Below are 57,162 nucleotides of genomic sequence, written 5' to 3'. Positions count from 1 at the left end.
TGTGTTGCGTGCCAATGAAGCCATTGTGCAGGCACGCCCGCTGGTCTTTGATATCGCTGCGGATTGATTAGAGAGCGAACTCTGATTATCTAAAATGAACAGGCATCCCGGAAAGCGTTTTGTGCTTTTCGGGATGTGCTTTATCAACTGACGGGAAATTGACGAAGCATTCCGTCATATGAATAAAGGCAATGATTATGTCTGAGAATAAAGCGTCGCTGACTGCTGACTGGCGGCTGATGCAGCCATCCGACTTGTCGGAAGTGCATGATATGAGCTGCATTGTGCATCCGGATTTTCCTGAGGATCCTGCTATTTTTGCTGACCGGCTGAGTGTCTTTGCTGCCGGTGCTTTTGTGTTGCAGGGTGACAAACAATTGCTCGGTTATAGTTTCAGCCATCCGTGGATGCGTTTTTCCGCACCGGCGCTGAACACGCTTTTACATCAGGTTCCGGAAGGCGCCGACAGTTTCTATATGCATGATGTGGCATTGCTGCCGCAGGCACGTGCATTCGGTGCCGCACGCAAGCTGGTGACACTGCTCGTGGAAACGGCTGAAGCGCATGGTTTCGACTCACTGTCGCTGGTGGCCGTGAACGGATCGCAGCCCTATTGGGAAAAACAGGGATTCTCCGTGCAGGATGTGCCGCATTTGCAGGAAAAACTGCTCAGTTACTCCGAAGATGCCCGTTTCATGATGCGCAATCTGGCAAAATAAGCCAGTTTTTGCAGGAAGAGGTACGATTTCCGGCAATCGGGAGTCGCACTTTTTGTTGTGACGCTGTATAGAAGCTCACGTTCTGTAAAAAATACGGGCTTGCATAAGCACGCGTTTTAGAAAGAGCGGGCCTAAAGCGGCATGTGTCACAGGCTCGATTCAAATTCCAAACAAGCTGTACATTCTGTACTGAGGAGTTTTCTTCATGGCTAATGTGATCGTCGTCGGCTCGCAATGGGGCGACGAAGGTAAAGGTAAGATCGTTGACTGGTTGTCGGAACGCGCTGATGTAATCGTGCGTTATCAGGGCGGCCACAATGCCGGTCATACTCTGGTGATTGACGGTGTAAGCTATAAGCTGGCACTGCTTCCTTCCGGCCTCGTACGCGGCAAACTTTCCGTTATTGGTAACGGCGTTGTCGTCGACCCGCATCATTTCGTGACAGAAGTTGAAAAGCTGCGTGCACAGGGCGTTGAAGTGACCCCTGAAGTTCTGCGCATTGCTGAAAATGCTCCTCTGATCCTGTCTCTGCACCGCGAACTGGATGCGATCCGTGAAGACGGTTCTGCCGGTCTGAAAATCGGCACCACCAAACGCGGTATTGGCCCTGCTTATGAAGACAAGGTTGGCCGCCGTGCCATCCGCGTGATTGATCTGGCTGAGCCTGAAAGCCTGCGTCCGAAAATTGAACGCCTGTTGACCCATCACAATGCGCTGCGTCGCGGTATGGGACTGGCCGAAATTTCGGTCGACAGCATCCATAATGAACTGACAGAAGTTGCTGACAAGATCCTGCCTTATGTGGATCAGGTCTGGAAGATTCTGGACGACAAGCGCAAAGCCGGTGCCCGTATTCTGTTTGAAGGTGCGCAGGGTGCGCTGCTCGATAACGACCACGGTACTTATCCGTTTGTAACTTCGTCCAATACTGTTGCCGGTCAGGCTGCAGCCGGTTCGGGTCTTGGCCCGACAGCAATCGGTTATGTGCTCGGTATTACCAAGGCTTACACCACCCGCGTTGGTGAAGGTCCGTTCCCTTGCGAACTGGATGATGCAATCGGTGAACATCTCTCGACCGTTGGTCGTGAAGTCGGTGTAAACACCGGCCGTTCCCGCCGTTGCGGCTGGTTCGATGCGGTGCTGGTCAAGCAGACTGTACGCACTTCCGGTATTACCGGTATTGCGCTGACCAAGCTGGACGTTCTTGACGGTCTGGACGAGATCAAAGTTTGCGTGGCTTACGAGCTGGACGGCAAGCGTATTGATTATCTGCCAGCCTCGATGGATGCACAGGCACGCGTCAAGCCGATCTATGAGACACTGGAAGGCTGGAAAGACACAACTGCCGGTGCCCGTTCATGGAATGAGCTGCCAGCACAGGCTGTGAAATATGTTCGCTATATTGAAGAGCTGATCGGTACGCCGGTTTCCATGCTCTCGACCAGCCCTGAGCGTGACGATACAATTCTGGTAACAGATCCGTTTCAGGACTAAAATTTCTGAAATCATGTGATTTGAAAAAGGCGGGATTTCGATCCCGCCTTTTTTGCCTTTTATGCCCCTTGATTGCGCAAGCGGAGTGCTCCATGTTGATCAGGGGACGATTTCAGGGTGATAGGGGACTTTTTAACGGTATTTTATCGTTTATGTTCGTCTGTAAGGTGTTGAATTACACAGTAAACTTTGCATTCGTTAAGACTTATGTTTAATAAAACATTCAGATTTCATCTGATTTTCTCATGAATAGGCTGATATGGCGCTGTGCAAAAGCGCTTGGAGAGGCAGATTCAGTCGCCAGTAACGGATTTGGAAGAGTATGGCAGATTTTGCAGCGGTACTGAAAAAGACAATTGATGCTCAGGAAAATCCTGATCAGGCGCTTCGTCAGCGTGTCTATGCGAAGGCCCGCTCCACGATCGAGCAGAAGCTGACGGCTGCAAATGCGCCGGACGCGGTTGCCCAGCGTCAGCGCCAGATGCTCGAAGCGGCGATTGAGGAAGTTGAAACCGATTACCGTGCTGCCGAGCGCGCTGCTGAAGAAGCTGCACAGCCGGAGCAGGCGACTGATCCACTGGAAGATTTTCTGAAGGCAGTTCAGGAAGCCGGCGTTGCTGATGAGCAAAATGCAGAACCTTCTGTCTTGCCGGATGATCCGCATGACAGCACATTGCATGGCAATACGCAGGATGACTGGCAGAACGACCGTGATGACACATCCGGTTTTGCCGAGCGCTCCTCTTATAATGACTATGATGAAGAACCACGCAGCCGCAGCTCCAAAGGGCTGATTGCCGGACTGATTGCAGTTCTGCTGCTTGGCGGTGCCGGTTATGCAGGCTGGACCTATCAGGATCAGATCAAGGATTATGTTTCTTCGCTCACAGCCGGTTCAACGGATAGCGGTGAGGGGACAGATGCAGGCGAAGATGCCGGTGATGAACCGGACACCGGAACAACAACGCCGCCGGAAACAACACCGCCTGCAACGAATAATGACAGTGGCAGTAATGCTGATAGCAACACAACACCGGCACAGACCAAGCCTGAAGGCGAACAGAAGCTGACCCAGCGTTTGCTGCCGGATGGCAGTGAAGTGGATGCAGGGACTTCCGGTGACAAGCCGACAGTCGGTGAGGGAACCTCCAATGCACCGGTGACAGGAACTGCTCCGGCGACCAATGGTCAGCCTGCGGCTAACACGAATACACAGGCGCAGACTATTCCGGTCGGACAACCGGCTTTCTTCTATGAAGAACAGCGCGGCGGTGAAACATCGGCTGCAATCAAGGGTAATGTTGTCTGGTCAGTGGTGCAGGATTCACCGGGCGAAGGTGTGCCGGATGAACCGGCAATCCGTGCCGATGTCAGCTATCCGGACAGAAAAATCAATCTGCGCATGACCCTGCGCCGCAATGCGGATCAGTCAATTCCTGCAAGCCATCTGATCGAGATGATCTATACAGTGCCGGATGATTTCGACGGCGGCGTGATTGAGAATGTGCAGCGCGTGACCTTCAAGGATTCCGAACAGGCCGCAGGTAATCCGCTGGCAGCTATTCCGATGAAGATCGCGGATAACTTCTTTCTTGTGGCATTGAATGATGCCCGTACGGCTGTTGATATGAACCTGTCGCTGATGCGCCGTCAGCAATGGATTGATATTCCGATCACCTATCGCAATGGTCGCCGTGCGCTGATCAGCATTGAAAAAGGTGTGCCGGGTGATAAAGTCTTTGATGAAGTGCTGAAAAGCTGGGGCAACACAGCACCGGCAGCCAACTGATAAGAATAAACAGGGCAAGAGCGTGTGACGCAGATTCAACACGCTAAGCTCTGTGGTAATAAAAAACCGCCTTGTACTTTGTTACAGGGCGGTTTTGTTTTATTCCGGATGCTAAACGGGATATCCGTTTTTATGCAGCTTCAGCAGAGGCCATGACAGCCTCTTGTACTTTTTCAAAAGCGCGGACTTCAATCTGACGGACACGTTCACGGCTGATGCCGAATTCGGTCGACAAATCTTCAAGCGTAACCGGTTCCTCTGCCAGACGACGGGCTTCAAAAATCCGGCGTTCACGGTCATTGAGCTTGGACATCGCTGATTCAAGCATGGTGCGGCGGCTGTTCAGCTCGTCTTCGTCAATCAGAACCTGTTCCTGAGAGGCGCTGTCATCCACCAGCCAGTCCTGCCATTCACCGCTTTCACCTTCCGAAGCGCGGATCGGCGCATTCAGAGATGCGTCGCCGCTCATACGGCGGTTCATGGATACGACTTCTTCCTCAGAAACGCTCAGACGGTGAGCGATTTCTTTCACCTGTTCAGGGTTCAGATCGCCGTCATCCAGCGCCTGAATCTTATTCTTAGCCTTACGCAGGTTAAAGAACAGACGCTTCTGGTTTGCGGTGGTGCCCATTTTGACAAGGCTCCACGACCGCAGCACATATTCCTGAATCGAGGCCTTGATCCACCACATAGCATAGGTGGCGAGGCGGAAGCCGCGTTCCGGTTCAAAGCGCTTGACCGCCTGCATCAGGCCGACATTGCCTTCTGAGATCACTTCACCGATCGGCAGGCCGTAGCCGCGATACCCCATGGCAATTTTGGCCACAAGACGCAGGTGACTGGTAACAAGTTTATGGGCGGCTTCCGGATCAGCATGCTCGCTATAGCGTTTTGCAAGCATATATTCTTCCTGAGGCTGAAGCATCGGGAAGCGGCGGATTTCATCGAGATATCGTGTCAGACCACCATCACCTGCGGTGATAGCCGGTAAAGTTGCACGGGCCATATAGCACCCTCCTTTTTGTGACAGGTTCCCATTGAGGCGAACCCGCGTCTGTATGATAACCATTTCAGACAGTTCGTCGCATAAAGTGAGTATATAGGAAGAATTTAGGCGAAAACACGGTCAAAGTGACAAAACACGAGAATTTTATCAAAATGACTACAGAATTAAATTTTAGAAGCGTGTTTTAATTAACATATTGAAAATCAATAATATTATTGTGACGGAATGTCTGTAGGGAAAAAACAACCGGGAGCAAACATGCCGCCGCTCCCGATTGTTACAATTATTTAATATGACGAACCGGTTTTAATCAGCTTTTAGACCGCCATGGCGGAAGGCTTCGAGCAGAATCTGCATATCTTCCGGCATGTCAGCCGTGAATTCCATAAATTCACCGGTCATCGGATGTTCAAAAGCCAGCAACCGTGCATGCAGTGCCTGACGATGGAAATTCTGTACAGTTGTTTTCAGTTCGTCAGTCAGACGGTTAGCCTTGGTTTTATAAGCGCCGCCATATTCACTATCGCCGATCAGCGGATGGCCGATATGCGCCATATGCACACGGATCTGATGGGTGCGTCCGGTTTCAAGGCGGCACTCTACGAGGGAAGCGAGTGCTGTGGCATCGCTGTTCTCACCGAAACGCTCTTCAATTGTATAATGGGTGATGGCGTAGCGGGCATCTTCACGATCTTCACGCACCACTGCCTGTTTGGTGCGGTCACGATGTGAGCGGCCGAGATGGGCGTCAATTGTACCGGCAGGGCGCTCGGGCATACCCCAGACCAATGCCATATAGGCACGTTCCAGCAGTCCGTTGCGGCCGTGATCGGCAAATTGTGCGCTTAAGTTCTGATGCGCCTTGTCATGTTTGGCGACAACCAGCACGCCGGATGTGTCTTTATCCAGCCGGTGAACAATGCCCGGACGTTTGACGCCGCCGATACCGGAGAGGCTGTCACCGCAATGATGTATCAAAGCGTTAACCAAAGTTCCGGTCCAGTTGCCATTTCCCGGGTGTACAACCAGTCCGGCAGGCTTGTTGACCACAATTATGTCATTATCTTCATAAAGGAGATCAAGCGGAATGTCTTCCGGCTGTGGTTCAGCGGGTTCGGCCTCCGGAATGTGCAGTACAATCGTTGAACCTTCGCGCAATTTGTGCTTAGGCTCACTCACAGTCCGGTTGTCTACCTGTACATGGCCGGCACTTATGAGTGATTGGATGCGATTTCGTGAAAGATCAGGCGTGAGTTGAGAAGCAAGCCACTGATCCAGCCGCTTCCCTGCGGCATCTGCGTCGGCAATTAGCTCTTTCAATCGTCTCTTCCCTTCGTTATCACGCCTCGCGATATCAGTAATCGGAGACCTTAATGCAGGACCACTATTATCAAGAGCACCCGGAACAGCAGCAATATGCTGCTCAGACGTATCAGGAGCCTCAACTCGATCCGGCTATGGAACGTGTGCGTCGTAAAATGGTTCGCCTGCTGATTATATCAATCGCCATTATGGTGATAGGTCTTATGGCGGTGCTGGCTGCGGTTGTCTATAAAATCAACAAGGCACCCGATACAGCAGAAACTGAAACAGCTCAATCGGATATTCCGGGACAGGCTCCGAAAACAGACGCGCAGGCGCAGAATGCAGAAGGCAAAGCTGCCGAGCCGCTGCCAATGGTTGAATCCCAGCTGGAACTGGCTCCGGGGACACGCCTCCTGTCACAGAGCCTCTCGGGTAATCTTGTATCGCTTGAGACCCTGCTGCCGGATGGCGGTACCGAGATCATGATTTATGACTATCGCCAGTCGCGCTTTGTCGGACGTATGCGCCTCGGCAATCTCGAATAGATTTCTGTTTTGACAGATCAGCTCCGCACCGGCAGTACCGGTGCGGAGCTTTTTGTTGTCTGCAAATTTCCGCTGGGCATGTATTGGACATATATAAGTGCGGGATAAACTATTGCACAACAACAGTCTGGCCGGATCAGGGCTTTGCCTGACCGGTATTCATTTATAAGTTGCACATCAGAGATTCTTCATTCCAGTTGGTTTGACGAGAGTTCCAAGTTTTGTAAAAGTGACATCTGAAATCGTCACGGTTCAGTTCCGCTGATGGTGCAGACATAGTATGCGTGTTTCACCCGCAATTGCGCTTGGCGCTGTGTTTAAGGCACAGTGTCGGGTTCTATGGGGATTTTAATAATGAAAAATGATTATGAAAAACAGCTTCGTGATGCGGGTGTACGGATCACGCGCCCCAGACGGGTTATTCTGGATATTCTGTCCCAGACGGACGGACATCCGGATGCGCTGGAAATTTTCAAGCGTGCTGTTGAAGTGGATAACAGTATTTCATTATCGACTGTCTACCGGACCATGAAATTGCTGGAAGAGCAGGGGGCTATTCACCGTCATGCTTTTGACGGCGGGCCGTCGCGTTTCGAGCAGGCAGGTAATCAGCATCACGACCATCTCATTGATATGGAAACCGGTGATGTGATCGAATTTCATTCAGAAATGATTGAGAAATTACAGGAAGAGATAGCCCGCTCGCTGGGTTATGAAATTATCCATCACCGTTTTGAACTCTATGGCCGCAAGCTGAAGAAATAAATTCCGGCGCGTTTCAGAATTTATTTTTAAATAATGCAGTTTCGTATGAAACTTATTGCCTGGATGGGCGTTATGAACCTTGTGAAAGGCTGACTTTCCGCCCCCTCACAAGTTCGGCCTTTCACCGACCGCGGGCACGCCCCCTAATCCCCGGTCCGCGCGCTCACGGAGCTGTTGTTCCGGAGCGCGCTATTTTTTTATGCCATCCAAGAGAATTTAAAGTAGAGCGACCTTTGTGCGCCCAACGGGGCGCTCTGATGCAGCAGATTTAATATTGCGCAATGGCTCAGCAGCGGGATATTTCCGGCGAGCTTAAAAATCGAAATTCCGGTGGGGAATGCGCAGATAATATTCTACGCTCTTATCCTCAATCCTGTAGCAGGCCGTACCACTGACGGCCTGAGGAACGATCCGCAGCAAAACTGCGCTGCCGAAACGGGATGTTTCATAGGATTTTACTTTAAGATCTGACACTTCATCATGCATGTGGTTTTCTGCAGCTAATATATCCGGCGGACGGCCTGACAGATCGTTTTCCGTTGCAGGACTTGTTTCCTTCCAATGAATAATCAAATCCATCTCGCCTTCACCGTCCGGCTCCAGCTCCGCTGAAATCGTCAGGCTGCCGTTTTCACAGGCCAGTGCGCCATAGGAGGCGGAATTGACAATCAGCTCATGGAAAGCAAGGCCGACATGCAGTGCTGCTCCGGGGAAAAGATAAACATCTTTTCCGGTAATCGTCAGGCGCGGATCTTTGGGATGGATGTATTTTTCCAGCTGCGAATGCAGCAATTCCCGAAAGGCTGCGCCATGCCAGTTGGAATCCGTTACCAGATCCTGCGAATTGGAAAGGGAATAGAGACGGCCGCGGAATTTTTGCAAGAACTGATCCACCGAGCCGGAGAATCGTGCTGTCTGCATGGCGATACTCTGAATAATGGCCAGCAGATTTTTTGAGCGGTGGCTGACTTCGCGCAACAATATTTTGAGAACCTGTTCGCGGTGTTTCAGCTCGCTTATTTCAACGGCAGTCGTGACGATGCCGATAGTTTCGCCGCTTTCATCCTTGTCGGAATCGATGAAGAATTCGTACCAGCGGGGATTTTTCTTGTCGGGGAACGAAATTTCCAGACGCTGGGCATCGCCGGTCGCAAGCAGCTGGCTTTTGGCAGTTGTCAGTCTGGCCGCAATATCTTTGGGCATCAGGTCGCTTTCGCTGATGCCCGTGCGCCATGGCAAAAGCCAGAACTCCGGCAGATTTTCCACCCAGGTGTAATTCATATCCGTGGTTTGATAAAAAACCGAAACATTACTGTTTCTTATGGCTCGCAACATAGAGCGCAACCGGATCTGAGCGGCACTGCTATATCCTGAAACGGGCGAAGTAGGAGCCATAGTCTGCGCTTTCTGTGCTTAAAACCGGCATAAGCTGCGGTACAGGATTGCTCCGCACAAGACAGGTTCGGGACGCGTCGCGGGCGTCCCGTTCAGATGTTTTCGGATCGGATTGCTTTGCAGCATTTATGCTTTCCTTATGATGCTGGCGATCAGTGACAGCAACAGTAAGCCGAGGAAAATAAAGAACAGAATTTGCGCTATGCCTGTTGATGCACCGGCAATACCACCAAAACCCAAAGCACCGGCGATAATGGCGATAATCAGAAAAACAACAGCATAATATAACATGTCAACCTCCTCTTGCAGGCAGGTAAAGAATTGCCCGCTTTATGGAATGACCGGATTTTTGAAGGTCATTGCATGTTAAAATAACGCCCGTTGCGGGTTTTGGTTCCGGCTAAAGCATTTTCAGCTCAAATCCCTGTTCAATTTGCCAATTATGATGCTCTTGCCAGCGAACCTTCTTCAAAAAACAGCGCCTGACTGATAAGCGCCTTCACCATATCCGGATTGAACGGCTTGGTGACGAGGAAGGTCGGTTCCGAGCGTTCCCCTGTCAGAAGACGTTCCGGAAAAGCGGTAATGAAGATAACCGGAATTGTATCACTTTTGAGAATATCATTGACTGCATCGATGCCTGAACTGCCGTCTGCAAGCTGAATATCCGCCAGAACCATTGATGGTTTTTCTGCCTTATAAAGTGTCAGCGCTTCCTGATGGGTGCGGGCGATGCCCACAACTTCATGTCCGAGCGTCTCCACCATCTGCTCAATATCCATGGCAATCAGCGGCTCATCTTCAATAATCAGAATGCGGGTGGCAACGTGGCGGGAAATTTGTTCCGAGGCTTCCGTCAACAAGGCGGAAAAACCGGCTTCGTCCTCCTGCATAATCTCTGCGGCTTCTTTTTCATTAAAGCCTTCAACGGAAACCAGAAGGAAGGCCTGACGCGAACGCGGGGTCAGCATTGCCAGATTATTTGCGGCCCGTTTTTCCCATGCATGCTGAGAGTCAGTTTCCGGAATTTCGACAGAAGTACGGTCGAAAATACTGGAATAAAGACGATAGAGCGCTATCTTATCGGATGAGGCCTCAGGAAATACAGAAATATCATCGATCAGAGTTTCGAGAATTGCTGCAACATATGCATCTCCGGCTGACTGAGAGCCGGTCACGGCGCGTGAGAAACGGCGCAGATATGGCAAATGTGGTGCAATACGCGTGGACAATGACATTGAATGCTCCATTTATATGGGCTGATAGGATTACAGCCTGTTTATGGTTCTAACGGCTGACTATAAAAATTGTTCCTGTGTTTGGGAACTAATTATTCACGCCCGCATTATGACTTGGATACAGCGTCTCAATCGGGCAGGGTTTTAGTGCTTGAAACAGGGCCGCACCAAGGCCGCATCAAGATCACATCAGAGCCGCAACAGAGCTCTGGTGGCATTAACCGGAATACGACTGAGATGACCAACACTAAGAAACCGCTTCAGGATCAAGACAACGCTATGACCTCATTTTCGCGCGATTTTTCCGCGCAAGGCGGCTCGCAGGCCGGCAGTTTGAATAAAGGCGATGAACTGGGACCCAATTCCGAGATCGGTTCCAAATTGCGTGCTCTTTATTCCAGTATTCAGGATGAAACGATTCCTGACCGTTTTCTTGATCTTTTGGAGAAACTGGATCAGGCTGAACGTAAATCTGCTTCTCATTCAAGGAATTGACAGGAATGGCGGAGGAGAGAGACGAATTCAAGCGGCTGATGCTTGCGGCCCTGCCGGGCTTGAGGGCTTTCGCAGTATCTTTATCAGGTCAGCAGGATAAAGCTGATGATCTGGTGCAGGATACGATTATGAAAGCGTGGGGCAAGCGCGACAGTTTTGAAATGGGCACCAATATCAAAGCCTGGCTGTTTACGATTTTGCGTAATGAATTTTACAGCCAGATGCGTAAGCGCGGCCGTGAGATACAGGATACGGACGGGTTGTATACGGAGCGGCTGGCCGTTCATCCGTCACAATACGGATCGCTGGATTTGCAGGATTTTCGCAAGGCTCTGAACGAATTGCCGGATGATCAGCGTGAAGCCATTATTCTGATCGGCGCTTCCGGCTTTTCCTATGAGGAAGCTGCAGAAATCTGCGAATGTGCTGTCGGCACAATCAAGAGCCGTGTCAGCCGTGCGCGTGTCAGGCTGCAGGAGTTGCTCGATGTTAAAGGTAATTCCGATTACGGCCCCGACGATACGTCGTCCCAAGTGACGATGCGCTCTTTCTAAACGGTTTTTGCGATCATCAGAGTGTGACCGATTGATTACCTGTCATGCGGAGCGGAGATTTATTTGAAGATTATTGCTGTTCTCAACAGTCAAAGCGGCACTTTGCGGACGATGGATATTGATGCGTTTATTGATGACGCATGCACTGCTTTTGCTGCTGAAGGGCATGAACTGTCCTGTGTATTGACGGATGGTGATGATATTCTTGCCGCTTTGGAAAAGGCCGCACAAAATCATGATTATGATGTGCTTCTGGCCGGTGGCGGTGACGGCACTATTTCTGCTGCAGCTGCACTGGCCTGGCAGAATGATAAAATTCTGGGCGTGTTGCCAGCCGGTACGATGAACCTCTTTGCCCGCTCACTGAATATTCCGCAAAATGTTACTGAGGCCATTCACGCACTGGCAAAGGCCGGTGCTGAAAATGTTGATATCGGCACCTGTAACGGTCAGTCCTTTGTGCATCAGGTGGCAATCGGCCTGCATCCGATGCTGGTCAGATATCGTGAAAAATATAGCTATGCTTCACGGGTGGGGAAAATTCTGGCGAATTTCCGCGCTATGGGGCAGCTGATTACCCATGTACCGCGTGTGAAAGCGGTTGCAGATATTGACGGGCGTTCCGTTAAAGGAGTGTATTCTGCCCTTGCCGTGTCGAACAATCCTTACGGAGACAGCGTGCTGCCCGTAGCACCGGATGTGCAGACAGGCCATCTCGGTTTTTATCTGGCAAAGCCTCTTCCCGTCAGCGGTATGCTTAAGCTGTTTTGGGATATTGCACGCGGACAGTGGCGCAGTAATCTGGCGATTGAGGAAGATCAGGCGCGTTCAGTTCAGCTGAAAATCCTCAATCATAAAGCGCATCAGTATATGTCTGTTGACGGAGAATTGCTGCCCTTACCGGCCGAGCTGGATATCCGGATTCATCCGGCGGCATTGCGCGTGCTGGTGCCGCAGAGTGAGAACTGACTGGTCAGAATTGGCGAGTGTATGAAAAAAACACCGCACAAATCGCTTTGTGCGGAGTTGGTTTATAGCCGGAGCTAGACGTATCCGTGACATGCTCTAGCACAAAGGCTCTCTAAAGCGTTGCTGCGCCGGTCTCATCCGAACTAACACCCAGAGCTTCGAGTGCAAGTTCAATTTCCCGCAAATCCTTGTTCAGCCCGTCATCAGGATCCATGCCGCCTTCTGTTGCGGCGCGCTGAAGATCGCGCGCATCTTCCTGAAGTTTCAGAATAGCAGCAGATTTGTCCAGATTGGTGAGGGACATATCTGCGAGGATCTCATTAAGCTGTGCTTTTGTCGAACTGGTCATCAATGGTCTCCTTAGGGTTTGGCTTTGCGGACTGAGCTCCTTGACCCGAACATTGCGGCCCTGACACTGCGAAGGGAGAGGGGGCGGAACCTATCCGCCCTGATCCTGCTTTTTATTGCCGGATTTTTTGTCCCGCGACAGCAATGTCACTGCAATCAGTCCTGCAAGCGGTACTGCTAAAGTTAAAAGCGGTTTTTTGAGCAAGGTCGGTACGGCGGCAACCGCTGCTGCTGTGAGCGCTGCATTGGTGTCAATCGCAGCGCGTCTTTCTTCTAGACGGCGTTTCTCGGCCTTATCCATCACGCGGTTGACGATATAGGCAAGGATCGCCAGCACCACACAGCCGGTTGTGATCATCAGAGCTGCGATAATCAGACCGTATTTCATCATGAGAATGAAAAAGACTGCGAGGAGCAGAAAGAACGCACCTGTGAGCAGCGCCACGGCCATAATCGCATAGAGAATGGCACTGCGCTTGGCACGCTGCGTTGCGGCCTGCACTTCGCTGCCGATAATGGCTGAAATGACCGGTGTGAACAATTTCAGCATATCAGCGCCGTGTCAGAGCTGCGAAAAGATAACCGAACGCGGCAGCCAGAGCGATTGATGTGACCGGACGTTCCTGAACATAATCGGTGACCTGTTGCTCAAGGGAACAGGCACTGTCCTTCAGGGAGCTCAGAGCATCTTCGCCCTGTTCATAAATATCCTGATAGGCATCGGATGCATCTTGTCTGGCCTGATTGATTTTTCGTGAGCCCATTTCTGTCAGTGTTGCGGCAATCGATGCAATATCTTCTTTAAGCTGGGCAATCTGTGCCTGCAATTCTGCTGTGCTGTCGTCCTGAATGTCATTTACGATTTTGGTATCACGAGCCATGGATGCCTCCGGAAGCTGAAATTTCAAATGACTGAGCAATTTCATTTTCTTTGAAACTGCTCAGTAATATTGTCTGGGTTCAGAAATATAACGTGGCTTTAACGTAATGGTTCCGTGCATTCATCGCCAGAGAGCAGTTGCCGGTATGGAGGACATTCGGCTGCCAAGGTTAATTGCCACAGTTTCCAAATTCAGCTCATGCGGAAACAGGCAGGCATATGCCGGGCATTAGCCTGTATTGGAAACCTGTGAGAAGGTGCAGGAGTGTCAGGCAATCATAAGAATGAGAGCTGCAATCAGAATACAACCGGCTGTCACATAAAAACCGGTACGTAAGACCGCGTTTTCCTGTTGTTCCGGTTCATATGATCCCGCCATTGCGGTACGGGCGGCAGTTTCAATGGTTTGCATGTCTTTGTGCAACATCTACTGTCTCCGGAGCATGATGATATTGGTGTCAGTCAATAACGGTATGCACTGCATTATGCGGCTTTAATGCGTCAGGTTTATGATTGTTCCTTGTCAGGATCTTAATATTTCCCTGATTATCGGGTTTGCGCTCAAACTTGTTTCAAATTGTCATATTATTGTTTTGCCGTTATAGTGCCCTCATAATCTGGAGCTGCGACTCACCGGAGCTGCATTGCGGATGTGAGAAATCCTTGCGACAGTGATGAAATTCGTAAAACATCCGTTTGTTTTGGTGAATAACTTCCGCTTTCCTGTCAAATAACAGCAGAATGACGGGTTTTTTTAAAACATGACTTGCGAAGTCATGTTTGATGGTTGTATTGCATAACCCGAAAAAGGCAGTTGCTGGTTGATGCAGCACATCCGCATAAATGCGGAGCAGGTTGATCCTGTACAGGCTGGAAATAATACAGGCCGGCTGTCCCTGATAATGAAATGCAGTGAGGTCGTCGCGGTGGTTAAGACAGTGTCCAAGGCAGCAATATCATTCAAGACAGGATTGTCAGCTTTCATTCTTTCCGCATTTCTTGCGGGCGGTAATGTGCTGACACTTTCAGCGCCGGTTATGGCGCAGGAAGCGCAGCCACAGCAGACTGCCCCGCAAACCTCTCCGGAAACACAATCGGAAACACAATCTGCGCCTCAGGCAGCGCCATCTGCTCCTGCTGCAGCGCCTGTAGCGCCAGCGGCACAGGCACCGACGTCCGCTCCGGCTACACCTTCTCCTGCCAATGAGCCTGCGGCCTCGCAGCCAGCCACAGGCACTGCTGCTCCGGCAGCAACAAATCCTGCTCCGGTCAATCCCGCAGCTCAATCCTCCCAGTCCGCGCCGTCTGCCGTAACGCCTGCGCAAACAGAACCTGCCGGTCAGCCGGTCACCATTGCACCGGAAGCCGGTCAGTCTCAGGCTGCCGCACCGGTTCGCACTGCTGATAACGGCTTGCAGATTCCGCATGACCTTTCTCCTTGGGGCATGTTCATGGCTGCTGACTGGGTTGTTAAAGCTGTTATGATCGGTCTGGCGATTGCATCATTGGCCACATGGACAGTCTGGCTTGCCAAGACACTGGAAATTACCGGTGCCCGCAGCCGTGCCCGTCGCGCCTTGAAAGAAGTATCCCATGCGGACAATCTGGCTTCTGCAGTGCAGGCGCTGGATAAAACCCGTGGTCCCGGTGCGCATCTTGTTCGTGCGGCACAGGAAGAAGTAACACAATCTGCATCTGCTGCTGCCTATGTCGGCGGGGAAGGCCTGAAAGAACGTGTTGCTTCCCGTCTCAGCCGTATTGAATCCGGCGCAGGACGCCGCCTTGCCAAAGGCACCGGTATTCTCGCAACAATTGGTTCTGTTGCACCATTCGTCGGTCTGTTCGGTACTGTATGGGGGATTATGAATTCCTTTATCGGTATTTCCGAAGCGCAGACCACCAATCTGGCCGTTGTGGCACCGGGTATTGCCGAGGCGCTTCTGGCAACGGCGATCGGTCTTGTCGCCGCTATTCCGGCAGTGATTATTTATAATATGTTTGCCCGTTCGGTGACCGCCTACCGCCATCTGCTGGCCGATGTGAGCGCCGGTGTTGAGCGTCTTGTCAGCCGTGATCTGGATATGCGTGCAGCCCGTGACATTGTGCAGAAACAGGCAGCCCGTCAGAATGCGGCTCAGACTGTTCCGGTTACGAAAGCAGCGGAGTAAAGAATATGGGCAGCCGTTTGCGTGAAGATGCCGGTGATGAACTGCAGGAAAGCCATGAAATCAACGTAACGCCGTTTATCGACGTGATGCTGGTGCTTCTGATTATCTTCATGGTGGCAGCGCCTCTGGCGACCGTTGATATTAATGTTGATCTGCCTGCGGCCAGTGCTACGCCGCAGCCACGCCCTGACAAGCCGGTTTATCTGACGCTGAAGGAAGATCTGAGCCTCAGCCTTGGCAATGATGCGGTTAATCGTGATTTGCTGGCGCCGACACTGGATCGTCTGGCGGCAGGCAATAAAGACACGCGTATTTTCCTCCGTGCCGATAAGACTGTTGGCTATGGCGAGCTGATGAATGTTATGAACCTGCTGCGTGAGGCCGGTTATCTCAAAATCGCGCTGGTCGGTCTGGAAACGCTTGGTGCGGGTGATGCAACCGGTGCGCCTGCAGCGGGATCACCGGCAGGTCAGACTGAAGCTCAAAGCTCGGGCCAGACTTCGGGCCAGAATGCAGGAGAGTGAGACGTGAAGGAATTACCGATCGATCATCCGCCGGTTCGGGGTATGAAAAACGGCTCCGCTGTTGAGCCGTCATCCGGTCTCTGGAAAGATATGGTGCGCTGGCTGGGTGCCGGTGCTGCCGTGTTGATGGCACATGCAGCCGGTGCTTATGCCCTGCATGCATCAGTACCGGAAATGGTGCCGGATGGTGAGCCGCCTGCAGCGATTATGATGGAGCTTGATCCGGTTCCTCAGGCACCGGAAGTGGAAGAAGATTCCATTGCCCCGTCTGCCGAGGCTTCTCAAAATCCCGATGAAGCTGAAATCGAACCGGAAAAACCGGTGGAACAGGTTGAAGAAGTAACGCCTGAAGAACCTGTTGAAGAGCCTCAGGAAGTGGCTGAAGCGGAGCCGGTAGAGGAAGAAGTTCCGGAAATCGTTGAAGCGCCGAAGCCTGAAGTGGTTCTGCCGAAGGTTGTTGAAAAACCGAAGGTCGAAAAGAAAGAACCAAAGCAGGAAAAGCCTAAAGAAAAGCCGAAACCTAAGGAAAAAGCCAAGAAAACTCAGAAAGCTGAGCAGACACAGGCCGCCTCCGCACCGCAGATCAATGCGAAGAATTCTTCCCGTGTTGCGGCTAATGCCAATCGCCAGAGCTCGGCATCTGCCGGTGTCAGTTCGGCAAAATGGCAGTCCAAAGTGCAGGCACATCTTGAGCGCAAGAAGCGCACAGCACAGCGCAAGCTTGGACGCGGCGATAAAGGTATTGTGCAGATTGCTTTTGTGATTGATGCAGGGGGCAATGTATTGTCTGCCCGTATTTCGGGGACATCAGGCAATCCGCAGGTGGATCAGGCTGCTTTGACAGCTGTGAAAGCGGCTTCACCGGTTCCGGCACCGCCGCCGGCAATGGCAGCTGCACGGATTCCGTTTCAGGTGCCTTTTAAATTCAATTGATATAACAGCATTAAAAAGCCCCGCATGAGTTTCATGCGGGGCTTTTTAATTTCAGCTTTACAGAACTCTTATTTGTGGCCGGTTGAGCCAAAACCACCGGCACCGCGTTCGGTTTCGCCGACTTCTGAGCGTTCTTCTATTTCAACCTGCACAACAGGTGAAATCACCGCCTGCGCAATGCGCATGCCGCGCTCGATGCGGAAATCATCATCACCGAGATTGATCAGCAGGACTTTGACCTCACCGCGGTAATCGCTGTCGATGGTGCCCGGAGTGTTCAGGCAGGTGATGCCATGTTTGAAAGCCAGACCGGAGCGCGGACGAATTTGCGCTTCATAACCTTCTTCCAGTTCAAAAATCAGGCCGGTCGGCACAAGTGTACGGCGACCCGGCAGCAGCACGATCTGGCGGTCTTCCGGTACGGCAGCACGCAGATCAACACCAGCAGAACCTGATGTTTCATAGGCTGGCAGATCAAGGCCTGCAGCATGTTCAAGACGGACAATTCCGAGCTTCGGGCGGCTGGATGATGAAGGGGAATTGGCAGACATGATAAACCCTTTTCAGCAATATATGATTTAAAATGAGCACTAAACATATTGAGGCTCTTTTTGAAAGAGCCGTATGCTGATTTCAAAAATAATTAGCGGCTCTTTTCTTATGGTGTGTAACCGAAAAGCGGGATTTCCGTGCTGTCCTTAATTTCTTCCATTACGAAGGAAGCAGAGACATCTGACAGCGGCACACGGGTGATGAGTTTCTGATAGAGCCGGTCATAGGCTTTCATATCTTCAATGCGGGCACGGATAATATAATCAAGATCCCCGCTCATGCGATAAACGCCGACAACCTCTGTCAGCGATGTGACTGCCGCGCGAAATTGCTCCAGCCATTTCGGATCATGATTGCTGGTTCTGATCAGCATGAAAACGGTGAGGCCAAGGCCGAGCTTGTCGGCATCCACGATTGCAACACGGCCTTTGAGAATACCGTCATCTTCCAGCCGTTTCAGCCGCCGCCAGCATGCATTGCGCGACAGGTGGATACGGGCGGAAAGCGCGTCTACCGATAGAGTGGCATCTTTCTGTAATTCCTGAAGGATGCGGCGGTCTGTTTCGTCTATATTATGTGTCATATAGAGATAATTGTCCCAAAAATTTATATTATCAAGGATTTTTTGAGACAAAATATGCGTTTGACGGTGTTAGTATTTCAAATCAGAAACCTATCTTGCTAATTTTAAAATTGATAACGGGGAAACTCATGCAAACCAAAATTTCACGTCTGTTTACGGAGCATCCGGCATCCGTCAACGAAACCTATTTTGAGCATATGGCTTTTGCGGGCAAATTTTCATTCAAGCTTTTTGCGGCCGCTTTTGCAGCTCTGATCCATGCAATTTTGCCATTTTTATTCGACAAAACAGCCAGCACTATTGTCGCGAAGCTTTACGCCAAAACGCATAAGCGCGCGGCTGAATAGTGAATTGTTAACTATAGTGACGGAAGATCACTGTTGTAACCGGCTATAAATAACGGCAGGTTCTGGTCTTTCGCTCACTTGTCAGAGTGTGTTTCATGTGCCGCTGGGCTGCGTATTTCGGATCTGATCTGTATCTTGAAGATATTATCACTTCGCCTTGTCATTCGCTGATTGCGCAAAGCCATCATGCGACTGAGGCGAAAACCGCGACCAATGGCGATGGCTTTGGCGTGGCGTGGTACGGCACGCGCGAGGAGCCGGGATTATACCGCGATCTTCTGCCTGCATGGTCTGACCAGAATTTGCGCAGTCTTGCGCGTCAGATTAATTCGCGCCTGTTTCTGGCGCATGTACGTGCCTCCACCGGCGGTGAAACCAGTCGTGCCAATTGCCATCCGTTCGTGTTTCAGCGCTGGAGCTTTATGCATAATGGTCAGATCGGTAGTTTTGACCGACTGCGCCGCCCGCTGGAAAGCCTGCTGCCGGATGCACTTTACAGCCATAAATCGGGTTCGACCGATTCAGAACTCTTCTTCCTGCTGATGCTGCATTTCGGGCTGGATGATGATCCGCTGCATGCTCTGACGCGCACTGTCGAGACAATTTATGAGGCTGCGGAAAGTGCAAAAGTGCCGCCTTTTATCCGGCTGACAGCAGCATTCTCAGATGGTCATTCACTGTTTGCGGTGCGCTATGCCAGCGATACTTATGCACCAACGCTTTACACCGCCAAAATGGCGTCTTCTACGGGAATATGTGTTGTTTCTGAGCCGCTGGACGGTGTTGCAGAAAACTGGATGGCGGTGCCGCGCAATAGTTTTGTGACCATTAACAAGCCCAATCATATCTGCATTGAGCCGTTTATGGACGAGCAGTCTGTAGTGAAGCCTGCCGCAACGCTTGCTGTTGTGGCAGGCTAATTTTTATCAGGCATTACCGATAAGAATACCGGCTGCGAGTACCAGTGCACCACCGAGTACGACCTGAAAAGCGGCGCGCATGAACGGTGTTTCCATGAAGCGGTTCTGGATATAGGCAATCGCCCAGAGCTCGACAAAGACGACGAATACCGCAATGCCGGTTGCAGTCCAGAAGTCGGTAATCAGATAGGGCAGGGCATGACCGAGGCCGCCGACAGTGGTCATAATACCGCTGGCAAGGCCACGCTTGACCGGCGAGCCACGGCCTGAAAGTTTGCCGTCATCATGGGCAGCTTCCGTGAAGCCCATGGAAATACCGGCACCTACAGAGGCGGAAAGACCAACAAGAAAAGTCTGCCATGTATCCTGCGTGGCAAAGGCCGCGGCAAAAATCGGTGCCAGCGTGGAAACCGAACCATCCATCAGACCTGCGAGGCCTGGCTGGATATAGGTCAGGATCAGTTGTTTGCGCTCACCGGCACGTTCTTCATCCTGCACATTATCCGGTGTCAGTTTTTCTTCCAGATGATGGGCGCGCTGTTCATGATGTTTTTCTTCCAGCGCCAGATCACCGAGCAATTTACGCGTGGCAGCATCGGAGACACGTTTGGCTGCCTGTTCGTAGAAACGTGCAGCCTGCTCCTCCATCTGTGCCGCCATATTGCGTACTTTGTCGATGCCGAGCGGGCGCACCAGCCAGTCGGGCTTGCGCTCATAATAGCCACGCACATGCTCACGTCGGATCAGCGGAATAGTTTCGCCGAAGCGTTGGCGATGCAGTTCAATCAGGCGTGCACGGTGATTGTGCTCTTCCTCTGCCATGGCTTCAAAGATTTTGGCGGATTGCGGATAGCTTTCCCGCAGACCATCCGCATAGCTGAGATAGATGCGGGCATCATCCTCTTCGGAGGAAATGGCAAGTGCCAGCATTTCCTGCTCTGATAGACTATCGAAAGACCGGCGCGAGGGCGAGAAAAGGGAGGAGAACATGAAAGTTCCTTTTTAGAATTGTTCTAAATTTAATAGTTTGGAATAATTCTAAAATCAAGCTCCTTTTGCAGAGCTTGAACAAGTTAGTGCATGTTCAGAGAATGCGTTGCATCAGTATCAGATCAAGCCAGCGGTCGAATTTACGGCCGACCTGTGGCAGAAGGCCGGTTTGTGTAAAACCATGTTTCTCATGCAGGCGAAGAGAAGCAGTATTCTGTGCTTCAATCGCGCCAAGCAGAACATGGATATTATTGCCCGCGGCATGTTCCAGCAAGGCGCGCATCAGCCTGTCACCGGCACCTTTGCCGCGCGCATGACCGGCAATATAAATCGAGAGTTCTGCCGTATGTTTATAACATTCAAAAGCACGAAAAGCGCCGTAGCTGGCATAGCCGAGCAGCTCGTCCCCCTCTGTCAGCACCAGTACCGGAAAACCCGCATTTTGGCGCGATGTCAGCCATTCCGCACGGTTTTGCAAATTGACCTTCTGGCTGATGAAAACGGCGGTCGTATTGGCAATCGCATCATTATAAATATCAAGGATTGCGGGCAGGTGGGTGGTGTCAGCGTGCTGTATGGTCAGCATGATCGGCCTCAAAGCATTTCCAGCAAAAGTGTGAAGCGGTTTTGCGTAGGATAATGCGCAAAAACAAGAATAAAAGTGGCGGACAAGAGGATCTTGTTCGCCACTTTTATGCTGCTTGTGAAAAGCGTCAAGAATTTATTTTTGGGCAGCTTTGAACTGCAAACGACGGGCATGGAGAACCGGCTCGGTATAGCCGTTTGGTTGCTCGCGGCCTTTAAAGACCAGCTCACAGGCTGCCTGAAAAGCGATAGAGCCATCAAAATTCGCAGCCATCGGCTGATAGGCTTCATCACCGGCATTCTGCGCGTCTACCACGGCGGCCATGCGCTTCATAGTTTCCAAGACCTGTGCTTCGCTGACAATGCCATGATGCAGCCAGTTGGCGATATGCTGTGCCGAGATACGCAAGGTTGCACGGTCTTCCATCAGGCCGACATTGTTGATGTCCGGCACTTTGGAACAGCCAACGCCCTGATCGATCCAGCGCACAACATAACCAAGAATGCCCTGTGCATTATTGTCGATTTCTGCCTGCACATCTGAAGGTGCCCAATTGGTGTCACGGGCGACAGGAATGGTCAGAATGTCTTCAAGCTTGGCTTTCGTGCGGGACTTGAGCTGGTTCTGCACCGCTGCCACGTCAATCTTGTGATAATGCGTGGCATGCAATGTTGCTGCTGTCGGGGACGGCACCCATGCGGTATTGGCACCGGCTTTCGGATGGGCGATCTTCTGCTCCAGCATTGCCGCCATCAGATCCGGCATCGCCCACATGCCTTTGCCGATCTGTGCATGGCCTGTCAGTCCGCAGGCAAGGCCGGTATCCACATTCCAGTTTTCATATGCCGCAATCCATGCCGCCTGTTTCATCTCGCCTTTGCGGATAACAGCGCCTGCTTCCATAGAGGTGTGGATTTCATCGCCGGTACGGTCGAGGAAGCCGGTATTGATGAAGAAGACCCGTTCTTTGGCAGCACGAATGGCTTCTTTGAGGTTCACTGTCATGCGGCGCTCTTCATCCATGATACCCATTTTCAGGGTATTGGGTTTGAGACCTGCCAATGCTTCAGCGCGAGCGAAGATTTCTGCGGCAAAGGCCACTTCTTCCGGCCCGTGCATTTTCGGCTTCACAATATAGACCGAACCGGTACGGGAATTGAGATGCGTGCCTTTGAGCTTGCCGTCCTGCGTACCGATATCGTGGAGCGCAATCACTGCGGTGAAAGCTGCATCAAGAATACCTTCCGGAATTTCATTGCCTTCGCTGTCGAGAATGGCAGGATTGGTCATCAGATGACCAACATTGCGGATCAGCAGCAGTGAGCGGCCAGGCAAAGTGAGGGTGGAGCCATCCGGTGCAGTATAACTACGGTCGGCATTGAGCTTGCGGGTGATGGTTTTGCCACCCTTGTCAAAGCTCTCCGACAAAGTGCCCTTAAACAGGCCGAGAATATTGCGATAGGCGAGAACCTTATCGGCAGCATCAACTGCTGCAACGGAATCTTCACAGTCCTGAATGGTGCTGAGAGCAGATTCCAGTGTGATATCGGCAATATGTGCCGGATCGGTCTTGCCGATGACATGAGCGGCATCACAGCGGATTTCGATATGCAGTCCGTTATTCTTCAGAAGCACGAGGGAAGGGGCAGATGCATCGCCCTGATAGCCTGCAAAGCCTTGAGTATTTTTCAGGGATGCAGTTTTGCCGTTACCGAGTGTGAGAACAAGCTGGCCATTGGTGACAGAGAAACCGGCAATTTCATCCCAGCGGCCATCGCTCAGCGGGGTGGCTTCATCAAGAAATGCTTTTGCCCACGCAATGACTTTTGCGCCGCGCACAGGATTATAGGCTTTGCCTTTTTCCGCGCCATTGTCTTCGCTGATAGCATCTGTGCCGTAAAGCGCGTCATAGAGCGAACCCCAGCGCGCATTGGCAGCATTGAGCGCATAGCGGGCATTCATGACAGGCACAACGAGCTGCGGGCCAGCAAGGCTGGTAATTTCACTGTCTACATTGGCGGTGGTGACCTGAAAATCTTCACCTTCCGGCAAGAGATAGCCGATTTCGCGCAAATAGGCCTGATAATCCGCCATCGCGTAATTGCGGTTGGCTTTGTACCATGCGTCGAGTTTAGCCTGAATATCATCACGCTTGGCAAGCAGGGCTTTATTGCGGGGCGCCAGTTCTTTGACCATGCCGGCAAGGCCGCTCCAGAAGGCATCTGCTGTAATGCCGGTTTCCGGCAAGACTTCTCTTGTCAGGAAATTGCTCAGTTCCTGATCAACCTGCAGACCTGCATGTTCAATACGACCACTCATCACTCGCTCCCTGTCTGATCTCAATGCTAACCAGCTTGTCTTGCGCAGCTTAATCTGAACGGGCGGCAATGGACAAGCACGGTTACGGCTTTGTTTTGTCAAAGCTGTCAATGTATGTTTACATAATTGTCTACAATATTCAAAGCCGATAATGCGTATAATCAAACACTGTTTACGCTGTCCGGTCTGAATTCCTTATCAAAGCACGGAATTTTGAAAGCGCAGGGCTGATTTTGTTACAGGATTATCCATCGGCAGCATGAATAGAAATTGACTGATAAACAGTCTGGCTTCACAATACTGACATGTCCTGCTTACATATTATGACCGGTAAAAGCATTCGTTTTTCACGTATCATTCTATCAGGTACATTGAAGAGTGAAGCGCCTCAAAAATATAGCTGGCAGAGACGGAATGGAATGCAAGCAGGGTAAACCGCGTGTTTTCTCTGCCTCTTTGAAGCCGCGTTTTGCAATCGCATGAACCGCAGTGTTGCAAGATGCACAAAGGAGGTGTTTCTTGAACATTGCCGCATTTGCCGGCAAATTGCCGGCACTGGTTCTGAACGCGGATTTTCGTCCGCTCAGCTATTATCCTTTATCACTCTGGTCGTGGCAGGACGCGATCAAAGCGGTTTTTCTAGAGCGCGTAAATATTGTTGCGGAATATGATGCGGAAGTCAGCTCTCCGACTTTTTCCATGCGGCTGCCAAGTGTTATCAGTCTTAAAACCTATGTTGCCCCGCCGACCTATCCGGCGTTTACACGATTCAATCTGTTTCTGCGGGATCGTTTTGAATGCCAGTATTGCGGCGCGCATCATGAACTGACATTTGACCATGTTATACCGCGTTGCAGCGGCGGCGAAACAACCTGGGAAAATGTGGTTGCTGCCTGTTCTCCGTGTAATTTGCGCAAGGGAGGCATGATGCCTGCCAAAGCGCAAATGTGGCCGCGACAAAAACCCTATATGCCGAGTGTTTTTGATCTGCATAAAAACGGCAGGCGGTTTCCGCCGAACCACTTGCATGAAAGCTGGATGGATTATTTATATTGGGATGTGGAATTGGAGCCGTAAAGATACAGCTCCGGTTTTTTAGATCACGCTTTACGGGTTTTGAGCGATGCGCCGTAAAAGGCAATGATTGCGAGGATCAGCGAGGCAACACCATTCCATCCGGCAAAGGAAATACCGAGGAAGCGTCCGGCGGCAACATCGCAGGCGGCCGGTTTAACCGCATTGAGATCACCAAGCAGATTGCCTGCGCTGGTGGTGATGGATACTGCACCGGTTGCGCAATCGGCAGGACCTGCCCAGAATTTCCATTCCACACCCGAATGATAAACCGAAAGAATCAGGCCATAGGTCATCAGCAATCCGGCGATCAGCAGGAAAAAACGGGTCAGTTTTTCTGACTTTCCAAGCGCTGCCAGCAATGCACTGAGAAGCATCAGCGGTACGCCGATATAATAGGGAATGCGCTCTTCAAGGCATAATTTGCACGGCAGATAACCGCCAATATATTGAAACGCCAGTGCGGAGCCCACGACACCGGCCATGCTTACCGCAAGAAATGCTGAAATAAGCGTATGTTGCGAACGGGGTGTCTGAGCAGTACCGGTTGAAGACACAGGAAAATCCTTGTTGCAAAAATCAGTTTAAACCCAGCTCAGCCATGACCTTATGGCATAAACATGGCTGCCTGATGCTTTTTAGGCGTGAAGATATTTCACGACCATAAATAACAGAATCAGGATGACGGCAACCGTGGCCGCGATCAATCCGAGACGCTTTTCAATGAAGTTGCGGATCGGTTCGCCAAAGCGCTGCAACAGCCATGCCAGCAATATGAACCGTGCACCACGGGTAATAATAGCTGACAGGATAAACAGCCAGATATTGACGCCTGCGGCACCGGAGAGAATGGTTACAACTTTCATCGGCGGCAGATGAGACAGGCCGGAAGTGATGAGCAACAGCAGAATCATATCGGCGCTGGTGCTGCCGCGCATGGCTTCGAATGTATCGAGCTTGCCGTAAAAATGCAGAACCGGCTTGGCGACGGTTTCATAGGCATAATGACCGATATACCAGCCAAGAATACCGCCGAGCACGGACATGACCGTGGCAATCAGTGCGTAATGCCAGACTTTTTTCGGGCGGGCGATACCCATCGGTACGAACAGGACATCTGCAGGAATCAGAAAGACCGAGCTTTCGAGAAAAGCGATGACGGCCAGCCATGCAGCTGCGGATTTACGCGCTGCAAGGGAAATGGTCCAGTCGTAGAGTTTGCGCAGCATGATGGCCTCTGTCGGTTCTCAGCAATTATGATGATACAGGCCAAAGCCATGCGGAATTTTGATGCTGTGTGTAAAACGAAAAACTTCGCAGGGCAATGTGTGCCGGAATTCGTTATGAATGGTTTTACAATCCGTGAGCAAAGGCTGAATTTTCTGCGCGGGTGAATTTTGTTGAAATAATTTGAAACAAACAGGTTTTGCAGTTGACGGGAAGGTGGTTCTCACTATATTTCGGCGCACCAGTGCAGCGCTTTGAGTATGAAGTGCCTGCGAATGTGCGGGTGTGGTGGAACTGGTAGACGCGCCGGACTCAAAATCCGGTTCCGAAAGGAGTGTCGGTTCGATTCCGACCACCCGCACCACTTTTTCCCTGACAAAATTTCGCCGCAACTTTCTTTCACTTTTTTACCGTAAACTTGAGTAAAATATACCTAATATCTCTTGAAAGATATGCGGACATATTTTACCGAAAGAGAATATTCTCTAGGGCGGAAATTGCAGTGAAGGCCTATTTGATTAATCTGGATCGTTGTCCTGAACGCTTGGTGCGCATGCAGGCGCAATTTGCCAAAGTGTCAGTTCCTTTTGAGCGTGTCGCGGCTGTGGATGGCAAAAATCTCAGCGATCAGGAGTTGGCGTCCATCATTCGTATACCGTCCTGGAAAGAGCCTCTGACACGAACGGAAATCGGTTGTTTTCTGAGCCACCGGAAATGTCTGGAGCTCATAGCGCAGGGTGAAGATCGTTTCGCAGCGATTTTTGAAGATGATGTGACCCTGTCGAAAGATACGCGACAGTTTTTCGAATCCACAGACTGGATTCCGGATAATGCCGAGCTGATTAAAATTGAAACTCAGGGCAAAAAAGTTCTGACTGATAAGCCGGTTGTGACAATAGCCGGTCATTATACGGTGGCACAATTGCGCAGCCAGCATATTCTTGCTGCCGGCTATATTGTTTCCCGTGATTGCGCGAGAAAATTACTGTGCCGTATGAATGATGCGGCCTCGCCGATCGATCATCTCCTCTTTACGCCATCCTGTGGTTTTTTCCCGCAAATGACAGTTTATCAGGTCAGCCCTGCAATTTGCATGCAAGCGGGGCTGGAAAGCACATTGAGTCCTGAGCGGTCTTTGCAATATTGCCCGCCGGCCAAAATGCTAAGGCTGAAACGTGAAGTGAAACGGTTGTTTGTCCGCAGTAAAACCGGTTTGTGGGGACTTTACATCAATTGTTTCACAAAGAAGCGCTGGGGACGGGTTCCGGGCGCCCGTGACTGATTTTCTCAACTTTCGAGCTTTTCGCTTAAGAAATCGAGAAAGACCCGCACCTTGGGTGCCAGATATTGGCGTGACGGGTAAAAGGCGTAAATACCGGTTTCCATCTGCTGCCAGTCGTCCAGTGCTGTAACCAGTCTGTCTTCCGCAAGATCATTTTGCACATAGCTAAGCGGGATCAGGCTGAGGCCGAAACCGGCGCATAAAGCATCGCGCACTGCAAAACTGGATGAAACAATATAACGTCCGGTCACCGGTATACGTTCTGTTCGTTCTCCTTTGCGGAATTCCCATTCATGGACATGTCCGGACAGGCTGTAACGGATACAATTGTGGTGACGCAGATCCGCTGGTTCCTTGGGCTTACCGTGCTTTTCGAAATAAGAAGGCGAAGCGCAAACCACATGATGCAATGTGGACAGCCGTCTGCTTATGAGGCTGGAATTTTTCAGACTGTCGCTGCCTTTGACGGCGATATCGTAACCTTCCCTGACAATATCAATCTGCCGGTCATCAAGGTTCAGTTCCAGTGTGATCTCAGGATAGCGTTCTAAAAATTCCGGTATGAAACGCGATAGGCTAACAATTGTCATGGTCAGCGGTGCAGTCACGCGCAACAGCCCGGATGGCTGATTATTATGTGGTGTCAGCGAGCGGTCGGCTTCTTCAAGCTGTTCGATGATCGGGGCAATCTGCTCATAATAGAGCGTACCGGCTTCTGTCAGGCTCATGCGTCGCGTGGTGCGGTTGAACAGCCGGACTTTCAGATGGGCTTCAAGCTCACCGATGCTTTTTCCGACCGCTGCCGCAGTCAGACCGCTTGCGCGCGCAGTTTCGGCAAAACTGCCCAGCTCAGCGGTTTTGCGGAAGAGACGTAATGCGCTGAGCTGATCCATATCTTGCCTGTAATCAAAATATTCAAAACTTTTGGTTGGTAATATAATCGTAAAACAAGAAATTATCATCTCCAAAAATTGTAATTATGGTGCGCTGTACCGGCATATGAGAACTTACGGAGACAATATATGACATCGACACGCACGGATTTGCTGCTGACAGCATTGGCACCGGCGATCTGGGGCAGTACCTATATTGTCACCACACAAATGCTGCCTGCCGGTTATCCGATGACAGTCGCGATGCTGCGTGCTCTTCCTGCGGGATTGTTGCTTTTGCTGTTTGTCCGGCAATTGCCGCAGGGTATCTGGTGGCTGCGTGTGTTTATCCTTGGTGCGCTGAATTTTTCATTCTTCTGGGCAATGTTATTTGTCGCTGCCTATCGCTTGCCCGGTGGTGTTGCAGCCACAGTGGGCGCTGTGCAGCCACTGATTGTCGTGTTTCTGGCGCGAATGGTGCTAGGAACGAGATTGCGCATTGTTGCGGTAGCCGCAGCTCTGGCAGGGATTGCCGGTGTGGCGCTCCTCGTTTTGAAGCCCAATGGTGTGCTGGATCAGACAGGGATCATTGCAGCGCTGGCCGGTGCATTTTCGATGGCTGCGGGCACGGTTCTGAGCCGCTATTGGCAACCGCCGGTTTCTCCGCTTACTTTTACTGCATGGCAGCTGACGGCCGGTGGTTTGTTGCTGGTACCTGTAGCTCTGTCGCTGGAGCCCGCTTTGCCGGTACTGACACTGACAAACTGGCTGGGGCTGATTTATCTCGGCCTGATCGGCGGTGCTGTCACCTATCTTTTGTGGTTTCGCGGATTGGCACGACTGGAATCATCTGTCGCTGCTTCGCTCGGTTTTTTAAGCCCGCTGACAGCTGTGATCCTTGGCTGGGTATTGCTGGGTCAGCAACTGAACTTGTTGCAAATCACCGGTATGGCGATTGTGCTGTTCAGCGTCTGGCTCGGGCAGCGTGTACAGGCGCGTAAGATCTGACGCTCAGCGTTTCAGCCGTTTTTGCAGACGGGATTTGATGTGGCGGAATGCTGAGCGCAGGCGGTCATAGCGGTCGAGTTGACGGGCTATTTTATGCACGCTCTGCTGGCTTTGGGCGCTCAGGCCAAGAATGATCGTGCCGAAATTCTCGCGCTCATGGAACAGGCGCGACATAACCGGATGATCGGGAATGGCGCAGGAATCGGTGATGCGCAATGCCGGATTTTCGAGATGGTTTTTCAATACTTCAATCATCAGCAACACACCGGGGGAGTAGGCACGCAGAGCTTCGTCATAGGCGGTTTTCCACGTCCATGCCTGATCCCCCTGCACAAAAACTACAAGGCTGGCAATGAGCCTGTCATCCAGTGTCAGGGTGTGAATGCGTACCAGATCACGCTCGGCCAAGGCGCGGACAGTTTCACGGGCAAAATCCGCATCAGTCTGTTTGCTCAGAAAAGCTGTGCCGCGTGTACCTTTCCAGCCTGCAGCTTCCAGTGACAGAAAGTCATTGAATGCATCTTTGATCGCGGTTTTGTCCGCAATGATCTCGTATACCAGACTGCCTGTTTCGGACAGTCTGCGCCACAGGCGGCGATATTCACGGCGATGGTTTTTACCGATTGCATTCGTCAGATAGCTCTCTGCATCGCTGCCATTAGACAAAACCGGACGCTCTTCCTGCCGCATGATATGCAGTGGCAGATTTTGGCGCTGTGCCAGTTCTTTGAGCGCAATTGCAAAAGCTGCATTGAGATTGATATCCGGCAGAATGAGCGTATCCGGCAACCCGAGCTCCGGTTGCTGCAATACAGTCAGCGCTGTTTCCAGAGTGTGTGTCAGGTTGCCTGCAGCGATTAATGGTGTGCCTTGCGTGGCATAGATATTGCTCCAGCCACAAAGAGATTTTTTTAAACCAAGTCCGGCACGGGCAAGCTGAAAGGGCATCAGAAATGCGGTTTCAGAATCATCGTCAAGGACCACTGCGCAATTATCGGATGCGAAATGCGCAAATGCAGGGCGCAAAAAATCCGGATGATTGAAAATATTTGCTTCTGCAACAGACGGGATCTGCAAATTTTTCAGATGCTCAAGAGCTTCAGCTTTCTGCAAGATCTGCATCATAATTTAATCTCCGGCATGGCGGGCTGAAGGGGCAAACACAAACATTGTGATACCCAGACGTTTATAAACCACAAAGGAGAGGGTGGCTGCTTCTGTGGCCATAGCGCAGACCGTGGCAATTGCTGCGCCACTCAAGCCCAGAAGCGGGATCAGGGTAATGTTCAGCGCGATATTGACGATCAGTGCCAGCGCATAGAGCAGCGCGCAGATATTCTGATTGCCGGACATGGAGAGCAGGCTTTCACAAGGGCCGACACTGGCACGCGCAATCACCCCGAAAATCAGGATGAACAGCAGCGGATAGCCTTTGGTGAATTCATGGCCGAACAATGCCAGCAAAGGCCAGCCGGCGGCCAGCAACAGAATACCGAGCAATAAAGACGGCCAGAATGTCCAGCGGGCGGAGTTGCGGGCGAAATCGTTGAAGGCCTGTCTGTCGCCGCCATGCAGCAGCTGGGAATAGCGCTGCGCCACACTGGATTTGACGGCAAAATAAACGAAATGTGCCAGTGCCAGCACCTTGGTGACCGCAAAATACAGCGCTACACTGTCCGGTTCCATCATGCGGCCGACCATCAGCACATCAATATTGATGAGCAGGAAGAAGAAACCTTCAATAAGGAAGATCGGCAGGGATACCCGTATCCATTCCCGTAGATGATAGGTTCCCGCACCTTTTGGCAGAACTGTTGCAATACGTTTGCGCAGGAATAGTTGCTGGCTGATGACGGTCAGCGCAGTGCCGGAAAAGGCTGCGATAAGTGCTGTGGTGGCCTGCGGCTGCCATCCTGTCAGCAGCAGCAAGATGAAGATCAGCAACATCATCAGCGGGCGGAGAATATAGCCGGGGCTGAGTGCTGCCAGAATCCAGCCCTGTGAGCGTGCTGTGCCGTCATAAATATTGCCGAGCGCAATCGCCGGAATACAAAGAATGCCGATAAGGAAAGCTGGCCAATAATAGGGCTCGAATTCTGCACTCAGAATTTTGAGCACTGCAATCGCAATCAGGGTAATGATGCTTGCACTGATCAGTGCGAAAACAGGACCGGTGCGCAGAATGCCGCGTGCATCACCTGTTTGATTCTTCTGCAAATATTGCGGAACATAGCGGATAATCGTGGTGTGGAACCCGAAACAGGCGAGGTCGCCGAGAATAAGCGTAACTGTCCAGACAAGGACATAAATACCGAATTCAAAACTGCCCATCAGACGGGCCAGCACAACCTGACTGAGCAGTGCCAGAGCCGCGCCGGCAATACGAATTGCAAAAGCAATCAGCGAAGAGCGTTTGGCCTGAGCCTGTTCATCCTCGCCTGAGAATAAGCCGTCTGCCCGCTGCAAAAAAGGACGCAACTGTTCTGCCCGTTTTGCAGGCAGGAATCTTTCAGCCAGTGATGTGATCTGAAATTTTGCAGGCAATGCGTCTCTCGGAAAAACTTTGATATGCAGCTGTTGTTGCACAGAATAGTTTAAAAGTCAGTCTATGTGCTTACCACAAAAGAAAACACCGCCTGCGAAGACAGGCGGTGTTCTTTATCAATTTATAGTTTTTTCTTGCGCATTATCCTTCGCAAAACCGCTTCACACTTTTGCTGGAAATGCTTTATCGTTTAAACGAATGCGCCGTGGCAATGTTTGAACTTCTTGCCGGAGCCGCAAGGGCAGGCTTCGTTACGGGCAACACGACCCCATGTCGACGGATCAGCCGGATCACGGTCTGCCGGATCAACAAAGCGGTCGCTGTCTGCCAGACGCGGGCCTTCAGAACCTTCGCCGAAATCATCTTCACCTGTGGTGCCGTCAATATGGTGACCATGCATTTCAGGCAGTTCCGGCTGCGGCTCTTCACGCATGATTTCCACGCGCATCAGCTGCGATGTCACAACTTCACGCAGGTTGGACAGCATGGCCTGAAACAGTTCAAAACCTTCGGTCTTATATTCATTCAGCGGATCGCGCTGGGCATAGCCGCGGAAACCGACAACGGAACGCAGGTGGTCAAGATTGACCAGATGCTCGCGCCACAGATTGTCCAGAGACTGCAGAATAACGGATTTCTGCACATAGGCCATGATCTGCGGGCCGAAGCGCTCTGCACGCTCAGCTGCAGCTTTGTCGGCGGCTTCCTTGATACGCTCTTCGATCTGCTCTTCGGCAATACCTTCTTCTGCCGCCCATGCATCCACCGGCAGGTCGAGATTGAGGACTTTGAGTACCTCTTCCTTCAACTCCGGCACACGCCATTGTTCGGCATAGGCATTTTCAGGAATATGGGCACGCACCATATCCTCAATTACTTCATGGCGCATTTCATCGACCGTTTCGGTCAGATCTTCTGCATCCATCATTTCCAGACGCTGCTCGAAGATCACCTTACGCTGATCATTCATCACATCATCATATTTGAGCAGGTTTTTGCGGATTTCAAAGTTGCGGGCTTCGACCTTTTTCTGAGCCTTTTCCAGCGCTTTGTTGATCCATGGATGCACAATGGCTTCGTCTTCTTTGAGACCCAGCTTCTGCAGCATGCTGTCCATACGGTCAGAGCCGAAAATACGCATCAGATCGTCCTGCAAAGACAGGAAGAATTTCGACTTGCCCGGATCGCCCTGACGGCCGGAACGGCCACGCAGCTGGTTGTCGATACGACGGCTTTCGTGACGCTCTGTCGCCAGAACATAAAGACCACCGGCAGCCAGTGCCTGTTCTTTTTTCTGAGCGATATCCGCTTTGATTTCCTGAATTTTGGCATCGCGCTCAGGACCGGCAGGTACATCCGCCAGTTCCACCTTCACGCGCATTTCCAGATTGCCGCCGAGCTGAATATCGGTACCGCGACCGGCCATATTGGTCGCAATGGTGATCGCGCCCGGAACACCGGCCTGTGCAACAATATAGGCTTCCTGCTCGTGATAACGGGCATTCAGAACCTGAATATTCTTCACGCCGTCTTTTTTCAGACGTTCAGCCAGAATTTCGGATTTTTCGATGGAAGTTGTACCAACCAGAACCGGCTGGCCTTTTTCGTGGGATTCACGAATATCGCGGATGATGGCTTTATATTTTTCATCAACCGTACGGTAAACTTCATCATCGGCATCGATACGGGCAACCGGCAGATTGGTCGGGATGGTTGCAACATCAAGGCCGTAAATATTGCCGAATTCTTCCGCTTCCGTTGCTGCTGTACCGGTCATACCGGCCAGTTTTTTATACATACGGAAATAGTTCTGGAAGGTGATCGAAGCCAGTGTCTGGTTTTCCGGCTGGATCGTTACTTTTTCTTTGGCTTCCAGCGCCTGATGCAAGCCTTCGGAATAACGGCGGCCCGGCATCATACGACCGGTAAATTCGTCGATGATGACCAGTTCGTCATTGCGGACGATATAGTCCTTGTCGAGCTGGAACAGCTTATGGGCACGCAGGGCGTTGTTAAGGTGGTGGACAACAGCCACATTCTCAACATCGTAAAGGCTTTCGCCTTTCAGATGGCCTGCAGCTTCCAGCAGTCTTTCGATCTTTTCGGTGCCGACTTCGGTGAAGATCGCGGTCTTCTGCTTTTCATCAACTTCATAATCTTCCGCTTCAAGCTGCGGAATGAAAGTGTCGATCAGTGAATAGAAGTCTGAGCGGTCTTCCAGCGGGCCGGAAATAATCAGCGGTGTACGGGCTTCGTCGATCAGGATCGAATCAACTTCGTCGACGATGGCGTAGTTATGTTCGCGCTGCACCATCTGGGCGCGCTCATATTTCATGTTATCACGCAGATAATCGAAGCCGAGTTCGTTATTGGTTGCGTAGGTAATATCGCAGGCATAGGCCTCGCGGCGCTGATCGTCATCAAGGCCATGGGCAATCACGCCGACAGTCAGACCGAGGAAGTTGTAAAGCACGCCCATGGTCTGCGCATCGCGGGTGGCGAGATAGTCGTTGACTGTCACGACATGCACGCCTTTACCTTCAAGCGCATTGAGGTAAACCGGCAGCGTTGCCATCAGGGTTTTACCTTCACCGGTGCGCATTTCCGCGATGGAGCGGTCATGCAGCACCATGCCGCCGATCAGCTGCACATCAAACGGGCGCATACCAAGTGTGCGTTTCGCCGCTTCACGCACCGTGGCGAAAGCATGAGGCAGAATGTCATCCAGTGTTTTGCCGCTGCTAAGCTGGGCACGGAATTCATCGGTCTTAGCCTGAAGCTCAGCATCGCTTAAGCCTTCATATTGTTTCTCAAGCGCGGTAATTTCTGCTGCGCGAGGACGAAGGCCTTTGATGCGACGCTCATTGGATGAGCCGAAAATCATACGGGCGAGACCGCCAAAGCTGACCATCGCTGGTCCTTTCTTAAATCTTCAGCCAAGTGTGTCGCCGCCTGCGCGGCGCTCTGTCATCGGCTTTATTTGTTTATGCGAGACTTATGGCAAGAAAACACGCTGTCGAAAAGACATTTCGCGCAATTTCTCTCTGGCAGCTCTCTGGACGCAAAGCCGATGGACAGATAAGAGGGGAGTGCGGCGATGTCAATGATTTGACAACAGTCATAGTCCCGAGCAATGCGATTATATGCGCATAACAAAAGGGACTATTACTGCTGAAATATATATATTGTGCAGAAAATTGCCATATCGCCTAAAAACTATTCTGCTTTATCCGAATGAGAGCGAAGCAGCAAAATTCTGCCTTATTCTTGGGACGGTACTTCGTCCCCGAAGGAGAAATCACTGATGACCCGTACCCGTAAAGTCCTGATTCAGCTTGCAGCCGGTCTGCTTTTGACCACTGCTGCAGGTTCTGCCTATGCACAGGATGCCGCTGCAAAGACTGAAACTGCAGCAAAACCGGCTGAAAAAGCCGATCCGAACAAAGTGCTTGCCACTGTAAACGGCGTTAAGCTGACACAGGGCGAAGTTGATCAGGCTTCGAGCGATCTGGATCCGCAGTTCTCCCGTTTGCCGGATGATCAGCGCCGTCTTGCTGCACTGGCTGCTCTGGTTGATATCAAAGTTCTGGCCGCTGCCGCGAAAACTGAAAAACTCGACGACAGTGCAGATTTCAAACAGCGCATCGAGTTTCTGAAAGACCGCGCGCTGCATAATGAATATTTCCAGACTGCAATCGTAGACAAGATCTCCGATGCAGATGTGCGTGCCCGTTATGACAAGGAAATCGCAGCAATGCCTGCGAAGAACGAAGTCCGTGCGCGTCATATTCTCGTAAAGACTGAAGACGAAGCCAAGGCAATCATCAAGAAGCTTGAAGGCGGCGCCAAGTTTGAAGATCTGGCAAAGGAAAGCTCCACTGACGGTTCTGCCGCACAGGGCGGTGATCTGGGCTATTTCGGCGAAGGCATGATGGTGCCTGAATTCGAAAAAGCTGCCTTTGCACTGGAAGTCGGCAGTTACACCAAAGAGCCTGTGAAGTCGCAGTTCGGCTATCACATCATCAAGCTGGAAGATAAGCGCCAGCAGCAGCCGCCTGCATTTGATGAAGTGAAAGATCAGGTTCGCTCGATCGTCATTCGTGAAAAATATATCGAAATGGTCAAGAAGCTGCGTGACGGTTCGAAAATCACTTATGAAGACGAAGCTGTTGCCAAAGCGATGAAAGAAGCTGCTGACGCACAGGATGCAGCTGCGAAAGCCGCTCAATAAGCTTGCATTTTGCTTTGATGTGATTGCCAATCTGGTAAGTTTAAGGCGAATTTTGATAAAAATGATCACCTGCCCTGATTATTTCGGGCAGGTGATTGCATTTTATGCCTATCCGTCATTTATTGGCCTCAACCTGAGGTGAAATGGCGGGTGATTTGATGTGCCGACAGCATCTGAAAGGCACTCAGGATACGAGCTGTTTTATTTCGGTTAAAATTCATTGGTATTTAGCCGCATGACCCTGACGCAAAACCATTTTCAGTTTTGCCGGTAATGCTCTTATTCTTGAGGCACGCATGTCTTCTTCTGTTTCTCCGCTTGCACCAAAACATTATCCTGCCATGCCGGTGATTACCGGTGTGCGAATGGCAACTACTGAGGCGGGAATTAAATATAAAAACCGAACAGACGTGCTGATGATGGTTTTTGATAAGCCTGCTTCTGTTGCCGGTGTTTTCACCCGCTCCAAATGCCCGTCTGCGCCGGTGGATTTTTGCCGCGAGAGCCTGAAACACGGAACAGCCAAAGCGGTGATCGTCAATTCCGGTAATGCCAATGCCTTTACCGGTAAAAAAGGTCGTGAAACAACGACAGCCACAGCCAAAGCCGCTTGCGAAGCACTGGGTTGTGAGGCGCATGAAATCTTTCTCGCTTCAACCGGTGTGATCGGTGAGCCGTTAGATGCCGGTAAGTTTGCGCATCTGTTTGGCGATATGAATGCGCGTGCCGAGAATAATGGCTGGCTGGAAGCGGCCAAAGCGATCATGACCACTGATACTTATCCGAAAGTGGCAACGGAAACCGTGCTGCTTGGCAGTGTACCGGTGACGATTAATGGCATTGCCAAAGGTGCCGGTATGATTGCGCCGGATATGGCGACCATGCTGTCTTTTGTGGTGACAGATGCGCCGATTGCCTCTGATGTCTTGCAGGGGCTGTTGTCCAAAGCGGTGGATTCCAGCTTCAATGCCGTGACCGTGGACAGCGATACTTCCACATCCGATACGCTGATGCTGTTTGCTACTGGTACTGCTGCTGAGCGCGGTGCGGTAGCTGTAACATCATCCGATGATGATCGTCTGGCAGAATTTGACCGCGCATTGCGTAAGCTTCTGAAAAATCTGGCTTTGCAGGTTGTGCGCGACGGTGAAGGCGCACGCAAAATGCTGGAAATCACCGTGAAAGGTGCGCTGTCTGACGTGTCTGCCAAGCGCATTGGTCTGTCGATTGCCAATTCGCCATTGGTGAAGACAGCGGCTGCCGGTGAAGATGCCAATTGGGGACGCGTGGTGATGGCTGTTGGTAAAGCGGGTGAACCGGCTGACCGTGATCGTCTCGCCATCAGCTTTGGTAATATTCGTGTGGCGGTCGATGGTGAGCGCGATCCTGATTATTCGGAAGCAGCTGCTTCTGCCTATATGAAGGGCGAGGATATTCTCATCACGGTTGAGCTTGGTATGGGCGAAGGAACAGCCACGGTCTGGACCTGTGATCTGACCAAGGAATATGTGGCGATTAACGGTGATTACCGGTCGTGATGTCTGAAACCCGCCAGTTTGAAGAGCTTGGTTTTCATGCATGGCCCGCTTTGCAGGTCACGCATTTAGGGGACTGGGCTGTTCAACTGACACCTTACTATCCATCAAAACGCGGCAATTCGGTTAATCTGCTGAACCCGGCTGATGATGCGGATCTGGCACAGCGGGTCGAGGCCTGTGAAGCGCTGTTTACAGCGCAGGGCAAACAGCCGGTTTTCCGGCTGACACCGCTGGCACCGCCCGCATTGGTCGATTATCTGACTGCGCGCGGCTATACGGCCACGGGCGCATCATCGGTGATGGCCTGTGATTTGCGTGATATTGCGGCATTGAAGACCCCGCAATCGCGTCTGCCGCTACGGCTTGTGCAGTTTCGTGACGGGCAGGAGATTGGCTATAGCCGGATATCCGGTGCGTTTCACGGTCGCCCTGAGCCGCAAGTGGAAGGACTGGCGGAAGTTCTGCGTTCAATCAAACCGCAGAAATATGTCATTGCCGGATTTTCCGGTGCTGAACCTGCTGCAACACTGCTTTGTGTGAGTGAGGACGGCTATACCGGTCTGCTGGATTTGTGTATTGGTGAGGCGTTCAGGCGGCGTGGTTTTGCAAAAGCACTGGTTCTGAATGAGATGGCGCAGGCCTTATCCCGCGGCGATCATTGTTTCTGGTTGCAGGTGGAAAGCGCGAATGCAGCAGCGCGTGCTTTGTATCAGGGGTTAGGCTTCACCACGGTCTATGATTATATTTATTATTGCAGATAGGTAGTATTTGATGACTGAGGGCAAAAAGATTGTGCTGGTGGCAGCCTGTGCGCTGATTGATACGGATGGCCGTATTTTGCTGGCACAGCGCCCTGAGGGCAAGAATCTGGCCGGTCTTTGGGAGTTTCCGGGCGGTAAAGTTGAAAGCGGTGAAACACCGGAAGATGCGCTGATCCGCGAATTGCAGGAAGAGCTGGGCATCACCACCAAACATGCCTGCCTCGCGCCGCTGACTTTTGCCAGCTATTCTTACGATAAATTTCACCTGCTGATGCCGCTTTATATCTGCCGGCGCTATGAGGGCATTGCCCGCTCTATGGAAGGGCAGGCGCTGAAATGGGTCAAACCAAAAGACCTGCGCTCCTATCCTATGCCGCCTGCCGATGAGCCGCTGATCCCTTTCCTGATGGATCTCCTGTAATCCTCCAGCGCATCCTTGATAATTGCCGGTTATTTTTGGTCGTAAGACGGGTTTTTACGATTTTGTTAAGGGATGATTCACTGACATGCCGCATGGTGGGATCATCGCGCCGGAGTATGACGATGAGCAGCAATCGCAGTCAGTATCAGTCAGAATTTCTGACAGACTTTTTTAAAGATGATGAAGAGACAAAATCGGGCTTTATGCCTGTTGCCAAAAGCGGCTTTGTCCGTTGCATTTTGCTGTTCGGTTCCGCAATTCTCGCATTGACGCTGGTCATCGTGCCGGTGCTGAGCCAAAAAGCCAATAAGCAAACCGCGCAATCGCTGTTTCCTGCCGGTGTGGATATGATGTCCACCGGTTCTATTCAGCGCGGCAATACTGACAAAGCCTATATTGAGCGCAAAAGCCTGCTGCAATCCTCACCGGAAGCAGTTTGCGTGATTGCCCGTGACGGCTCACAGCAGGGCGATTGCTGATCTTTCTTGTTATTTTTTCGGTTCTTTTTCCGTAGCAAGCAGGGCTTCAGCCAGTGAAGCCTTGGCCGATCCCGGTTTCAACGGCTGCTGCTGCGAGGCATGGGGTGCCCAGCCGGACATCCAGATGAATGAGAATGTTGCGCGGATGCGTCCGTCAGGATCGCTGAAGCGCTCGGCATAAATCTCCGCGGCCCGCATGAACAGACGACGGCCAACCGGTTTGCGCGAACGGCCGGTGAGTATATTGGCCATGCCCATGGCGCGGATATCGGCCATCAACGCAAACATATTGTCATAGCGCACAGTGACATTCTCAATATCCGTTACCGGCAGCGCAAAACCGGCACGCTGCAACAGGGCACCGCCATCACGCACATCGGCAAAAGGCGCCACACGCGGGCTGACGCCGCCGGTCAGCTCAGACTCGGCCTGCAACAGCGATTCACGCAGCTCTCCGAGTGTGCCGGCACCCGCCATGCAACCGAGAAACAATCCGTCAGGCTTCAGCGCCTGTTTGATCTGCATCATCAGTCCCGGCGTGTCATTGGTAAATTGCAGGGATAAGAGCGAGATAATCAGATCAGCACTTTGTGGTTCCAGTGGCAGATATTCCGTGCTGTCTTTTGACTGATAGTCAATGCTTTCAATCACTTCTGCCTTGCCGGACTGTTGCAAAGATAAAGCAGCAGACGGTGTATAGGGATTGACGATTACAGCGCGGGAAAACTGACGCTCAACCGTTGAAAGACGGTCTTCCAGATCCTGCACCGTGCGCTCCAGCAGAAAATCCGCACCACTTACATTGCGCTGTAGCGCCCGTTTCAGGCGTTGTTGCAGCAATGTGCTGTCGAAGATGGTGTTTGGAGTGGTTTCTGTTGCTGGCATTTTTCGTATCCCGATATCAGGCACCGCTTACTGAGTAGAGATTTCTCTGGACTACACCGGTGCATCTGGCATGGTGATGTAAATGCGTTCAATCGGGGGCGAATGCAATGGGGGAATTGCCGCTTTCTCATGAAACTGTTGTGAGAGAGACAGGTTTTCAGCGCTTGCTGCAAGATATGCAGACCTGTTTGAAAACGCTGCCGGACAGGATTTTTCCGGCACTTTGCGAGGGCTGCGACAGTCCTGTTTCACAGGCAGGCACTTTATGCGGAGCTTGCTGGAGTGAGATGCGCTTTCTGGAAGCGCCGTTGTGTCCGGTGATGGGCACGCCCTTTACCCATGATTTTGGTGAGCATTTTCTCTCAGCCGAGGCAATTGCCGATCCGCCGCCTTTCCGGCGCTTACGTTCTGTCGCTTGTCACGATGGTTCAGCCCGTCATGCCGGTATTTCGCTGAAATATTATGACCGGCTTGATCTCGCCCCCTGGATGGCACGCTGGATGCAGCGGGCGGGGCATGAATTGCTCCGTGATTGTGATGTGATTATTCCGGTGCCGCTGCATCGCAAACGTCTGTGGAAACGCCGTTATAATCAGGCGGCAGAACTGGCGCGGGTTTTGGCGAAGCTCAGTGGCAAAAATTATGAGGCTGCAGCCTTGCAGCGTATCAAGGATACACGCCAGCAGGCAGAGCTCAGTCAATCTGAGAGATTGCGCAATGTGGCAGGTGCATTTCAGGTGCCGGAGGCAGGGCGAAACAGCGTGCAGGGGCGCACTGTGTTGCTGATTGATGATGTTTATACCACCGGTGCAACGGTGAAGGCCGCATGCCGTGCCTTGTTGAAAGCAGGTGCGGCAGAAGTGGATGTGCTGACTTTCGGCAGGGTTTTACCGGACATACAGAAATAATACCCGCGACAACAAACCGACAGCAAATGCTTGGATGATTGTGCAGGCATGGTTATATAGAGCTGAAACTCTGGAGACTCTTGAAATGAATGTTGAAATTTATACCCGTGACGGCTGTGGTTACTGCGCACGCGCAAAACAATTGCTGAATGAACGCGCACCTGGCTATACGGAATTTAATGCGAGTGTTGATCCGAAATATCGCGAAGAAATGATGACCCGCTCCGGTGGTACAACATTTCCGCAGATTTTTATCGGTGATGTGCATGTCGGCGGTTGTGACGATCTTCATGCGCTGGATCGTGCAGGCAAACTGGTTACTCTGCTGGAAACCGGTAAAGCAGACTAATCTATAAGGCATAAAGGGGAGAATAATGTCGATGGTTAAAGTTGCAGCAGTGCAGATGCGCTCAGATGGCGATATGTCCGCCAATATTGAAGCCCTCAGCCGTATGGTCGGAGAGGCTGCCGCCCAAGGTGCGCAATATGTGCAGACGCCTGAAAATACCGGCATTATTCAGAATGACCGTGCGCTTTATCGTGCCAGCCTTCATGCGGAGCAGGATGATCCTGTGGTGCGTGAGGCTTCGGTTCTGGCAAAGCGGCACGGCATTCATCTCCATATTGGTTCCACGCCGATTAAACTTGATAGCGGGCTGATCGCCAACCGCGCATTTGTTTTTGCGCCGGATGGTTCCAAAATCACCACTTATGACAAGATCCATATGTTTGATGTGGATCTGGATAATGGTGAGAGCTGGCGTGAATCTGATACGATTTCCGCAGGGGATTGCGCAGTGGTAGCCGAGCTGCCATTTATGAAACTCGGATTGGCAATCTGCTATGATATCCGCTTTCCGCAGCTGTTTCAGGCGCAGGCTAATGCCGGTGCCAATGTGATTTCCGCGCCTGCAGCTTTCACCCGTCAGACCGGTGAGGCGCATTGGCATATCTTGCAGCGGGCGCGTGCTATTGAAAATGGTGCCTTCCTGATTTCTGCAGCGCAGGGCGGCCTGCATAACGGAAATCGCCAGACCTATGGTCATACAATTATTGTTTCGCCATGGGGTAAGGTTCTGGCGGAAGCCGATCACGATAATCCGGCAGTGGTTTATGCGGATATTGATGTGGCGGACAGCGCTGCTGCCCGTAATAAAATCCCGAATTTGAAAAATGCGCGGGAATTCAAACTGGAAACCATTGTCGCGGAAGGTGAAACGATCAAGGCATGATGCGGTTTTCTCTGCACTGTGACCAGTCCCATGAATTTGAGGGCTGGTTTCGTAATAATGAGGATTTCGACAGCCAGACCGCACGCGGTCTGGTGCAATGCCCTGTTTGTCATTCGCCAAATGTGAATAAGGCGCTGATGGCGCCGTCCGTCACCACCGGTCGCACCAAAGAGAAAATTGCTGCGACAATGGGTGAAACCCAGCGCAAATTGCTGGATGAGATGCGTGAGATCAGCCGCAAGGTGAAAGAGAATGCCGATTATGTCGGCGACCGTTTTGCCGAGGAAGCGCGTAAAATTCACCATGGTGAAACGGAAGAACGCGGCATTTACGGTGAGGCAACGAAGGAAGAAATCACATCGCTCGTTGAGGATGGTGTGGAAATTCTGCCGCTGCCGGTACTTCCTGAGGATTATAATTGAACCGTGCCGGTTCAATGGCTGAGGACTAGAGCGGTTTACGTTCAAGTTGGATCACAGTGCTCGCTCTAGATTCTTTAGTGGTCGCATTGTCATGCCATTCAAGTTGTATCAACTTGAATGTGAAATGCTCTATAACTGATCCGGTTTATACGGATCAGTTTTTCCAAGCATAATTTAGCGGCGTTGTGCCAGAACCATATAATTCACGTCGAGATCGCGTGAGCGGCTCCATGTATCATTGAGCGGATTATAGCTCACGCCGGTTTTTTCCAGTATGGTCAGACCGGCAGCCTGCAATGGTTTTTCCAGCTCTTCAGGACGCACCAGTTTTTCATATTGATGGGTGCCTTTCGGCAGCCAGCGCAGCACATATTCCGCACCGATAATCGCCAGACCCCATGCTTTCAGTGTGCGGTTGATGGTGGCAACAAACATCAGCCCCTGCGGCTTGACCATTTTCGCTGTCGCCGACATGAACAGATCAACGTCGGAGACATGCTCAACCACTTCCATATTCAGCACGATATCGAATTGTTCACCGGCATCGGCCAGATCTTCTGCCGTGGTGGCACGATAATCGATCTCAATGCCCATTTCTGCGGCATGGATTTTTGCGACTTCAATATTGGTGGTTGAAGCATCCGCACCGATAACTGTCGCACCAAGGCGTGCCATCGGTTCGCAAAGCAGACCGCCGCCGCAACCAATATCCAGAATACGCAAACCTTCCAGCGGTCTTGCCGCCAGCGGATCACGGTTGAAATGCTTGCAGATCTGTTCTTTCAGATATTCCAGACGGGTCGGGTTGAACTTATGGAGCGGGCGGAATTTGCCCTGCGGGTTCCACCATTCACTGGCAATGCGCGAGAAATGCGCAACTTCAGCGGGATCAATCGTGGTACGGCCGGATACGGCTTCCTGTGGCTGTTGTGAGCCCGAATGTGCGCTTTTATCTGTCTGTCTGGACGTGTCGGACATAGCTTTCTCCATTTGCCATTCATGGACTTGTCTGTTCATTGATGAAAGTCAAGTATCTTTTCGCCTGTTGCGCTTGCGAAGTGGTCATAATTTCGGTATGTCAGCATCACTTACCTGTCAGGAGTACCTCTCAGTACGATGGCAGGTTCCGTTGGTTCTCATTTTCATTTAGGATATGTCGACATAATGGCGCGCATTGTGATGAAATTCGGCGGTACTTCTGTGGCCGATCTTGAACGGATCCGGAATGTGGCGCGTCACGTTAAACGTGAAGTCGATTCCGGCAATGAAGTAGCAGTTGTGGTTTCGGCTATGGCCGGTAAAACCAATGAGCTGGTTGCCTGGACGCGTGAAGCATCGCCGATGCATGATGCGCGTGAATATGATGCGATTGTTGCATCGGGCGAGCAGGTAACGGCCGGTCTTCTGGCGATTGTGCTGCAGTCTATGGGCGTGAATGCACGTTCATGGCAGGGTTGGCAGATCCCGATCAAAACCGACATGACCCATGGTGCGGCACGTATTACGGATATTGACGGTTCATTTCTGATTAAGCGCTTTGGCGAGGGTCAGGTTGCAGTGATTGCCGGTTTCCAGGGTATCAGCCCGGATAACCGTATTTCGACGCTCGGTCGCGGTGGTTCCGATACTTCGGCAGTTGCCGTTGCGGCAGCGGTTAAGGCTGATCGCTGTGATATTTATACGGATGTGGATGGTGTTTATACGACTGATCCGCGCGTAGAGCCTAAAGCCCGCCGTATGGCCAAGATTTCTTTTGAAGAGATGCTGGAAATGGCATCCCTTGGCGCTAAAGTGCTGCAGGTTCGCTCCGTAGAACTGGCCATGGTGCATAAAGTGCGTACATTTGTACGTTCAAGTTTTGAAGATCCGCATGCGCCGGGCATGGGTGATCCGCTCAACCCTCCCGGAACACTGATTTGCGATGAGGATGAAATCGTGGAACAACAGGTTGTAACTGGTATTGCTTTCGCCCGAGATGAAGCTCAGATCTCATTGCGCCGCGTGGCCGACCGCCCGGGTGTATCTGCGGCGATTTTTGTCCCGCTGGCTGAAGAACATATCAATGTTGATATGATTGTTCAGAATGTTTCCGAAGATGGTTCAAAAACCGACATGACCTTCACCGTTCCTTCCGGTGATATGGATAAGGCTGTGCATGCGCTGGATAAGGTAAAGGCCGAAATTGGCTGTGACTCCATCCAGTCGGAAACCGGTCTGGCAAAAATTTCGGTGATCGGCACCGGTATGCGTTCTCACGCAGGTGTTGCAGCGACTGCATTTAAGGCGCTGGCTGAAAAAGGCATCAATATTCGCGCCATCACCACATCCGAGATTAAAATCTCGATCCTGATTGACAGCGCATATACAGAACTGGCGGTACGAACCCTGCATTCTGTTTATGGGCTGGATAAGCACTAACAGCAGCGTGAATTATAAAGTTTCAGAAAGGCAGTGCTTCGCGGCACTGCCTTTTTTTCTGCCTGTATTCTATTCATTTCTGTTGAGCGGCAACATTATACCAGAGTGTTTCGCGTTTAATCGTATTCATGGCGCTCGCTCTATCTCTTTGTTTTTACGCATGTCACTATCGGAAAACCGGTACTCACTTTTCCGCGACATGCTATTATCTTTTCAGAGGTGAGCGGAAATACAGGGTTTAGCTATGCAGCCATTGCATAGCTGGAGAGTAAGAATAAGAGCAGAGCGATCCGGTTCTGGTCAGAAGCAGGCAGCGGGACGAATAAAATCATTTTTGTTGATGGAGAGGCTTTAATCGGTTTATGCCCCATTTTAGACACGTAAACTGCAATAAGAGCACAATGAATAATAAGATTTGATAATTGTACTCTGGACGATTGTGAGAAAAATGCTCACAAGCAAACCAAACTGAGCTATGCACACAGCGGTGTGATTCGTGATCGGACTGGTCTTGTAGTATCAGGATGAAACAATGCCTGACCGGCCGATCGGAAAAGCGGTAAAAGCCGACGAGTAACCACATACATTGTGTATTGTGGTTTGAGATTGGCATGAGGCATATGGAGGAGCATTGAGACCCTATGCGTGAGCTGACAGCCGGACCCCGGATTTTGCTCAAGCGTCTTCGCGCTTTAATGGCGGAAGCGCTCGAACCGCAGGAACGTCTTGACCGTATCGTGCGCGAAATCGCGCAAAATATGGTGGCGGAGGTCTGTTCATTCTATGTGCTCCGATCTGATGAAATTCTTGAGCTCTATGCAACCGAAGGTCTGAATCCGCAGGCTGTGCATCTGGCGCAGCTGCGTCTGGGGCAGGGGCTTGTCGGTACGATTGCTGCAACCGCGCGTCCGCTCAATCTGACTGATGCGCAGAGCCATCCGGCTTTCACTTATCTGCCTGAAACCGGCGAAGAAATTTATAACTCCTTTCTCGGTGTGCCGGTATTGCGTGCGGGCCGGACGATGGGTGTTCTGGTTGTGCAGAACCGCACCAAGCGGGCTTATCGCGAAGATGAGCTGGAAGCTTTGGAAACAACCGCCATGGTGCTGGCGGAAATGGTTGCGGCAGGCAATCTCACCCGTCTTGCGCGTCCCGGTGTGGAACTGACTAACGGGCGTTCTGTCAGCTTCAATGGCCATGCTTACAATGACGGTGTTGGTCTCGGACATGTGCTGCTGCATGAGCCGCGCATTGTTGTGACCAATCTCTTTAATGAAGATATTGAACATGAAATCACCCGCCTTGATGAGGCCATGGGATCTCTGCGTCTTTCGATTGACGATATGTTGTCGCGCCGCGATGTGGCAGTAGAGGGCGAGCATCGTGATGTGCTTGAAGCCTACCGGATGTTTGCCCATGACCGTGGCTGGATGCGCCGTCTTGAGGAAGCTATCCGCAACGGCCTGACCGCAGAAGCAGCAGTTGAAAAGGTGCAGAGCGATACGCGCGCACGGATGATGCATCTGAGCGATCCTTATATGCGTGAGCGTCTCAGTGATTTTGACGATCTTGCCAATCGTCTGATGCGGCAGCTGATGGGCTATGACCCGAAAACCGCTGCGGAAATGATGGCGAAGGATTCGATCATTGTTGCCCGTTCCATGGGCGCTGCCGAATTGCTGGATTATCCGCGCGAGCGTGTGCGCGGTCTGGTGCTGGAAGACGGTGCAACGACAAGCCATGTTGTGATTGTCGCGCGTGCTATGGGTATTCCGGTGGTCGGGCAGGCCAAAGGCGTGGTAGCACTGGCTGAAAATAATGATGCGATCATTATTGATGGCGAGGATGGCCGTGTTCATTTGCGGCCGCAGTCTGATGTTGAAGCAGCCTATGCGGAGAAAGTCCGTTTCCGCGCTAAAAGACAGGCGCTTTATCGTGAGTTGCGCGATAAGCCGACGATTACCAAAGATGGTCAGCCGGTTTCCTTGCTGATGAATGGCGGGCTGATTGTTGATCTGCCGCAGCTGAAAGAATCCGGTGCGGATGGTGTCGGCTTGTTCCGCACGGAACTGCAATTCATGGTGGCTTCTACTTTCCCGCGTTCAGGACAGCAGGAAAAGCTCTATCGCGCGGTGCTGGAAGCGGCGGGTGATAAGCCGGTAACCTTCCGCACACTGGACATTGGCGGAGATAAGGTTTTGCCTTATTTCCGCTCCAACGCCCATGAAGAAAATCCGGCGATGGGCTGGCGGGCGATCCGCCTTGCTCTGGACCGGCCAGGTCTGATGCGTACGCAGTTGCGAGCTCTGTTGAAAGCTGCGGGCGGTCGTGAATTACGCATTATGTTGCCGATGGTGACAGAAGTGGCAGAGGTGAAAGCGACCCGCGAGATTATCGAACGGGAAGTCAATTACCTGACCCGTTTTGATTATCAGCCGCCGAGCAGTCTGAAAGTCGGGGCGATGATCGAGGTGCCCTCACTGCTGTGGCAGCTGGATGAGCTGATGCGTGAAGTGGATTTCGCCTCGGTAGGATCGAATGATCTGTTCCAGTTCATTATGGCTGTTGACCGTGGCAATGCGCAGATTGCGGATCGTTTTGACCAGTTGTCTCCGGCCTTTTTGCGGGTGTTGCAGCAGATTGCCGAAGCGGGCAAGCGTCACAATAAACCGGTGACACTCTGCGGTGAAATGGCGGGTAAGCCATTAACGGCGATGATGCTGGTGGGGCTGGGTTTCCGTTCTATCTCCATGTCTGCAGCGGCAATCGGACCGGTGAAAAATATGCTGTTGTCGCTTGATGCGGCGCAGCTGAATACGGTTCTGAGTGATCTCGTGCAGAGACCTGATGCCAACGGATCAATCCGCGAACATCTGGTTCGTTTTGCAACCGAACAGGGCATTCCTCTGTAAAAGACCACTAAAAGCGCTGACATTTGTGCAGAAAATTTCGCAATCAGGCATTTCCGTTTGATTGCGAAATGCTTTATGGGTGCCCTCATCAAGCTGAAAACTGAATTTCAGACATAGAATTATATTATCAGGATTATCGCATGGTCGCGCTTCCGCAAGACAGAATGGATCAGTTGTTAAAGCATTTTGTCATGCTTGAAGCGCAGATGGCGAATAATCCTTCGCCGGAAACCTATGTCAAACTGGCGTCGGAATATTCCGAGCTGCAAGATGTGGCGCTGAAAATCCGTGAGTTGCAGGCTGCCCGTCAGGAGCTGAGCGATCTGGTTTCCATGCGCGATGATACGTCAGGCGATGCGGAAATGCGCGCTTTGGCTGAAATGGAAATTCCGGATACGGAAGAAAAAGTCGAGGCGCTGGAAGCCGAAGTCCAGATTTTGCTGCTGCCAAAAGATGCGGCGGATGAGAAAAACGCTATTCTGGAAATTCGCGCCGGTACCGGCGGTTCCGAGGCGGCCTTGTTTGGCGGCGATCTCTTCCGCATGTATGAGCGTTATGCAGCGGATAAAGGCTGGCGTGTTGAGGTTGTCTCTGCCAGTGAAGGCGACGCCGGTGGTTTTAAGGAAATTATCGCGACAATTTCCGGCAAAGGCGTGTTTTCTAAGATGAAATTTGAATCCGGTGTGCATCGCGTGCAGCGCGTGCCGGAAACAGAAGCCAGCGGACGTATTCATACCTCGGCGGCAACGGTGGCTGTACTGCCTGAAGCGGAAGATATTGATATTGAAATCCGCAATGAAGATATTCGTATTGATACGATGCGCGCGTCCGGTGCCGGTGGTCAGCACGTCAATACCACGGACTCGGCCGTACGTATCACCCATATTCCGACCGGGATTATGGTGGTGCAGGCAGAAAAATCGCAGCACCAGAACCGTGCGCGTGCGATGCAGATCTTGCGTGCCCGTCTTTATGACATGGAGCGCCAGCGTGCAGAGAGCGAACGCTCGGAAGCGCGGCGCAGTCAGGTTGGCTCCGGCGATCGTTCAGAGCGCATCCGCACTTATAATTTCCCGCAAGGCCGTGTGACGGATCACCGGATTAATCTCACACTCTATAAGCTTGACCGCGTGATGATGGGCGAGCTTGATGAGCTGGTGGATGCATTGATTTCGGATCACCAGACCGCATTGCTGGCGGAATTGGGTGATAATTGATCGCCGTTATGACTAAACCGGAAACTACAAATAACACGCTTGGTCAGCTCTTAGCCCATGTGCGGCTTGAGTTGCGACAGGCAGAAATTGACGGTGCGGAGCTGGATGCACGCCTGCTGGTGCAGCATTTTACCGGTGCAACACTGACAGATTTTGTGATCCGTTCGGATGCAGTAGTTGCGCCGGATGTGACGGGGCAAGTGCTGGGTGCAATGCAGCGCAGGCTGGCCGGTGAGCCGGTACACCGAATCATCGGTGAGCGCGAATTTTATGGTCTGAACTTTAAATTAAATACCGATACGCTTGAGCCGCGCCCTGATACAGAGGCGCTGATCGGGCTGGTATTGCCGTTTCTCGAACAGAGAGGCTCGGAAAAGGGCTCCGTTGATCTTCTGGATATGGGCACCGGTACGGGGGCAATTGCGATTACCCTGTTGCATGAAATAAAGACCGCGCGCGGTGTTGCTGTTGATATTGCTGAAGGCGCCCTGCAGGCAGCACGGATCAATGCAAAATTGGCGGGTGTTTCGTCGCGTCTGGCTGTTCTGAAAAGTGACTGGTTTGGTGCCGTTCGCGGAAAATATGATCTGATTGTCTCGAATCCGCCCTATATTCCGGCAAAAACAGTGCTTGAACTGGACAGGGAAGTTAAAGATTACGATCCGCGCCGTGCTCTGGACGGCGGAGAGGACGGATTAAATTTTTATCGTGCTCTTGCAAAGCACAGTGGCGCCTACCTACATGATAATGGTATAGTTGCTGTGGAAATCGGGGCAGGACAGGCGGATGATACGGAGGCAATTTTTGCACAATATTCATTCCGTCTGACAAGCGTAGCCGAAGATTTGGCCGGTCATAAACGGGCATTGTCATTTCAGCGTTGACTTTAATGTTTAATATGCCCAAAAAAGACTTGGAATTTACGGCAAACACGTCTAATTTCCTGTCACCGCTACTGCATCGCATGTCCTGTAGGATGGATGAAAGATGCGGTAACAATTCGGACTAATGCGTAATCTCATTTTTAAACCGGCAGCGATTTAAAGAATTATGCATTGGTATGTCGGACAGGGTTGTCAGCCTGAAATTATATGTTTGAATTTGTATCTTTATAAAACCGTGTCATGTGACGCGAAATTATGAGTGATTCAGACATTTTGATCAGCAGCTGTCCGGTGGTTTTTCAACCGACCTCCTTTGCGGAGTTGCTGACACGGCAGCACAAAACTTAAATTAAAATTATACGCTGAAAGTGCGGGGCGCGCTTTCTGTTATTGTAGTTATGAAGTCGCTCAGCCCTTTCAGCTGAAATGATTTCTTCGCCCCTAATCTGAAAAGAGATGAGTATGAGGCCAGGACAGCAGAACAGGCGCATGCGTGGACGGGGGAATAATAACCGTAAGGGCCCTAATCCTCTTTCCCGTAATTACGAAAGTAACGGACCTGATGTAAAAATCAGGGGTAATGCGCAGCATATTGCCGAAAAATATATGACTTTGGCCCGTGATGCGCAGGCGACCGGCGACCGGGTGATTGCAGAAAATTATTTGCAGCACGCTGAACATTACAATCGCATTATTCTGGCGGCACAGGCACAAAATCCTGCGCCGGTGCAGCGCGATGAAGCTTTTGATGATGACTTTGATGATGAAGAAGGTATGGAGCAGGGTCATTCCGGCCAGTCCGTATCGCATCAGGAAGTCTATGATGGCAGCGGCCCGCAGCCTGTGATCGAAGGCACGCCTGCTGAAGTGATGTATGGCGAAGAAAATTCCCGTTCTTCCAACCGTAATAACCGTCAGCAAAATAATCGTCAGGATCGCGGCGACCGTAATGATCGCAATGATCGTAACGACCGTAACAATGACCGTCAGGGTCGCATGCAGCGTCCGCGTCGTCATCAGCGTCCGGAATATGGTGCAGATCAGGGACAGGAAGCGCCGGTTGCAGCCGCACAGGTACCTTTTGACCAGTCTGCTGAACAGCCGGTTGTCACGTCAAATTTTGCTGAACCGGTTGTGACTGAAGTTGCGGAAGCGCCTGTTACCCGTCGTCGTCCGCGTGCCGCTGCGCCTGTTATGCAGGACGGTGATGATGCACCGGCAGTGGAAGCGAAGCAGGATGTTGTTGCTGAAGCAACCGGTGCGGATGAAGCACCGGCACCGCGCACCCGCCGTGTTCTGCGCCCGCGCCGCACGACAAGCCGTGCAGCGAAGGCTGATGGTGAAAATCAGGATCAGGATACCGCTTTTGCTGAAACAGAATAATCTGTTTGCATAAGAGAGAATAAAAACCGGCAGGGAAATCTGCCGGTTTTTTTATGTGCGGGCGGGCATGGCTGCGGCTTTGCATAACTGCGGGCGGGGCTTAACCCCTGTTGTGATAATAATTTTTCACCTTCATGCTTTCAGCCCTTGCAGGGAGAGGACTATCGCCCCATATCCCTTGTGACAGGATGCCGGAGCAATTTATTCCATGCATTTCCAGTGAAACTGGTTCTGATTTTTGCCAGAATATTTTGTCCCGTTTATCTAAATCTTCTGAATAATGGTTCCTGCCTTTAAGGGGGAGCCGTCACCCATGATCTGCCGGTGCCTTGAAGGGCTGGCGGGCGAAAAGGAGACATTATGAATATTGAAAAATACAGCGAGCGCGTACAGGGTTTTCTCCAGTCAGCGCAAAGCTTTGCATTGAATTCTGATAACCAGCAATTTGCGCCTGAACATCTGCTGAAAGTTTTGGTGGATGATGAAGAAGGTCTGGCTTCCGGCCTGATCGAGAGGGCAGGCGGTCGCCTTGCTGATCTTAAGCTCGGATTACAGAGTGCCTTGGCTGCACTGCCGAAAGTAACCGGCGGTAGCGGACAGCTATATCTGTCGCCTGCACTTGCAAAAATCCTGACCACTGCGGAAGAACTGGCCACCAAAGCCGGTGACAGCTATGTCACGGTTGAGCGTTTGCTCACCGCTTTCACACTGGAAAAAAGCGCAAAAACCTATGAAATTCTGACACATGCCGGTGTCACAGCCAAAGCTTTGAATGAGGTGATTAATCAGATGCGTAAAGGCCGGACTGCCGATAGTGCTTCTGCTGAAGCCAATTTCGAAGCGCTGAAAAAATATGCCCGTGACCTGACCGAGGATGCGCGTTCCGGTAAGCTTGATCCGGTTATTGGCCGTGATGAAGAAATCCGCCGTACCATTCAGGTTCTGTCGCGTCGTACCAAGAATAATCCGGTGCTGATCGGTGAACCGGGCGTGGGTAAAACCGCGATCGCCGAAGGCTTAGCACTGCGTATCGTCAATGGAGACGTACCTGAATCGCTGAAAGACAAGCGGTTGATGGCGCTGGATATGGGCGCACTGATTGCCGGTGCGAAATATCGCGGTGAATTTGAAGAACGCCTGAAAGCTGTGTTGACGGAAGTTGAAGCGGCGGCAGGCGAAATCATCCTGTTCATCGACGAAATGCACACTCTGGTCGGTGCCGGTAAATCGGACGGCGCGATGGATGCGTCCAATCTGCTGAAGCCTGCGCTTGCCCGTGGTGAGCTGCACTGTGTTGGCGCGACGACATTGGAAGAATACCGCAAATATGTTGAAAAAGATGCGGCTCTTGCCCGTCGTTTTCAGCCGGTATTTGTCAATGAGCCAACCATTGAAGATACGATCTCGATCCTGCGCGGTCTGAAGGAAAAATACGAGCAGCATCATAAAGTACGTATCTCGGATTCTGCTCTGGTATCAGCCGCAAGCTTATCGAACCGCTACATCACGGATCGTTTTCTGCCGGATAAGGCAATTGACCTTGTGGATGAAGCGGCTGCGCGTTTGCGTATGCAGGTGGATTCCAAGCCGGAAGAGCTGGACGAGATGGATCGCCGTGTCATGCAGCTGAAGATTGAGCGAGAAGCGCTCAAGCTGGAAACCGATACGGCTTCGAAAGACCGGTTGCAGCGTCTTGAAAAAGAGCTGACCGATCTGGAAGAGGAATCCGCTGAGCTGACTGCCAAATGGCAGGCAGAAAAGCAGAAACTCGGCCATGCGGCAGACCTGAAGAAGCAGCTTGAAGATGCGCGTAATGCTCTGGCTACTGCCCAGCGTAATGGTGAATTCCAGAAAGCCGGTGAACTGGCTTATGGTACGATTCCGCAGCTGGAAAAACAGCTGAGCGATGCGGAAGCACAGGAAAATACCGGCACAATGCTGGAAGAAACTGTGTCGCCGGATCATATCGCGCAGATCATTTCCCGCTGGACAGGTATTCCGGTTGACCGGATGCTGGAAGGCGAACGGGAAAAACTGCTGCGTATGGAAGATGAGATCGGCAAGCGGGTGATTGGTCAGGGTGAAGCGGTGCAGGCGGTCTCGCGTGCGGTGCGCCGTGCCCGTGCCGGTCTGCAGGATCCGAACCGCCCGATCGGCTCGTTCATCTTCTTAGGACCAACCGGTGTGGGTAAAACAGAACTGACCAAAGCTTTGGCCGCATTCCTGTTTTCCGATGAAACGGCCATGGTGCGGATTGATATGTCCGAATTCATGGAAAAACACTCGGTTGCCCGTCTGATTGGTGCCCCTCCGGGCTATGTCGGTTATGAAGAAGGCGGTGTGCTGACAGAAGCTGTGCGTCGTCGTCCGTATCAGGTGATCCTGTTCGACGAGATTGAAAAAGCGCATCCGGATGTCTTCAACGTGTTGTTGCAGGTGCTGGATGATGGTCGTCTGACCGATGGTCAGGGGCGTACGGTGGATTTCCGCAATACGCTGATTATCATGACCTCCAATCTTGGTGCGGAATATCTTGTTGCGCTGAATGAAGATCAGGATGTGGATAGCGTACGTGAAGAAGTTATGGGCGTTGTCCGTGCATCTTTCCGTCCGGAATTCCTCAACCGCGTGGATGAGATTATTCTGTTCCATCGCCTGCGCCGCTCCGAAATGGGTGCGATTGTCGATATTCAGCTGGCAAGGTTGCAGAACCTGCTGAGTGACCGCAAGATCACGCTGGATGTTGAGGATGATGCCCGTAACTGGCTGGCAGATAAGGGCTATGATCCTGCTTATGGTGCCCGCCCGCTGAAACGGGTGATCCAGAAACAGGTACAGGACCCGCTTGCAGAGAAAATTCTCGGCGGCGATATCCTCGATGGTTCGGTTGTGGATATTTCGGCCGGATCAGACCGGCTGGTTTTCCAGCCTAAGCCGAAACACTGAGCTTCAGGGGTACAATACACCCTGATTGAGTGAAGAGATGGTAAGCGGCATCACTGAATGTGGTGCCGCTTTTTCATGGGCGCTTTGGCTTTATTTAATTGTCGCATGCTCGCGGACGCTCAATGAGTCCATTTAGCTGCGACATGCTTTATAAAAAATATCTGTTGCGGATTGTCTTCTTCATATGCAGTTAAGTTATTAACCATAAAAATGGCCTGATCTGCGACTAAAGCATTTCAGGTCAGGCGACTGGCTGAAGAGACAAGATTTGCGCTTTAAAGGGTGTGGTATGCATAAAATGCGGGGAATTCTACGGAAGACTTATCTCGGACTGTCGGTGACAGCGCTGACGGGTCTGACAGCGGCGACCGCTTATGCGTCCCCTTTTGATATTGGTGGTTCTGCTTCCGGTGAGGAGCGTCCTGTGTTGATGGCACAGCTTTATGATCCGGGTGAAGTTATTTATCAGGATAATAAAGTGCGGGTCTATATTGATGCTTCAGGGCGTCAGGTGACCATGGATAATAGCGGCAAGATTTTGCGTATTCAGGAACAGCCGGGCGGCTATCCGCAACAGCCTCCGCAGCAGCCGAATTCTAATGATAACTGGACATTGAACGGACCGGTTGGTGGCGGCGTGCCTTATGACGGCTTTGCCAATGTGCCGGATGATGCTGGCACGGATTATTTTCCGGCAGCACCGCGTGGCAATACGGGTGTGAATAATGCTGCGGTTGACCGTTCTGCTTTGCCGGATGTCGGTGCTGCACCATCACCGGATGATAATGATTTCAAACCTGCGATTGAAGATCCTTACGGGCAATATCCGAACACGTCTTCCGGCATGTCCGGTTCACAGACACCATCGGTTGTAATGCCGAAAGGTCAGGGCGCGAAAGCTAAATTTGCAGCCTATCAGATTATGCTGGATCGTGCCGGTACATCACCGGGCGTGATCGACGGCAAAGCAGGCAGCAATGTTGACAAGGCGGCCGCGTCTTATCTGGAAGTAACGGGTCTGAGCATCAATCCGGCAGATGAAGCGCAGGTTAATGCCCAGCTCGAAGCCACAGGCGGCCCTGCTTTCACAGAATATACGATTACCAATGAAGATATCGGGCGTTTTTATCTGGCTTCTGTCCCCAATGATTACAGCGAGAAGGCAAAGCTGCCGGAAATGGCCTATGTCTCGCCGCGTGAAATGCTGGCTGAAAAATTCCACATTGATGAAAACTATCTTCAGGAAATCAATCCGGGGATCAGTTTCCGCCAGCCCGGCGAAGTGATCCGTGTACCTAATCTGGGCAAGCAGAAGCGTGCGCCTATTGCCAAAATTATTGCGGATAAGGCGCGTAAACAAGTGCGCGGCTATGATGCAAACGGCAAACTGGTTGTGGCTTACCCGTCGACAATCGGCTCGGCAGATAATCCTTCGCCGTCCGGCATTGTGACGGTTGAGCGTATCGCGACCAATCCGAATTACACCTATAATCCGAAGATTAATTTCAAACAGGGTAATAATGACAAGGTGCTGATTGTGCCGCCGGGGCCTAACGGGCCGGTGGGCACTGTGTGGATTGCACTGTCAAAGCCGACTTATGGTATTCACGGCACCCCTGATCCGTCCCGTATTGGTAAAACAGCCAGTCACGGTTGTATCCGCCTTGCCAATTGGGATGCGGAAGAACTGGTCAAGCTTGTAAAACCCGGAGTGACCGTGGAGTTTACGGAATAAGAAATAAAAAAGCGGCCTGAACGGCCGCTTTTTTATTCTATAAAATTATCAGCTTTTTGCCTGAGATGTATTGGCAACCTTGGCAGGGGCATCTCCCTTGCCATCCAGCAGCTGATCAATACGGTTACGTTCACGCGTAAAGACCTCCAGCTGCTTTCTACCCAGAGACTGACTTTGCGGCATACGGATACGCATCGGATCTACTTTTGCGCCATTCACAATAACTTCGTAGTGCAAATGCGGGCCGGTCGATAGACCGGTTGAACCGACATAACCGATCAGCTGTCCCTGACGAACACGTGCGCCGGGCGTAATGCCGGAAGCAATCGCGTTCTGGTGGTTATAACTGGTCTGATAGCCATTGCCGTGACGGATAATGGTCTGATTACCGTAACCATTGGCCCAGCCGGCTTTTTCAACAACACCATTACCGGCAGCGAGAATCGGGGAGCCGCGCGGTGCGCGCCAGTCGACACCCGTATGCATACGGACATAGCCGAGAATAGGATGACGTCGTCCGCCGAATGGCGAACCGAAGACACCGTTCGGAACCGGTTTACGAATCAGGAATTGTTGGGCACTGCGGCCGTTCTCATCATAAAATTCCACGCCGCCTTCCGGCGACTGGTAGCGGTAGAATTTTTTGGTCGTGCCGCCCATATTGGCGCTGACATAGAGCAGCTGAGATTCTTCATTCGCACTTTCGGAATCTTCCGGCAGGGAGAAGAATGCTTCAATCGCATCGGAGCGGGTGATCTTGGATTGCAGATCGACATCATTCGCCAGCATTTTTATCAGCTGCCGCGCCATATCATTGGTCATGCCATAGGCAAGAGCTGCTTTATAAACGGCATCATAAACAGATGGCAGCTCACCGCGGATTGTCGGCGGCGGTGCATTATCATCAAATGCAGTTTGCAGAAGCGGGGTCATTTCCGGTTCATCAGACGGAACATATTGGTTTTGGTCATCAAGAGCGACCGTAACAATATGGGTTGTTCCGTTATAGAGTGTCACACGGACAATATGATCTTCTTCTTCAGAAGAGGTCACGCCCACACGCAATACGCTGCCAGCCTTCAGGCGCGGCGAATTCATCAACTTGCTCAGGGCTTCAGCAATATTATCCGCATCTTCCCCCTCATAGCCGCTCTTATTCAGAGCATCGATGATTTTTGAATCCGAACGGAAAGGAATAATATCTTCGGAGAAGCCGGTATTGGTTTCTCCATCAAGAAGGCGGTTGCTGACGCTGACATTCTCCTGCGTGATACGCACGCCAAGCGGTTGTGTTAGCGTATAAGGGGAATCGCCGCTATTACCAAAGCGCAGCGGATCGACATAATGAAGAGATGCG

General features: G+C 51.6%; 56 protein-coding genes and 1 tRNA gene (2 of these 57 cut by a window edge). 34 read left to right on the top strand and 23 right to left on the bottom strand.

Features of this window, described 5'->3' with window-relative positions; all coding sequences use genetic code 11:
* From serA to K1X45_RS07735, 4 genes are all read left to right on the top strand, one after another.
* Positions 1-67 carry the 3' portion of a phosphoglycerate dehydrogenase gene (gene serA / locus K1X45_RS07750; protein WP_022710547.1) on the top strand. It extends 1,535 nt beyond the left edge of the window, so 67 of the gene's 1,602 nt are visible here — the last part of the coding sequence; its start codon lies off the left edge, out of view; its stop codon occupies positions 65-67.
* Positions 68-197: 130 nt separating this feature from the next.
* Positions 198-719 carry a GNAT family N-acetyltransferase gene (locus tag K1X45_RS07745; protein WP_220160299.1) on the top strand — a complete coding sequence of 174 codons (522 nt, stop codon included), beginning with the start codon at positions 198-200 and terminating at the stop codon, positions 717-719.
* A gap of 205 nt (positions 720-924) precedes the next feature.
* Positions 925-2,214: an adenylosuccinate synthase gene (locus K1X45_RS07740; protein WP_022710549.1), complete on the top strand. Its 1,290-nt coding sequence runs from the start codon at positions 925-927 to the stop codon at positions 2,212-2,214.
* 322 nt (positions 2,215-2,536) lie between these two features.
* On the top strand, positions 2,537-4,003 hold the full coding sequence (locus K1X45_RS07735) for a transcriptional regulator (RefSeq protein WP_220160298.1): 1,467 nt from the start codon (positions 2,537-2,539) through the stop codon (positions 4,001-4,003).
* 130 nt (positions 4,004-4,133) lie between these two features.
* Here K1X45_RS07735 and rpoH read toward each other — a convergent pair whose 3' ends face one another.
* The gene (gene rpoH, locus K1X45_RS07730) at positions 4,134-5,009 is read right to left on the bottom strand and encodes an RNA polymerase sigma factor RpoH (protein ID WP_022710551.1); all 876 of its coding nucleotides are present in this window, start codon (positions 5,007-5,009) and stop codon (positions 4,134-4,136) included.
* A gap of 306 nt (positions 5,010-5,315) precedes the next feature.
* Complete coding sequence (locus K1X45_RS07725) at positions 5,316-6,329, bottom strand: RluA family pseudouridine synthase (RefSeq protein WP_220160297.1); 1,014 nt, start codon at positions 6,327-6,329, stop codon at positions 5,316-5,318.
* Between the two features lie 53 nt (positions 6,330-6,382).
* Here K1X45_RS07725 and K1X45_RS07720 point away from each other — a divergent pair, with 53 nt between their 5' ends.
* Together K1X45_RS07720 and K1X45_RS07715 are read left to right on the top strand one after the other, a co-directional pair.
* Positions 6,383-6,859 carry a hypothetical protein gene (locus K1X45_RS07720; RefSeq protein ID WP_075657321.1) on the top strand — a complete coding sequence of 159 codons (477 nt, stop codon included), beginning with the start codon at positions 6,383-6,385 and terminating at the stop codon, positions 6,857-6,859.
* 339 nt (positions 6,860-7,198) lie between these two features.
* On the top strand, positions 7,199-7,624 hold the full coding sequence (locus tag K1X45_RS07715; RefSeq protein WP_028233722.1) for a Fur family transcriptional regulator: 426 nt from the start codon (positions 7,199-7,201) through the stop codon (positions 7,622-7,624).
* Between the two features lie 312 nt (positions 7,625-7,936).
* On the opposite strand, the gene K1X45_RS07710 is transcribed toward K1X45_RS07715, so the two are convergent.
* From K1X45_RS07710 to K1X45_RS07700, 3 genes are all read right to left on the bottom strand, one after another.
* Positions 7,937-8,959 (bottom strand): sensor histidine kinase, encoded by a 1,023-nt coding sequence (locus tag K1X45_RS07710; RefSeq protein WP_255560898.1) that lies wholly within the window; start codon positions 8,957-8,959, stop codon positions 7,937-7,939.
* A 186-nt stretch (positions 8,960-9,145) separates the two neighbouring features.
* Positions 9,146-9,310, bottom strand: coding sequence for a DUF1328 domain-containing protein (locus tag K1X45_RS07705; protein WP_022711298.1), 165 nt, complete (start codon positions 9,308-9,310; stop codon positions 9,146-9,148).
* 149 nt (positions 9,311-9,459) lie between these two features.
* Positions 9,460-10,257, bottom strand: coding sequence for a response regulator (locus K1X45_RS07700; protein ID WP_075657367.1), 798 nt, complete (start codon positions 10,255-10,257; stop codon positions 9,460-9,462).
* 279 nt (positions 10,258-10,536) lie between these two features.
* On the opposite strand from K1X45_RS07700, the gene K1X45_RS07695 reads away from it, so the two are divergent.
* From K1X45_RS07695 to K1X45_RS07685, 3 genes are all read left to right on the top strand, one after another.
* Positions 10,537-10,752: a NepR family anti-sigma factor gene (locus K1X45_RS07695; RefSeq protein WP_220160424.1), complete on the top strand. Its 216-nt coding sequence runs from the start codon at positions 10,537-10,539 to the stop codon at positions 10,750-10,752.
* A gap of 5 nt (positions 10,753-10,757) precedes the next feature.
* Complete coding sequence (locus tag K1X45_RS07690; protein WP_022711295.1) at positions 10,758-11,306, top strand: RNA polymerase sigma factor; 549 nt, start codon at positions 10,758-10,760, stop codon at positions 11,304-11,306.
* A 63-nt stretch (positions 11,307-11,369) separates the two neighbouring features.
* On the top strand, positions 11,370-12,275 hold the full coding sequence (locus K1X45_RS07685) for a diacylglycerol kinase family protein (RefSeq protein WP_220160295.1): 906 nt from the start codon (positions 11,370-11,372) through the stop codon (positions 12,273-12,275).
* A 112-nt stretch (positions 12,276-12,387) separates the two neighbouring features.
* Here K1X45_RS07685 and K1X45_RS07680 read toward each other — a convergent pair whose 3' ends face one another.
* The 4 genes from K1X45_RS07680 to K1X45_RS07665 form a co-directional block, all read right to left on the bottom strand.
* Positions 12,388-12,624, bottom strand: coding sequence for a hypothetical protein (locus K1X45_RS07680; protein ID WP_220160294.1), 237 nt, complete (start codon positions 12,622-12,624; stop codon positions 12,388-12,390).
* A 90-nt stretch (positions 12,625-12,714) separates the two neighbouring features.
* A complete protein-coding gene (locus K1X45_RS07675) occupies positions 12,715-13,173 on the bottom strand; it encodes a hypothetical protein (RefSeq protein WP_116089025.1) in 459 nt (152 codons plus the stop codon).
* 1 nt (position 13,174) lies between these two features.
* The gene (locus K1X45_RS07670; protein ID WP_028233720.1) at positions 13,175-13,504 is read right to left on the bottom strand and encodes a YqjD family protein; all 330 of its coding nucleotides are present in this window, start codon (positions 13,502-13,504) and stop codon (positions 13,175-13,177) included.
* A gap of 267 nt (positions 13,505-13,771) precedes the next feature.
* Positions 13,772-13,930 (bottom strand): hypothetical protein, encoded by a 159-nt coding sequence (locus K1X45_RS07665; protein ID WP_022711290.1) that lies wholly within the window; start codon positions 13,928-13,930, stop codon positions 13,772-13,774.
* Between the two features lie 610 nt (positions 13,931-14,540).
* Here K1X45_RS07665 and exbB point away from each other — a divergent pair.
* The 3 genes from exbB to K1X45_RS07650 are packed head-to-tail and all read left to right on the top strand — an operon-like array spanning position 14,541 to position 17,128.
* Positions 14,541-15,671, top strand: coding sequence for a tonB-system energizer ExbB (exbB, locus tag K1X45_RS07660; protein WP_220160423.1), 1,131 nt, complete (start codon positions 14,541-14,543; stop codon positions 15,669-15,671).
* 5 nt (positions 15,672-15,676) lie between these two features.
* The gene (exbD, locus tag K1X45_RS07655; protein WP_220160293.1) at positions 15,677-16,195 is read left to right on the top strand and encodes a TonB system transport protein ExbD; all 519 of its coding nucleotides are present in this window, start codon (positions 15,677-15,679) and stop codon (positions 16,193-16,195) included.
* Between the two features lie 42 nt (positions 16,196-16,237).
* Positions 16,238-17,128, top strand: a complete 891-nt coding sequence (locus tag K1X45_RS07650) for an energy transducer TonB (RefSeq protein ID WP_370627106.1) — start codon at positions 16,238-16,240, stop codon at positions 17,126-17,128.
* Between the two features lie 68 nt (positions 17,129-17,196).
* Here the strand turns inward: K1X45_RS07650 and dut are convergent, their stop codons facing one another.
* Complete coding sequence (gene dut, locus K1X45_RS07645; RefSeq protein ID WP_022711286.1) at positions 17,197-17,679, bottom strand: dUTP diphosphatase; 483 nt, start codon at positions 17,677-17,679, stop codon at positions 17,197-17,199.
* 107 nt (positions 17,680-17,786) lie between these two features.
* Positions 17,787-18,263 (bottom strand): Lrp/AsnC family transcriptional regulator, encoded by a 477-nt coding sequence (locus tag K1X45_RS07640; protein WP_220160292.1) that lies wholly within the window; start codon positions 18,261-18,263, stop codon positions 17,787-17,789.
* Between the two features lie 128 nt (positions 18,264-18,391).
* Between K1X45_RS07640 and K1X45_RS07635 the strand changes: the two genes are divergently transcribed.
* Positions 18,392-18,610: a DUF6356 family protein gene (locus K1X45_RS07635; protein WP_022711284.1), complete on the top strand. Its 219-nt coding sequence runs from the start codon at positions 18,392-18,394 to the stop codon at positions 18,608-18,610.
* A 95-nt stretch (positions 18,611-18,705) separates the two neighbouring features.
* The gene (locus K1X45_RS07630; RefSeq protein WP_220160291.1) at positions 18,706-19,530 is read left to right on the top strand and encodes a class II glutamine amidotransferase; all 825 of its coding nucleotides are present in this window, start codon (positions 18,706-18,708) and stop codon (positions 19,528-19,530) included.
* Between the two features lie 6 nt (positions 19,531-19,536).
* Here K1X45_RS07630 and mbfA read toward each other — a convergent pair whose 3' ends face one another.
* From mbfA to K1X45_RS07615, 3 genes are all read right to left on the bottom strand, one after another.
* Positions 19,537-20,520, bottom strand: a complete 984-nt coding sequence (gene mbfA / locus K1X45_RS07625; protein ID WP_220160290.1) for an iron exporter MbfA — start codon at positions 20,518-20,520, stop codon at positions 19,537-19,539.
* 94 nt (positions 20,521-20,614) lie between these two features.
* A complete protein-coding gene (locus K1X45_RS07620; RefSeq protein WP_370627092.1) occupies positions 20,615-21,106 on the bottom strand; it encodes an N-acetyltransferase family protein in 492 nt (163 codons plus the stop codon).
* A gap of 135 nt (positions 21,107-21,241) precedes the next feature.
* Positions 21,242-23,425, bottom strand: a complete 2,184-nt coding sequence (locus K1X45_RS07615) for a malate synthase G (RefSeq protein ID WP_220160289.1) — start codon at positions 23,423-23,425, stop codon at positions 21,242-21,244.
* A gap of 519 nt (positions 23,426-23,944) precedes the next feature.
* On the opposite strand from K1X45_RS07615, the gene K1X45_RS07610 reads away from it, so the two are divergent.
* Entirely contained in the window at positions 23,945-24,502 is a 558-nt protein-coding gene (locus K1X45_RS07610; RefSeq protein WP_022711279.1) for an HNH endonuclease, read from the top strand.
* A gap of 23 nt (positions 24,503-24,525) precedes the next feature.
* Here the strand turns inward: K1X45_RS07610 and K1X45_RS07605 are convergent, their stop codons facing one another.
* Positions 24,526-25,056 (bottom strand): disulfide bond formation protein B, encoded by a 531-nt coding sequence (locus K1X45_RS07605; RefSeq protein ID WP_220160288.1) that lies wholly within the window; start codon positions 25,054-25,056, stop codon positions 24,526-24,528.
* 81 nt (positions 25,057-25,137) lie between these two features.
* Positions 25,138-25,728 (bottom strand): YqaA family protein, encoded by a 591-nt coding sequence (locus K1X45_RS07600; protein ID WP_022711277.1) that lies wholly within the window; start codon positions 25,726-25,728, stop codon positions 25,138-25,140.
* A 277-nt stretch (positions 25,729-26,005) separates the two neighbouring features.
* Here K1X45_RS07600 and K1X45_RS07595 point away from each other — a divergent pair.
* Positions 26,006-26,090, top strand: a tRNA-Leu gene (locus tag K1X45_RS07595).
* Between the two features lie 138 nt (positions 26,091-26,228).
* A complete protein-coding gene (locus K1X45_RS07590; protein ID WP_220160287.1) occupies positions 26,229-27,008 on the top strand; it encodes a glycosyltransferase family 25 protein in 780 nt (259 codons plus the stop codon).
* Between the two features lie 5 nt (positions 27,009-27,013).
* Here K1X45_RS07590 and K1X45_RS07585 read toward each other — a convergent pair whose 3' ends face one another.
* Positions 27,014-27,901 (bottom strand): LysR family transcriptional regulator, encoded by an 888-nt coding sequence (locus tag K1X45_RS07585; RefSeq protein ID WP_220160286.1) that lies wholly within the window; start codon positions 27,899-27,901, stop codon positions 27,014-27,016.
* A 129-nt stretch (positions 27,902-28,030) separates the two neighbouring features.
* Between K1X45_RS07585 and K1X45_RS07580 the strand changes: the two genes are divergently transcribed.
* Positions 28,031-28,888 carry an EamA family transporter gene (locus K1X45_RS07580; protein ID WP_220160285.1) on the top strand — a complete coding sequence of 286 codons (858 nt, stop codon included), beginning with the start codon at positions 28,031-28,033 and terminating at the stop codon, positions 28,886-28,888.
* Positions 28,889-28,891: 3 nt separating this feature from the next.
* Here the strand turns inward: K1X45_RS07580 and K1X45_RS07575 are convergent, their stop codons facing one another.
* The 3 genes from K1X45_RS07575 to secA form a co-directional block, all read right to left on the bottom strand.
* The gene (locus K1X45_RS07575) at positions 28,892-30,013 is read right to left on the bottom strand and encodes a GNAT family N-acetyltransferase (RefSeq protein ID WP_220160284.1); all 1,122 of its coding nucleotides are present in this window, start codon (positions 30,011-30,013) and stop codon (positions 28,892-28,894) included.
* 3 nt (positions 30,014-30,016) lie between these two features.
* Positions 30,017-31,432 (bottom strand): lipopolysaccharide biosynthesis protein, encoded by a 1,416-nt coding sequence (locus K1X45_RS07570; RefSeq protein WP_220160283.1) that lies wholly within the window; start codon positions 31,430-31,432, stop codon positions 30,017-30,019.
* Positions 31,433-31,623: 191 nt separating this feature from the next.
* On the bottom strand, positions 31,624-34,344 hold the full coding sequence (gene secA, locus K1X45_RS07565) for a preprotein translocase subunit SecA (RefSeq protein WP_220160282.1): 2,721 nt from the start codon (positions 34,342-34,344) through the stop codon (positions 31,624-31,626).
* Between the two features lie 393 nt (positions 34,345-34,737).
* Here secA and K1X45_RS07560 point away from each other — a divergent pair, with 393 nt between their 5' ends.
* From K1X45_RS07560 to K1X45_RS07540, 5 genes are all read left to right on the top strand, one after another.
* Positions 34,738-35,664, top strand: a complete 927-nt coding sequence (locus K1X45_RS07560) for a peptidylprolyl isomerase (RefSeq protein WP_220160281.1) — start codon at positions 34,738-34,740, stop codon at positions 35,662-35,664.
* 296 nt (positions 35,665-35,960) lie between these two features.
* Entirely contained in the window at positions 35,961-37,202 is a 1,242-nt protein-coding gene (gene argJ, locus K1X45_RS07555; RefSeq protein WP_220160280.1) for a bifunctional glutamate N-acetyltransferase/amino-acid acetyltransferase ArgJ, read from the top strand.
* Positions 37,202-37,963 carry a GNAT family N-acetyltransferase gene (locus K1X45_RS07550; protein WP_220160279.1) on the top strand — a complete coding sequence of 254 codons (762 nt, stop codon included), beginning with the start codon at positions 37,202-37,204 and terminating at the stop codon, positions 37,961-37,963. The genes argJ and K1X45_RS07550 overlap by 1 nt, the downstream gene beginning before the upstream one ends.
* A 10-nt stretch (positions 37,964-37,973) precedes the next feature.
* On the top strand, positions 37,974-38,384 hold the full coding sequence (gene mutT / locus K1X45_RS07545; RefSeq protein WP_220160278.1) for an 8-oxo-dGTP diphosphatase MutT: 411 nt from the start codon (positions 37,974-37,976) through the stop codon (positions 38,382-38,384).
* Positions 38,385-38,506: 122 nt separating this feature from the next.
* Entirely contained in the window at positions 38,507-38,863 is a 357-nt protein-coding gene (locus K1X45_RS07540) for a hypothetical protein (RefSeq protein WP_022711265.1), read from the top strand.
* Positions 38,864-38,872: 9 nt separating this feature from the next.
* Here the strand turns inward: K1X45_RS07540 and K1X45_RS07535 are convergent, their stop codons facing one another.
* Positions 38,873-39,748: a methyltransferase domain-containing protein gene (locus K1X45_RS07535; protein ID WP_220160277.1), complete on the bottom strand. Its 876-nt coding sequence runs from the start codon at positions 39,746-39,748 to the stop codon at positions 38,873-38,875.
* Between the two features lie 176 nt (positions 39,749-39,924).
* Between K1X45_RS07535 and K1X45_RS07530 the strand changes: the two genes are divergently transcribed.
* The 4 genes from K1X45_RS07530 to K1X45_RS07515 all read left to right on the top strand — a co-directional run bounded on the left by K1X45_RS07530 (position 39,925) and on the right by K1X45_RS07515 (position 42,310).
* A complete protein-coding gene (locus K1X45_RS07530; RefSeq protein ID WP_255560938.1) occupies positions 39,925-40,656 on the top strand; it encodes a ComF family protein in 732 nt (243 codons plus the stop codon).
* 85 nt (positions 40,657-40,741) lie between these two features.
* Positions 40,742-41,005, top strand: a complete 264-nt coding sequence (gene grxC / locus K1X45_RS07525) for a glutaredoxin 3 (RefSeq protein ID WP_033316077.1) — start codon at positions 40,742-40,744, stop codon at positions 41,003-41,005.
* A gap of 25 nt (positions 41,006-41,030) precedes the next feature.
* A complete protein-coding gene (locus K1X45_RS07520) occupies positions 41,031-41,888 on the top strand; it encodes a carbon-nitrogen hydrolase family protein (protein WP_220160275.1) in 858 nt (285 codons plus the stop codon).
* Positions 41,885-42,310, top strand: coding sequence for a DUF1178 family protein (locus K1X45_RS07515; protein ID WP_220160274.1), 426 nt, complete (start codon positions 41,885-41,887; stop codon positions 42,308-42,310). Before K1X45_RS07520 ends, K1X45_RS07515 begins: the two co-directional genes overlap by 4 nt.
* Positions 42,311-42,484: 174 nt before the next feature.
* Here the strand turns inward: K1X45_RS07515 and ubiG are convergent, their stop codons facing one another.
* Positions 42,485-43,288, bottom strand: a complete 804-nt coding sequence (ubiG, locus tag K1X45_RS07510; RefSeq protein WP_220160273.1) for a bifunctional 2-polyprenyl-6-hydroxyphenol methylase/3-demethylubiquinol 3-O-methyltransferase UbiG — start codon at positions 43,286-43,288, stop codon at positions 42,485-42,487.
* A gap of 186 nt (positions 43,289-43,474) precedes the next feature.
* Here ubiG and K1X45_RS07505 point away from each other — a divergent pair, with 186 nt between their 5' ends.
* The 7 genes from K1X45_RS07505 to K1X45_RS07475 all read left to right on the top strand — a co-directional run bounded on the left by K1X45_RS07505 (position 43,475) and on the right by K1X45_RS07475 (position 55,805).
* A complete protein-coding gene (locus tag K1X45_RS07505) occupies positions 43,475-44,728 on the top strand; it encodes an aspartate kinase (protein WP_022711258.1) in 1,254 nt (417 codons plus the stop codon).
* 641 nt (positions 44,729-45,369) lie between these two features.
* The gene (gene ptsP, locus K1X45_RS07500; protein ID WP_075657341.1) at positions 45,370-47,640 is read left to right on the top strand and encodes a phosphoenolpyruvate--protein phosphotransferase; all 2,271 of its coding nucleotides are present in this window, start codon (positions 45,370-45,372) and stop codon (positions 47,638-47,640) included.
* A 140-nt stretch (positions 47,641-47,780) separates the two neighbouring features.
* Entirely contained in the window at positions 47,781-48,857 is a 1,077-nt protein-coding gene (prfA, locus tag K1X45_RS07495) for a peptide chain release factor 1 (RefSeq protein WP_028233711.1), read from the top strand.
* A gap of 8 nt (positions 48,858-48,865) precedes the next feature.
* Positions 48,866-49,741: a peptide chain release factor N(5)-glutamine methyltransferase gene (gene prmC, locus K1X45_RS07490; RefSeq protein ID WP_220160272.1), complete on the top strand. Its 876-nt coding sequence runs from the start codon at positions 48,866-48,868 to the stop codon at positions 49,739-49,741.
* A gap of 456 nt (positions 49,742-50,197) precedes the next feature.
* Positions 50,198-51,124, top strand: coding sequence for a DUF4167 domain-containing protein (locus K1X45_RS07485; protein ID WP_370627091.1), 927 nt, complete (start codon positions 50,198-50,200; stop codon positions 51,122-51,124).
* Between the two features lie 360 nt (positions 51,125-51,484).
* Complete coding sequence (clpB, locus tag K1X45_RS07480; protein WP_220160271.1) at positions 51,485-54,070, top strand: ATP-dependent chaperone ClpB; 2,586 nt, start codon at positions 51,485-51,487, stop codon at positions 54,068-54,070.
* A 298-nt stretch (positions 54,071-54,368) separates the two neighbouring features.
* Positions 54,369-55,805: a L,D-transpeptidase gene (locus K1X45_RS07475; RefSeq protein WP_220160270.1), complete on the top strand. Its 1,437-nt coding sequence runs from the start codon at positions 54,369-54,371 to the stop codon at positions 55,803-55,805.
* 48 nt (positions 55,806-55,853) lie between these two features.
* Here the strand turns inward: K1X45_RS07475 and K1X45_RS07470 are convergent, their stop codons facing one another.
* On the bottom strand, positions 55,854-57,162 hold the 3' portion of the coding sequence (locus K1X45_RS07470; RefSeq protein WP_220160269.1) for a M23 family metallopeptidase. 659 nt of this gene lie beyond the right edge of the window; the window shows 1,309 of its 1,968 coding nt (coding positions 660-1,968); the start codon falls outside the window, past its right edge; it ends in the stop codon at positions 55,854-55,856.

The sequence above is a fragment of the Pseudochrobactrum sp. Wa41.01b-1 genome, from assembly GCF_019464455.1.
Taxonomy (GTDB): domain Bacteria; phylum Pseudomonadota; class Alphaproteobacteria; order Rhizobiales; family Rhizobiaceae; genus Pseudochrobactrum; species Pseudochrobactrum saccharolyticum.
The sequence above is the reverse complement of the archived record's forward strand: the minus strand, read 5'-3'. Positions and strand labels throughout refer to the sequence as shown.

Coding starts and splice junctions, on each gene's coding strand:
- K1X45_RS07745 (WP_220160299.1), top strand. CDS start 198: ATGTCTGAGAATAAAGCGTCGCTGACTGCTGACTGGCGGCTGATGCAG.
- K1X45_RS07740 (WP_022710549.1), top strand. CDS start 925: ATGGCTAATGTGATCGTCGTCGGCTCGCAATGGGGCGACGAAGGTAAA.
- K1X45_RS07735 (WP_220160298.1), top strand. CDS start 2,537: ATGGCAGATTTTGCAGCGGTACTGAAAAAGACAATTGATGCTCAGGAA.
- rpoH (WP_022710551.1), bottom strand. CDS start 5,009: ATGGCCCGTGCAACTTTACCGGCTATCACCGCAGGTGATGGTGGTCTG.
- K1X45_RS07720 (WP_075657321.1), top strand. CDS start 6,383: ATGCAGGACCACTATTATCAAGAGCACCCGGAACAGCAGCAATATGCT.
- K1X45_RS07715 (WP_028233722.1), top strand. CDS start 7,199: ATGGGGATTTTAATAATGAAAAATGATTATGAAAAACAGCTTCGTGAT.
- K1X45_RS07710 (WP_255560898.1), bottom strand. CDS start 8,959: ATGTTGCGAGCCATAAGAAACAGTAATGTTTCGGTTTTTTATCAAACC.
- K1X45_RS07705 (WP_022711298.1), bottom strand. CDS start 9,310: ATGTTATATTATGCTGTTGTTTTTCTGATTATCGCCATTATCGCCGGT.
- K1X45_RS07700 (WP_075657367.1), bottom strand. CDS start 10,257: ATGTCATTGTCCACGCGTATTGCACCACATTTGCCATATCTGCGCCGT.
- K1X45_RS07695 (WP_220160424.1), top strand. CDS start 10,537: ATGACCTCATTTTCGCGCGATTTTTCCGCGCAAGGCGGCTCGCAGGCC.
- K1X45_RS07690 (WP_022711295.1), top strand. CDS start 10,758: ATGGCGGAGGAGAGAGACGAATTCAAGCGGCTGATGCTTGCGGCCCTG.
- K1X45_RS07680 (WP_220160294.1), bottom strand. CDS start 12,624: ATGACCAGTTCGACAAAAGCACAGCTTAATGAGATCCTCGCAGATATG.
- K1X45_RS07675 (WP_116089025.1), bottom strand. CDS start 13,173: ATGCTGAAATTGTTCACACCGGTCATTTCAGCCATTATCGGCAGCGAA.
- K1X45_RS07670 (WP_028233720.1), bottom strand. CDS start 13,504: ATGGCTCGTGATACCAAAATCGTAAATGACATTCAGGACGACAGCACA.
- K1X45_RS07665 (WP_022711290.1), bottom strand. CDS start 13,930: ATGTTGCACAAAGACATGCAAACCATTGAAACTGCCGCCCGTACCGCA.
- exbB (WP_220160423.1), top strand. CDS start 14,541: ATGGCGCAGGAAGCGCAGCCACAGCAGACTGCCCCGCAAACCTCTCCG.
- exbD (WP_220160293.1), top strand. CDS start 15,677: ATGGGCAGCCGTTTGCGTGAAGATGCCGGTGATGAACTGCAGGAAAGC.
- K1X45_RS07650 (WP_370627106.1), top strand. CDS start 16,238: ATGAAAAACGGCTCCGCTGTTGAGCCGTCATCCGGTCTCTGGAAAGAT.
- dut (WP_022711286.1), bottom strand. CDS start 17,679: ATGTCTGCCAATTCCCCTTCATCATCCAGCCGCCCGAAGCTCGGAATT.
- K1X45_RS07640 (WP_220160292.1), bottom strand. CDS start 18,263: ATGACACATAATATAGACGAAACAGACCGCCGCATCCTTCAGGAATTA.
- K1X45_RS07635 (WP_022711284.1), top strand. CDS start 18,392: ATGCAAACCAAAATTTCACGTCTGTTTACGGAGCATCCGGCATCCGTC.
- K1X45_RS07630 (WP_220160291.1), top strand. CDS start 18,706: ATGTGCCGCTGGGCTGCGTATTTCGGATCTGATCTGTATCTTGAAGAT.
- mbfA (WP_220160290.1), bottom strand. CDS start 20,520: ATGTTCTCCTCCCTTTTCTCGCCCTCGCGCCGGTCTTTCGATAGTCTA.
- K1X45_RS07620 (WP_370627092.1), bottom strand. CDS start 21,106: ATGCTGACCATACAGCACGCTGACACCACCCACCTGCCCGCAATCCTT.
- K1X45_RS07615 (WP_220160289.1), bottom strand. CDS start 23,425: ATGAGTGGTCGTATTGAACATGCAGGTCTGCAGGTTGATCAGGAACTG.
- K1X45_RS07600 (WP_022711277.1), bottom strand. CDS start 25,728: ATGCTGCGCAAACTCTACGACTGGACCATTTCCCTTGCAGCGCGTAAA.
- K1X45_RS07585 (WP_220160286.1), bottom strand. CDS start 27,901: ATGGATCAGCTCAGCGCATTACGTCTCTTCCGCAAAACCGCTGAGCTG.
- K1X45_RS07580 (WP_220160285.1), top strand. CDS start 28,031: ATGACATCGACACGCACGGATTTGCTGCTGACAGCATTGGCACCGGCG.
- K1X45_RS07575 (WP_220160284.1), bottom strand. CDS start 30,013: ATGATGCAGATCTTGCAGAAAGCTGAAGCTCTTGAGCATCTGAAAAAT.
- secA (WP_220160282.1), bottom strand. CDS start 34,344: ATGGTCAGCTTTGGCGGTCTCGCCCGTATGATTTTCGGCTCATCCAAT.
- K1X45_RS07560 (WP_220160281.1), top strand. CDS start 34,738: ATGACCCGTACCCGTAAAGTCCTGATTCAGCTTGCAGCCGGTCTGCTT.
- argJ (WP_220160280.1), top strand. CDS start 35,961: ATGTCTTCTTCTGTTTCTCCGCTTGCACCAAAACATTATCCTGCCATG.
- K1X45_RS07550 (WP_220160279.1), top strand. CDS start 37,202: ATGTCTGAAACCCGCCAGTTTGAAGAGCTTGGTTTTCATGCATGGCCC.
- mutT (WP_220160278.1), top strand. CDS start 37,974: ATGACTGAGGGCAAAAAGATTGTGCTGGTGGCAGCCTGTGCGCTGATT.
- K1X45_RS07540 (WP_022711265.1), top strand. CDS start 38,507: ATGAGCAGCAATCGCAGTCAGTATCAGTCAGAATTTCTGACAGACTTT.
- K1X45_RS07535 (WP_220160277.1), bottom strand. CDS start 39,748: ATGCCAGCAACAGAAACCACTCCAAACACCATCTTCGACAGCACATTG.
- K1X45_RS07530 (WP_255560938.1), top strand. CDS start 39,925: ATGCAGACCTGTTTGAAAACGCTGCCGGACAGGATTTTTCCGGCACTT.
- grxC (WP_033316077.1), top strand. CDS start 40,742: ATGAATGTTGAAATTTATACCCGTGACGGCTGTGGTTACTGCGCACGC.
- K1X45_RS07520 (WP_220160275.1), top strand. CDS start 41,031: ATGTCGATGGTTAAAGTTGCAGCAGTGCAGATGCGCTCAGATGGCGAT.
- K1X45_RS07515 (WP_220160274.1), top strand. CDS start 41,885: ATGATGCGGTTTTCTCTGCACTGTGACCAGTCCCATGAATTTGAGGGC.
- ubiG (WP_220160273.1), bottom strand. CDS start 43,288: ATGTCCGACACGTCCAGACAGACAGATAAAAGCGCACATTCGGGCTCA.
- K1X45_RS07505 (WP_022711258.1), top strand. CDS start 43,475: ATGGCGCGCATTGTGATGAAATTCGGCGGTACTTCTGTGGCCGATCTT.
- ptsP (WP_075657341.1), top strand. CDS start 45,370: ATGCGTGAGCTGACAGCCGGACCCCGGATTTTGCTCAAGCGTCTTCGC.
- prfA (WP_028233711.1), top strand. CDS start 47,781: ATGGTCGCGCTTCCGCAAGACAGAATGGATCAGTTGTTAAAGCATTTT.
- prmC (WP_220160272.1), top strand. CDS start 48,866: ATGACTAAACCGGAAACTACAAATAACACGCTTGGTCAGCTCTTAGCC.
- K1X45_RS07485 (WP_370627091.1), top strand. CDS start 50,198: ATGAGTATGAGGCCAGGACAGCAGAACAGGCGCATGCGTGGACGGGGG.
- clpB (WP_220160271.1), top strand. CDS start 51,485: ATGAATATTGAAAAATACAGCGAGCGCGTACAGGGTTTTCTCCAGTCA.
- K1X45_RS07475 (WP_220160270.1), top strand. CDS start 54,369: ATGCGGGGAATTCTACGGAAGACTTATCTCGGACTGTCGGTGACAGCG.